The organism is Pleomorphochaeta sp. DL1XJH-081, assembly GCF_049310885.1.
GTDB lineage: Bacteria > Spirochaetota > Spirochaetia > Sphaerochaetales > Sphaerochaetaceae > CAYZJV01.
This window is the reverse complement of the sequence record NZ_JBMDYO010000001.1, coordinates 746,575-804,245: the sequence shown is the minus strand read 5'-3', so window position 1 is coordinate 804,245 and position 57,671 is coordinate 746,575. Positions and strand designations below refer to the sequence as shown.

Below are 57,671 nucleotides of genomic sequence, written 5' to 3'. Positions count from 1 at the left end.
TACTGTGCCTATGTTACCAAAAATAGCGCTCCTCGTAATGTTTTCGAAGCAAAGCTTTCTGAAGGAGCGATGAAAAAACGGTATATCGGCAACCTGTTCAAGGGCTCCGGAGCCTTCATTGGTGCCCAAGAGAATGTATTTGGTGCTTTACTTGTCGATGAAGCTCATCGTTTGAACAAACAAGGTCGCCAAGGTCCGGTAGTTCGGGGAGAAGATCAAGTCATGGAGATAATTCAAGCTGCCCGTCTCTCGGTATTTTTCATCGATGAAGATCAGAAGGTCACCTCATTCGACTATGGTAGCAGAGAAACTATCCGAAAGTGGGCAAAAGTTCTTGGAGCCGAGGTTATTGAAGATGAGTTGGTGAGCCAATTCCGCTGCAATGGTTCTAATGGGTATCTCGCATGGCTCGATAATACCTTGCAAATTCGCGATACAGCCAATACTACGTTGCAAGGGATCGATTACGACTTCCGTGTGTTGGACAGTCCCCATGAATTGGAACTACTCATTCGTGAAAAGAATAATATTGATGGTAAAGCCCGCTTGGTAGCTGGCTATTGTTGGGAATGGGTAACCAAAAAGAATCCCGACAAGGGCACTGATATAGAAATCGATGGTTTTGCCATGCCATGGAATCTTAGTGGTGACCGTACCTATGCAATTTCCACTGGATCCATCGATCAGGTCGGATGTATCCATACTACCCAAGGATTGGAATTCAGTTATGTAGGGGTGATTATAGGTGCAGATCTTCGGTACCAAGAGGGTACCGTGATTACCGATTTCACCAAACGAGCTAAGTCGGATAAGTCGCTTACCGGGCTCATCGGTCCGGCAAGAAAAGGCGATAGTGAAGCTCTCTCAGAGATTGATACAATCATACGTAATACCTACCGTACTCTCATGACTAGAGGCATGAAAGGCTGCTATGTGTACTGTGTCGACCCTGCATTGGCAGGATATCTGAAATCTGCTATCAGCCGGTGATGTAGTCGTACAAATCTGCTGAAATTGGGGAGTGCTTTACTGTATGTTCCCAGGTCAAATTACCATACATGATTAATTAAACCATACCTGCTATGAGAATATTCTTTACGCATGATTTGGCCTGCTGTATGCTTGTGTACATGAATTGGGAAAAAGAAGCTCGTTTTGCAGCTTTCAGATATCTCTCTGATCTTGCGATGTACAATTCGGTTTTTTCTGGTAAGTTTCTTGCTGAAGGTTTCGAGTGGCATGGAAGACGGATAACACTTAAAGGCCAGACAGGAATCTGGACTCCCAAGGGTTTTGAGTGTCCGATTTCTATTACATCTAGAACCAATGGGCCATATAATCTTGATGGTATCGGCAAAGATGGTACCATTACGTATGCATACAGGGGTACCGATCCTAATCAGCGAGATAATCGGAATATGAGGCGGGCACTCGAAACAAGAACTCCCCTTATATTTTTTAAAGAAGTTCTCAATCATCACTATCAAGCAATATGGCCGGTGCTCATTATTGAAGATTATCCGGATAAACTTTTTGTTAAAGCCGTAATAGAACCTGCTTATAATAATCTCCAACCAGATACCTCATGGGAAGATTTTCAAGTCTCATCAGCAGATGTAAGACGATATGCAATGGTGGAGACTCGTCATCGTCTTCATCAAAGTGCATTTCGTGAATTAGTACTTCATGCCTATAGCGAACGTTGCACCATGTGTAACCTCCACCATCCAAACCTACTCGATGCTGCACATATTATTCCCGACTCGGATGAAGACGGTGTACCTGAGATTACAAATGGACTTTCACTTTGTAAGATACATCATGCTGCCTTTGATCATAACATTCTTGGAATAGATCCTGACTATACAGTTCATGTACGAGAGGATATCTTGTCTGAAAGTGACGGTCCGATGCTACAATATGGGCTTAAGGCGTTGGATAGCAAAAAAATCATTCTCCCGAGACGAAGGGCCGATTGGCCTGATCGTAATTTCTTGGAACGAAAGTACCAGCAATTCATGGGCTGAGAGAATTATCTTTTACCATAAGCTGTCTACGCTAGATATGTTGCCAATGTATCCACAATAGGAATATCTGCTGCAGCCCAGTCGACAGAATAGAGGTCCTGCGAAGTTAGCCATCTACAATCGATATGTTCCCCGATTTTTAGGTCTCCATCGATTACAGTGCACAGGTATGCGTCCATAGTGAGACTGAATGAATCATATTGGTGCTCCACGGTCATCAGGTGTTTTTCTACTTCAATGGTTGCTGAAAGTTCTTCCATGATTTCCCGGACAATAGCTTCTTCCCCGGTTTCTCCAGATTCGAGTTTGCCTCCAGGGAATTCCCATTTAAGCGCAAGCTCACCCGAATCTTTACGTTGTGCTGCGAAGACTTTTTCATTTTCAATGAAGATTGCTGCGGCAACGTGGATATGTTTCATGTTGTAAAGGCCTCTTGGGTTCATATCGTAACAGCTTGGATGGAACCGGTCCAGGACAAGTTATCGATTATGAATATATATCTCTCAGCATCCGATACTACACGGGAGCTAAGAAAAGCCTCGAACAATGGAAAAATGAACTATAGTGCTTGAATTTTAATACAAGAATCCAAACAACCAAAGAGGAATGGTTTTGCCAAGTCCATGCTCGATGTTGTCAGCTGCGATAAAGGCATCATTGAGCCCATGAAGCTGTTTCCGTGTTTTGTTCTTGCCGCCTACTTCAATTGTAAACGTGTTGTTGATGAAAAAGTCACTTTGTTGTGAGTATCGTACGGTAGCTACTTTCGAAAGGTGGTTGATCATAAAGGTTTCACGTTGGGACTCGATAGGTGGGTTAGTTGTTCCCAATACATGCATAAGGTTTGTGTTATCCAGATAAATTTTATCTGGTTTCTGTAATAATCCGATTCCGCGAGTTTCCCGGTAGAGAAGATGAATGAGGTTTGCCTGCTCCAAATACGCGAGATAGGTGATGAATGTTTGTCGATTGATTCCAATACGTTCACTAAGTTTCGTTACGTTCGGAACAAAAGGTGCCGATTCTGCTATGATGGCCAATAGTTGCTTCAACTTGGGAATATATGAAGGTTCAACATTACGTAACATGGGTAATTCCTGCTCCATTATCATGAGAACCGTTTCCCCAAGTCGTTGGGGGTAATCTATCACTCCTTCACGATAGTATGGGTAGTAGCCATACTGCAGATATTTATTGAAATATACAAATGGTTTTATTTGAGATACGATCGTCTGGGTGATTCTCATATGATCTTGAAATATATCCATCAATGAATAACTCGGAGACACAAAGCCAGTTTCAAACTGTAGGAATTCCCTGAAAGATAATCCTGGCAACTCGTAAATCAATGCACGTCGACTGAGGTCTGAGCGGGCTTTGATAATTTCCAACAATGACGATCCGGTGAAGACCACATGGATTGAGGGATACTCGTCATAGATGTTTTTTATCTCAATAGACCAGTCGGGGTACTTGTGTACTTCATCCAAAAATAGATGTGTTCCCCCTTGCTTTGCAAAATGATCCACAAGATCGATAAGTCTATTATTACTGAACCAGATATTACCCAAACTTACATAGAGAGCCTTGGATATAGCTTTCTTGAACATCTTGTTGATATGCTGTAAGTGTAGCGTGGTTTTGCCACATCCTCTTGCACCTTTGATTCCTATGAGCCGGGTATCCCAAGAAATTGTGGTTTCCAAATTTCTTATGAATGCCATATCTACGTTATGTAAACGACGTTGATAATATTCAAATAGTTAATCCATATTGGTTTATAAAATCAGATTGGTTAATTTGTGCAGTGCAATCACCAGTTTTTGATAAAAATTGTACACTCTAGCCACCAAAATATGATGTTCGATCGTACATCAACTTATCCTTAGGTGCAAAAACCACCGTTCTTTCATGCCCGTCTTTATAAATACGAGTAGATAAAATTCTGAGACCGCCTGTTAAATCCTTGTATTTGGATTACCGACGGTCTCATACTTGTAACATTTTCGCGATGCAGCGAACTTGGCTAACTGAATTGCGAATCAGTGTACGTGACCGTGGCTCAGCTCTTCTTCGGTAGCCTTACGGACATCTTCGATCTGGACATCGAAATGAAGTGTCTGTCCGGCAAGCGGGTGGTTGGCATCAAGAGTCACATTGTCATCATCAACATCCTTGATAGTCAAAATCTGGACTTGGCCGTCCTGACTTTGGGCTTGGACCTGCATGCCTGTTTTAATATCAAGGCCTTCCTGAAACTGGCTTTTGGAAACTGTGATCATCTGACTTTCATCATATTCGCCGTAAGCATCCTTAGGCTCTACGGTTACCGATAACTTGTCTCCCTTCTCCTTGCCATGAAGTTCTTTTTCCAGTCCTGGAATAATCATTCCTGCACCGACAATGAATCTCAGTACGTCGCGATTTTCCGATGTATCGAGAACTGTTCCCTGGTCGTCTTTCAGTGTGTAGTTCATACTTACCACATGTTTGTCAGAAATCTGCATAATAATAGCCACCTCAAAAAAATAGATCACAATCAATTAGTCCAATCATGGAATCGGGGCAGACAGTGATACCACTATCATAGTTTGATTCCAAATAAACAACCTTTTATAGAATTCATCATGTATGGATTAATATTGGAGATAAAAGACTGCGTTTTTGAAAACTAATAAAAAATCCAGTAAACGGAAAGGGGAGTTCCCCCATTTTTACTCCAAGTAGCATTTTATGAAGTCATATGGCAGCAAGCATCTCTTTTATTATGGATTGAAAGAATTCCTTATTCCATACATCCAGTACTCTTGGGTTGGGAATGAACGAAACTACATCATTTTTTACATTATCGTAATCAAGAACAGCGAATCTCTGTTAGAGCATCAAGTAAAGCTTTTTACTTGGTCGCCAATCGGAATCCAGCACTCCTAATTTCATGGACTCGTTCCGGAATCATGTGATGATAGGCAAGAGCCGTCTCGAAGGAAATATAACTGGGATTATTAATCAGGGAAGCTGCGGGTAGTCGAGGATCCTCGGGTGATGTGGCTAATACTCATCTAAAGATTGGAATGATCTGGCCTTTCTTGCATACCATTCATTTTGGAGATGCATATGAACGCAATTCATACATAATAAGTTCACGAGTTTTTAACACAGTTGGAGATAACAAGCCGAAATTTAGTAGATGAGAGGTGGAGTAATACATTCCATCACATCAGATTGCCATTACTGAATGCATCGGTATCCGTTTTTGGTACAGTTTTTGGTATTTTCCTGTTCATGAGCTTAGACGTGCGACTTGGGATATGTCACTGAAAACAACAAAACTCCCTGCAGCGCAAGGAGTTCTTGTATTGGGCCCAGAAGGACTTGAACCTTCGACCCACGGATTATGAGTCCGATGCTCTAACCAACTGAGCTATAGGCCCGACTTTGGTGATAATAAGGAGAATCCCGAAGACTGTCAACATTCCACGGCTATCAAGAACCAGAGAATTTTCAATAGGGGAATTCTTCACCTCTGAGAAGGACATCAGGGAACCCAAGGCTGCTGAGAATCTTAAGGCTTGCATCCTTTTCATCTTCCGGTATCCAGCGGATCGAGAGACGTAACAAGCGTTCATCAATGATTTCCACTGCCGGTTTGAATCCAAGATCGTGCAACTTGGAGTACAATTCGTATACCCGCCGGGTATTGGAAAAAGCACCGAGTTGGATTTTGTACCAACCGGTATCTCCAGGTCGATTGTATTGCGATTCAGGAACCTTCGGCTCGTAGACAATCTCCAAGGTTACCGGAGAAATACCCCGCTCATACATCTGTATCACGCGAGCTGCGGCCGGAGTAAGATCGATGATCCTCCCATCCACATAGGGACCGCGGTCGTTGATGCGGACATCGACTTGGAGTCCAGTACTCTTATCATGTACCCGTACTACTGTTCCGAAAGGGAGACTCTTATGGGCGGCACTGAGTGCATTAGGATCAAAACGTTCCCCGTTTGCTGTGAGCGGGCCATCGGGATCGCTTGTATACCAGGATGCAATGCCCTCCTCATACCATGGAGAAACTCCCGATTCAGCAGACGGAAGTAGTGCCAGCGTACAAAGACCATATATAAGCACAAGTACAACCAATCGAAAGGTTTTCATATGATGATTATAATCACGGATAGACAAAATAGCAAAGATTCGATGGAGTAATAGGGAAAAATCGGCTGTCAGTCTTGATACCTTCATAGCGTCCCCGCTATAATCGGCTCCATGAGCAAGCAACCAGTATCTTTACATTGGGCGGATATATACGCCGACAAAATAGTTCGAGAGAAGGGTCCCAAGGACCACTATACCTGTGCATCGGGAATAACTCCCAGCGGTACAGTCCATATCGGAAACTTCCGCGAGATCATCTCCGTGGAACTCATTGTCCGTGCACTACGGGACAAAGGCCACAACGTACGGTTCATCTATTCCTGGGATGATTACGATGTATTTAGAAAAGTTCCCAAGAATATGCCTGATCCGGATTTGTTAAAGACATTCCTCAGGAAACCTATCACCTTGGTACCCGATACCACTGGACAGTACGACAACTACGCAGAAGCGAATGAGAAGGCAGTCGAGAAGCTGCTTCCCGTTGTCGGGATAGAGCCGGAGTACCTCTACCAGGCTAAGCGGTATCGCAGTTCCCTCTATGCCGAGGGTATGCGTACAGCAATGGAGAAACGGGATCAGATAAAGGCTATCCTGGACCAATATCGGACCACACCTCTTCCCGACGATTGGTATCCTATCTCGGTTTTCAGCAACTTCACCGGCAAGGATACCACCACCATCACAGGATGGGATGGCCAGTGGGGAGTCACCTACCGTGATGATGAGACCGGTGAGAGTGAAACCATCGATCTCCGCACTACCAGTGCCGCCAAACTTCCGTGGCGTATCGACTGGCCTATGCGTTGGGCATATGAAGATGTCGATTTCGAGCCCGCAGGTAAGGACCACCATAGTGAGGGAGGTTCTTTCGATACCTCCAAACATGTGGTCCAAGTATTCGGAAGTACTCCTCCAGTCTCATTTCAGTATGACTTTATCAGCATTAAAGGTCGTGGGGGAAAGATCTCCTCGTCATCCGGTGAGGTTGTGAGCCTTCCCGATGTGCTAGAGGTCTATACACCTGAAGTGACCCGCTATCTCTTTGTCGGAACCCGTCCAAATACCGAGTTTGCCATCTCCTTCGATCTTGACGTACTCAAGATTTATGAGGACTACGATACTTGCGAGCGTATCTATTTCGGATTACAAGAGGTGAACGAGAAACGAAAGGCGAAAGAGAAGAGGATCTACGAACTTTCGCAAGTGAAGGAGATTCCCAGTGAGGTCTCCTACCAAATACCATTCAGACACCTTTGTAACCTTCTGCAGATTAATAGCGGTGATGCGGATGCTGTGATTGCGAGTCTTCCCGATGTCACCCCAGGACAGGTGGAACGCTTGCGACAGCGTTGTGTTTGTGCTTGGAATTGGATCAGTGAATTCAGCCCTGAGGAGTTCCGCTGGGTCTTGCGTGGAAAAGACGATCCGCTGATGGATCTCGATGAAAACCAGGCGAAGGCGATTGGTGAACTCCATGGTGCAGTCCAGCATTTGAACGATTTCGATGAGAAGCAACTTAGCGAAGAGATCTACGCAATTGCCAAGAGATGCGATATCGCAGCTCCCGAACTATTTAAGACCTCCTATGGAGTTCTGATCGGCAAGGAACGCGGACCCAAACTTGCGGGTTTCATAAAAACCTGCGGCAAGGAGAAGGTCCTTCCCATATTGGAGCGCTATCTGTAGATGAATTGATTGTGGGATTCATACTCTCATGCAAAGAGCCCTCCGGTGTAAGGAGGGCTTTCGCTTACCCTGATAGCGAGGGGGTGGCTACGCATCGTCCGACGCCGACTTGTGGACAGAATGGGAACAAGAACAGAGGCGACGATAAGACGACAGGAGCCTAGGGGGAGACTTCCCCCTCAAGGATTGCTATCTCAGGATACGATCGAGCACAATACTATTCTTACGCCACTTGGGTTGTGCCTTCACCCTAAGATCAAGATGTACCTGCATACCGGGAAATAGCTTTTTGACCTCCTTGAAAGCGCCTTGGCGGATCTTTTTAATACCCGAACCACCATGACCTACCACGATTCCCTTTTGCGTCTCCCGTTCAACGATAATGAAAGCACGGATCCAGATCGAAGCGGACTCCTCAGAATATTCCAGATCGGCAACCTCCACATAGATTGCGTGGGGCAGCTCCTCGGTCACCAAGGCAATTGCCTTTTCGCGGATAATCTCGGAAATCCTGAACTCGATGGGTTGGTCGGTATAGGTCTCCTCTGGATAGAGCAATTCACCTTCAGGAGCTAACTTGAACAACGCTATCAACACCTCATCCACACCCGTATCATCCTTTGCTGAAAGCTCTAGGACCGGTGTTTCTCCGCTGAAATGTTCAGCAATATACTTACGCATTTCAGCGATCTCGGCATCTTTGGCTATATCCTTCTTATTAATAGCAATAACAACGGGAACTTTTGCAGCAAGTACCAATCTAACGATAGCCTGTTCTTCTGCACCGGCAGGTCTTTTCGGATCCACCATATAGAGGATCGCGTCCGAATCTCCCAAAGCTGACCGGGTTGTCTCCTGCAGACGCAAGTTCATAGTCTGTTCACTCGTATGATAACCGGGAGTATCGGTGAAGATCAGCTGCCCCCTCTGATCGGTAAAGATAGCCCTAATCGCATTTCTTGTTGTTTGCGGGGTAGATGCGGTAATGGACACCTTGCGTTCGCAGATCGTGTTCACCAATGTCGATTTTCCTGAGGATGGACGGCCTATTATGGCAACTGTGGCACATTTCATAGCGCAACTATAATCTACCCTGCCTAAAGTAGCAACTCTTCCCCAGTCGTATAGAAAGTAACGTATCCCGAAGGCCGCAGAGTCTTTTCATTTACCGATTTGTTCCGTATACTTTGGGAATCCGGGATTCCGGACGATGTGGAGAGAATAATGGCAGATACCGATAAGAATGAGAAGAAAGAGAATGGCGCAGATGTAGTTTCGGACAAGTTTTTACAGACACGTTCGATCATGCTCTCTGGTGAAATCGACAAGGAGAGCGCCGAGAAGGTGGTAAAACAACTGTTGATCCTGGAAGCTGAGAGTGACGAACCTATTAAGATATTCATAAACTCTCCAGGTGGAGATGTGGATGCCGGATTCGCAATCTACGATATGGCCAAATTCGTGAAGAATGAGGTCTATATGATCGGTATGGGCCTGATTGCCAGTGCAGCTACCTTGGTCCTGCTCGCTGTTCCCGCAGAGCGTCGTTTGGGACTTCCCAATTCCAGCTACCTGATCCACCAGCCTATGAGTAGGATGGAGGGGGTAGCCACCGATATAGAGATCTATACAAAACAATTGGAGCGCACGCGTGATCGGCTGAATGCCATAGTTGCAGCCCAGACAGGGCAACCGATAGAAGTGGTGAAACGGGATACCGATAGGGATTATTGGCTCGATGCCCAAGAAGCCATTTCCTACGGACTTATAAGCCGGGTAGTGGAGAATAGAAGCGAAATCTGAGGAACTCCCTCCCAGAGCCGATACCCCGGTAAGGGTGCCCTTGAGGTGGGATGCTAACGATGGTCCTGACAAAATATTTATCTGAAGCCGAAAAACGGATAGGCCAGAACAGACTGTACCACTCCGAAGTGTGGAATGGCCTGGGCTTCAGTATGTTGGGAGATACCATCGTCTATATCCTGGCTGTCCAATTCGGAGCCGGTAATATTGCCCTCGGGTATATCGCATCAGCCATGTATATCGTCGGAATAATCCTCCCGGTGATGTCACGCATATTCAAAGACAAGAATGTCGTGAAAATACAGACTATCACTTGGGTATTGCGCGGCTTGGTGTGCGTGCTCTATCTCCCCCTCCTGTGGATCGAAGGGTCTCCTGCCGTCGCACTGCTACTCATAGTCTATACCCTGTTCTGTCTATTCAGATTGTTGGGCGTTGTCCTCTATGATTATACCTTCAAAAATATCACCAGCAACCGGACCCGAGGGCGGGTAATCGGCAATACCAATGTGGCATTCCAATCCTCTACGATAGTCGCGAAATTTCTGAACTTCGTTGTAACCTCTTTGGAACGCCTCGGCGGAGTAGTCGGTCTGGTTGCACTGCAGATGATCGGTGTAATAGCGAATACCATAGCATCGCACCACCTGAGCAAGATCCCCTGTAGGACTAATATTGAATACCGTAAAGGTCGGACCATTTTCGTTATCTTCAAGGAGGCTATGGGGGAACGTATCTCACGAGTACGTCTGTTGGTCTATTGGACTTATATGATGGTGACGGTTGTCTTAGGTATGAGTGTCGCTTTTCTCACCAAGGAGGTCGGGCTACGGTCGAATATCATCTTCCTCTATACCATCGGGGTAAGCCTTGCGGTCGTCCTTTCGGGAAGCTTCACTAAATTCTTCAGCGATCGCTTAGGTTCCCGCCCACTGATAATCGCCAACGGTTTTGCCCTGGTGGCAAGTTTGATCGGGTGGATCATCGTTCCTGTAGGAGCAGCGATGTACTGGTATTTCATCTTGGGATTTCTGAGCAACTTTTTCCTTGGTGTGATCAGTATCCTCATACGACGCCTGTTGGCAGGTGTGATACCCGATGATGAGGGAGTCGGATTCAATTCCATGGTCAACTTTGTCATTGCGATTCTTGCCTTGTTCAGTGGTCTGGCAGGAGGCGCCCTTGCGACAGAGGGGACCCGCCTAGCTCATACCGTTACTATAGGGGCACTCCATTTTGGAAATGCCTATATCCTCACCTTCACCCTTGCCCTTAGCCTCTCGATCCTTGGATTGGTATTTTCAGCCTCATTGAGTGAGAAGGGAAGTTATTCCACCAAAGCTGCAGCCCAGATTATGTTCTCGTTACACGGAATACGGGCATTTATTGATATGGATCGTCTGGGGAAGGCCACCGACCCCATTAAACGGAAATCGATACTCCTTAGTTTAGGAACCAATCTGACAGGTGTGGCGACCAGCGAAATACGGAGAACGCTCGCCTCTCCATTTTCGAATGATAAGGCAGAGGTGATTCGTGGCCTGTTCGACCGGCCCCGATTGGCATTGGTTGATGATCTGATCCGAGATGCCTTCGATACCGATTCATATACGCAGGAAGAGGCAATCTATGCCCTTGGAGCTTATGTACACAATGAGAAGGCCGAGCGGGCTCTGATCTATTTGTTGGAACATGGTTCAGTCCTCAATCGTTCCATAGCTGCGAAATCGCTTGCCAGGGTGACCCGTGATTCTCGCTACCTCTCACGAGTAGAATCGATCAGTGATCTCTCAACCACCATTGCAGAGGAGCTGAACTTCCTGATTGCCCGCGATATCATGGATAAGGAGGGAGTTTTCTTTGAAGAACTCTTCTTGGCTGCGAAAAAGGGAAGGAGTGATACCTTCCGCCAAACACGGTATGCGGTGCTAGCCCAATTTCTAAAGTTCTCCCCGTCGCTCTCCGACCTCTATGAACAGAAAAACCTTGGAGCTGACGATTACCTTTCCGAATTCTTGGAGGAGGCCCGCGATGTAGTGGAGATAGACCAGCAGCGAGGTGCAATATCCAGTGCGTTCGAGCACCGCGAATGGTCCCGAATCTGGGCAATCTGTTTCTCTATGACCCGCAATCTCACCTTCCGTGACTCACGTTTGCGACATCTGTATCAGGCAATTTTGGAATCTCAAAGCATGCCACGAGCCCAGACAGATGGAGATGATGCCCTTGCAGTACTCTATTTTTCGTATCAACTGAAAAAGAATATGCAGTAGAATCGACTCTGTCGCGGTATATGGAGTAGATACCCTTAGGAGGTGATACCCTATGCCCAGACTTTCTTCTCCGCGGAATACCGCTATGGTGAGTGCAGTTTGTACACTTATGTTGGTTTGCTGCCTGTGTAGTTGTGGTTGTGAACTGGCTGGAAACCCATCCGATTCCGATGGTCTCACGATTGTCACTTATAATGTTCAAAACCTCTTCGATACTTTGGTTAGTGGAAGTGAATATCCCGAATATACCCCTGAACAGGGCTGGTCTGCTCAAGCCTATGCCCGTCGTTTGGAACAGACTGGACGAGCAATTACCCAAGGCCATGGCGGGGTTCCCGACATCCTTGCCTTACAGGAGATAGAACATGTGGGGGTTCTGGAAGATCTTTTGGAAGGTCCGCTTAAATCTCGTGGTTATCAGTGGTATGCGGTTACTGCCGATAGTGGATCAGCTATCCAGACAGCAGTGGCGAGCCGTTTCCCTATTGTGGAGGCTCGCGTCCATCGGGGAGCATCCACCCGTTCAGCATTGGAAGTGAAGATAGATGTCGGTTCTGAGCGGATTGTACTTTTTGCGCTCCATGCTAAGTCCCGTAGAGAAGGGGTAGAGGAGACCGAGCCTCTTAGGATAGATCTGGCGAACCTGATCAATGACCGTGTAAAAGAATTAATGAAGGAGAATCCCCTGCTTCCTGTGGTCATAGCTGGGGATTTCAACGAAAGTGCCGATGCCTATTTCCGTGAAGATGAAGTTTTTCAAACGGCATTGGTTCCCGTCCAGGCAGCCGATTCACAATCATACAAGCGTTTGGGGTCCTTTATCGTCGGAGGCTCCACTCCTACCGAGGGTGGATGGTATACATGGTGGCTGGACTCCTCACAGACATTGATGAATACGGTCGAAGGATCCTATTGGTACGGGGGAGTCTGGGAGAGTTTCGATCAGATCCTGCTCTCTCCCGCATTTTTCGATTCCTATGGATTGGAATTTTCGCGGGGCTATGTGGGAACGAACTCCCAATTATTGGATGACGATGGACATCCGGATCGTTGGAATGTCCAAAAGAAGTGTGGGATTTCAGACCACCTGCCTGTAGCAGTAACGCTGGCGGGCAGGTAAGTCAAAGTTTATACGTAGATAGCGTGTCAGTCGTTCTTGGGAAATTGCAGTTCGTAAAAGATCTGCTCCAACTCCAAGGCGATATTCATATTGTGGACTATGGGAACAGTTCCATCTTCACATTTGATAGGCTTGAGAGTAATAGGACTGAAATTCAGCACACCGCGGATTCCCGCATTCATGAGACGCTGGAAACTGTCGGCTGTTGCCGATTCAGGTACCGTGATGATAGCAACCTTGACGTCGAACGCATTGGCAACCTCCTCAATCCTACTTACCGGATAGACGGGGACCGGGTGGGTGCTGTCACTGTAGACAAGGGGGTCGGAATCGAATCCGGCTACCACTTTAATACCGTCCGGCTCAAAACCGTTGTAGTGCATGAGAGCCTTCCCGATTCTTCCACAACCGAGGATTATGACATTCTGCGGCTCATCTGTCTTACCTAAGATCTTTCCCAGACTGGCGATAAGATCGTGGATCTCGTATCCACCCCGTTTTTGGCCATGGATTTCCAAAAGCGAGAAGTCTTTCCTTACCACGGCGGCCGATACACCCGCAGCATCTGCGAGGTTATGTGCGAAAACTTTCTCCAAACCGAGTGAACGCAACCTGTTCAGGATGCGATAATACCTGGTTATGCGAATTATCATATCACTATTCATGACTAAATCCCCTTTAATGTGAAAAATTATACAATAAATCTCATTTTAATACAATATCTCGGATATTAAATTGAGCAAAACATAAAATTTAGCAAACCGATAAACAAATATATATTGAGTATTTCACTTTTAACCGCTACAATAGATAATTGAATACTGAGTACTGGAGGTTCCAAGTCTACTATGAAAGAAGATACCAAGTTCTCCAAGGATCTACTTGCATTTATCAAAGAATGGAAAAAGAAACCGGGCAATCTGATCATGGTACTGCACCGTGTGCAGGAAGAGTTCGGTTATGTATCCCGTGAATCGGCTGATAAGGTAGCCGAATTATTGGATATTCCGTTGGCTACTATCTATGGAGTGTTGTCTTTCTACCACTTCTTCAAGACCACAAAACCTGGCGAACATAATATCCAGGTCTGCCTTGGAACCGCTTGCTACCTGAAGGGTGGAGAAATGCTCGTTGAGGAGTTGACCAGTCTTTTGGGAATTGAAGTGGGAGCCGTCACCGGGGATGGAAAATTCTCCCTAGAGGGTGTTCGTTGCGTAGGTTGTTGTGGCCTTGCCCCTGTCTTGACTGTGGGTGGAGAGGTTTTCGGTAAGGTTACCAAGGATCAGTTGCCAGGCATCATAGCCAAATTCAACTGATTTTCGGGGTAGCATGCACGCATCCTTGTGTGACTTCTTATCCGATATCTACCAGAATGCGGTGGAATCGGGAGCCGATTCCATTCAAGTGGATATCGATGAGAGAAGGACGACCATAACTTTCACGGTGGAGGATAATGGTAAAGGGATGGCAGACGATGTCCGTCGGAAGGTAACCGACCCATTCTATACCGATGGCATAAAGCATGCCAAGAGAAAGGTGGGATTGGGGATTCCGTTCCTGATTCAGGCGGTGGATGCGGTCGAGGGAGATTTTTCCTTGGAATCGCAACTAGGGAAAGGGACTACGGTACGGTTTACCTTTCCATTGGACCATATCGACTGTCCACCGAAGGGGAACATGGTATCGACACTCTTGTCGATGGTTTCTTTCCCCGGAGCATATCAATTGGTTGTCCACAGAAAATTGGACTTGGACGGCCATATGGATGCTTTCGAACTGGACCGTTCAGAGTTAGAGGAGTTGTTGGGATCGTTCGATTCGAGCGGTGCGATGCAACTGTTGAGAACATATTTGCAGTCCCAAGAGGCTGCTTTGGATGAAATACGGAACCGAGGTTGATTTAAATGACCCGGATGAGGAGGCTACAATGGCTAAGATGACATTGGAGGAATTACGGAAGCTTAGGGACACCAAGAAAGGTGAGATCCAGAAGCGCGATATCGCTGGTAAGAATTCTCAGATCATCATCGGTATGGGAACCTGTGGTATAGCTGCTGGCGCAAAGCCGGTTCTTGATGCATTCCTAAAGGAATTGGATGCCCACAATATCACAGATGTTTCAGTAACACAGACCGGTTGTATGGGATTGTGCTACGTGGAACCCACTGTAGAAGTACTCACACCGGGAATGCCCCCTGTTATCTACGGAAAGGTCGACGCTGCTGTGGCAAAGACTATCGTTGAAGATCATATCATGCGCAACAAGATGGTTACAGACCATGTGTTCGATCGTCCCTCTACGGATATTCTCAAGGATGGAGGCAAGTAATGGCATTTAGAAACTACATCTTGGTTTGCGGAGGAACAGCATGTGAATCCAGCAAAGCAAACGACATTTATGAGGCCTTGGTTTCGGAACTCAAAGTACAAGGCGTCTCCGATGAGGTCCAGGTTGTAAAGACCGGATGTTTCGGATTCTGTGAACAAGGTCCTATCGTAAAGATCCTTCCCGAAGATTCCTTCTATGTCCAGGTAAAACCTGAAGATGCCAAAGAACTGGTGGCCGAACATATCGTGAAAGGCCGTGAAGTAAAACGGCTTCTCTATGTGAAAGAGGGGAACAAGAAACACGCCAAGGTCGAGGATATAGAATTCTACCAGAAACAGTACCGTATCGTCTTACGCAACTGTGGATTTATCGATCCCGAGAATATCGACGAGTATATTGCAAGGGAAGGTTATGCTGCATTGGAGAAGGTTCTCTTCGATATGAGTGCTGACGATGTGATCAATGAGTTGAAGATTGCCGGTCTCCGCGGTCGCGGTGGTGCAGGATTTCCCACATGGATGAAGTGGAACTTCACCAAGCAGGCTGTATCGGATCAGAAATTCATAGTCGTGAACGCAGACGAGGGTGACCCCGGTGCCTATATGGACCGTTCTACCCTGGAAGGCGATCCGCACTCCGTTCTGGAGGCAATGGCGATCGCAGGAAAGACTGTCGGTGCGAATCAGGGTTATATCTACATTAGAGCCGAGTATCCCCTTGCTATAAAAAGGCTAGAGATAGCCATGGAGCAGGCAAGGGAATATGGACTGCTGGGTAAGGATATCCTTGGCAGTGGTTTCGATTTCGATATCGAGATCCGCCTGGGAGCAGGAGCCTTCGTTTGTGGAGAAGAGACAGCACTCCTTGCATCTATCGAAGGTAAGCGCGGAATGCCCGTTCCACGACCTCCGTTCCCAGCAGTCAAGGGACTCTGGGGCAAGCCTACCGTGATCAACAATGTAGAGACTTGGGCGAATATCTGTATGATTATCCTCAAAGGGGGAGATTGGTTCAGCCAGATCGGTACTCCCGATAGCCACGGAACCAAGGTCTTCGCCCTTACTGGAAAGATCCGTAACTCCGGACTCGTTGAAGTTCCCATGGGTACAACCCTCCGCGAGATCATCTACGATATCGGTGGTGGTATTGCAAACGACAGGGAGTTCAAAGCAGTACAAACTGGAGGTCCCTCCGGTGGAGTAATCACTAAGGACTTCCTCGATACTCCAATCGATTTCGGCAGTCTCACCAAGCTCGGTTCCATGATGGGTAGTGGTGGAATGATTGTCATGGATGAAGATGACTGTATTGTAGATGTAGCCAAGTTCTACCTGAACTTTACAGTCGATGAATCCTGTGGAAAGTGCTCACCTTGCCGTATCGGTGGTAGATCGTTGGCTAACCTACTCGACAAGATAACCAAGGGTAATGCTACGATGGATGATCTGGATCAGATGGTAGAGATTGGAGAAGCTATGAAGAAGGCTTCACTCTGTGCCCTCGGACAGACTGCGCCGAATCCGATTCTTTCCACACTCCATTACTTCCATGACGAGTATGTAGCCCACGTTGTGGATAAGAAATGTCCCGCTGGCAAGTGCAAGAGCCTTATTAGTTACCACATACTTCCAGACAAGTGTATCGGTTGTACGGCTTGTGCCCGAAAGTGTCCTGTAGTGGCTATTTCAGGTGAACGACGGGAGGTCCATGTCATTGATCAGGCTGCCTGTATCAAATGTGGCGTGTGTTATGAGACCTGTAAGTTTGGAGCGATCGAAGTCCGTTAAGACTTCGCGTGTTGAGGAGGATACCAGTGAATACTGTTCATATGACGATAAACGGCATGCCAGTTGAGATTGAAGCGGGATCGAACATCCTGGCAGCTGCCAAGAAGGCGAATGTAAATATTCCCACCCTTTGCTACCATCCCGACCTTCCCGCATGGGCTGCTTGTGGCCTTTGTGTCGTGAAACAGGAGAATTCTCCCAAGTTGTTGCGTGCTTGCGCAGCACCGGTTCAGGAGAATTTGGCGATTATTACCCACGATGCCGAATTGTACCAAATCAGAAAGACGGTTATTGAGATGATCATGTCTACCCACCCCAATTCATGTCTTACCTGTGCAAGGAACGGGACATGTGAGTTGCAGCGTTTCGCCGCTGAATTCGGCGTACGCGAACAACCCTACGAGGTCCGTCTGGTGGATTTACCCCAGGATCGCTCTACCACATCGATCGTTCTCGATCCTACCAAATGTATCAAGTGTGGTCGTTGTGTTCAGGTTTGTCAGGAAATGCAGGGAGTCTATGCATTGGAATTCATCGGCCGTGGTGACCAAACTGTCATGTCACCTGCCGCTGGCCTTCCCTTGAACGATAGCCCTTGTATCAAGTGTGGTCAATGTTCCGCCCACTGTCCTGTGGGAGCAATATTCGAGAAAGACGAAACTAGGGACTTTGTTCGTGCCGTATCGGATCCCGACAAGCATGTGGTTGTGCAGATTGCACCGGCTGTTCGTGTTGCCTTGGGAGAGGCCTTCAATCTCCCCGCTGGAACAATCACTACCGGTAAAATCTATTCAGCCCTCCGCCGTCTAGGAGCAGACAAGGTTTTCGATACCAACTTCTCCGCAGACCTCACCATAATGGAAGAGGGCTCTGAGTTGGTCAAACGGCTTACTACTGGAGAGGGAGCCATTCCCCAGATAACCAGCTGCTGTCCAGCGTGGACCGACTATATGGAAAAGTATTATCCGGACATGATTCCCAATTTTTCTTCGGCTAAAAGCCCAATGATGATGCAGGGAGCTATTACCAAGACCTATTATGCAGAAAATGCTAAGGTCGATCCTGCCAAGATCTACTCGATTGCTATTATGCCCTGTACAGCTAAGAAATTTGAGATTTCCCGCGACGAGAATATGTACGCTTCCGGTTATGCCGACGTGGACTTGGTTCTCACCACTCGAGAATTTGCCCGTTTGATCAAGGCTGCTGGTGTCGATTTCACCAAACTCGAAGACGAGAAGGCTGATAGCCCGATCGGTGCATACGCTGGAGCAGGAACGATTTTCGGAAATACCGGTGGAGTTATGGAAGCTGCACTACGTACTGCATACAACCTGATGACAGGTGAAGATTTGGCTGATGTCAATGTAGAGGCTGTCCGTGGAATGGAGGGTGTCCGCTCTGGTGAGGTTGATGTGAAGGGAACCAAGCTGAAGGTTGCTATCGCACATGGTATGGCTAATGTCAGTACATTGCTTGAAGAAATCCGTGATGCTCGGGATGCAGGAAAGGAACCCCCTTACCACTTCATTGAAGTCATGGCTTGCCGCGGTGGTTGTATAAGCGGTGGTGGTCAGCCCTATGCATCTACCGATGATATCAGGGAGAAGCGGATCGCTGCCCTCTATACTGATGACGCCAACAGTGAAGTGCGTTGTTCTCACCAGAATCCAGAGATCCAGCAGATCTACAAGGAGTATCTGGGAGCACCACTCAGTGAGAAATCGCACCACCTGTTGCATACCACCTATACTGAGAGGAAGATCTACAAGAAGTAGGTTCCCAAAAGAATGGAATTCCACATGGGTGTCGGCATTGTCCGACACCCATTCTTCAATCTGAGACCTTTTGCAGCTCCTTGGCCGCCATACTGCTCCTAAATGATGCTAAGCTTGTCGCACCTTCTGCTTCATCGACTCTCCATAACAATACACCACCTATGATGAAGAGTATTATGATGGAAAGGATACCCAGTCGATTACTTCCACTTACCAGTGTTACCACACCAATGAGTACGGGGCCGATGATAGCTGCGAATTTGCCCAGCATATTATAGAAACCGAAAAACTCCGCTGAGAACTCTGTTGGAATGATTCGGGTGTAATAGCTGCGGCTGAGTGCTTGGATACCACCCTGAAAGAGTCCTATGATGCAGGCTAGGGCATAGAAGTGCCAGATTTCGGACATGAAATATCCAAGAACGGCAATGAAACAATAGGCTGCTATGGCTACCAGCAGAGCTTTTTTTACCCCAATGCGCTTACCCAGTAGATTGTATGCAATCGCTGAGGGAAATGCTACGAACTGGGTTATCAAGAGGGCAACGATGAGTGAAGACGCAGGGAACCCGATTGCACTCCCGTAATCTACCGCCATACGAATGATCGTATCTACACCATCGATATAGAACCAATAGGCCAAAAGGAAAATTCCCACGACCTTAAGATCACGGATAGCCTTGAATGTCACAGCAAACTGGCGGAGTCCATCCCTGACCGCCCGCTTGGAGCGCTTTGCATGAGCGAAGTGTGGTTCTTTCACGAATACAATCAGGGGAATGGTGAATACAGCCCACCAGATACCTACTGAAACGAATGCAGCCTTAACTGCCGCAATTTCGTCAGCAAAGCCAAACCAAGAGGGATTCAGATACATGAGTACGTTGATCAAAAAGAGAGTTCCCCCTCCAATATAACCCATCCCATACCCGAGCGATGAGACGAAATCGACCCGTTTTTCGGATGCCACAGCTGGCAAGAGGGCATCGTAGAAAATGAGTGAACCTGAGAAGCCCACGGTGGCCAGAATATAGAAGATGACTGCTAAAGGCCACATGCCTGCCTGTACGAACCAAAGACCAACGGTCATCACACAGCCTAGGAAAGTGAAGAATATGAGGAAACGTTTCTTGAAGCTTCCCTTATCGGCTATGGAACCGAGGATAGGAGCCAATATGGCAACCAGAATAGCCTCAAGGGAATTGGCCAGCCCTAGGTAGAACGTACTCTGTTGTGCACTATGGGCAACCGACCAATACGAACTGAAAAATATTGGGAAGAATCCTGCCATTACTGTAGTGGCGAATGCACTGTTTGCCCAATCATAGAATGACCAAGCGATGATTGCCTTTCGTGAATCCTGCATCAAGTTACCTCCATTGGCCTATAGAACCGCAAATATCGTTTCTGGTGATAAAAAAGGCTGCCGTTTGGTCTTCGGGACTTCTACGGCAGCCATAGTGGTTTGATCAAATGTACCTAGCGGATAGCCAACTCAGTTTCATAGTCGAAGAATTTAACCTTTTCCAAATCGGGTATAAGGCTAATCTTCTGATCGACTTTGAGCACGATATGTGGTTCAATCTTACCGATCATCTGATGTTTACCCGCGGTCACATAGATATGGGTTTCGCTACCGAGGGGCTCTACGACTCCGACTTCTCCATTGATTGTGGTGTCTTCAATGGCATCATCGGAGAACTTCACATCCTCTGGCCTAATTCCGAAGGTCACCTGCTTTCCGACATAGTCGGCCAAAAGCTTGTTATGCTTTTCAGTAAGCTTGATGCGGAATGAACCCTCATCGGCGAAAAGCTGCTTGCCTTCCGCTGCGATTTTTACCGTCATGAAGTTCATGGGTGGGCTACCGATGAACCCTGCGACAAACTTGTTGTTGGGATCATTGTACATCTCCAATGGACCGCCGATCTGCTGTATGATACCCAACTTCATGACAACGATCTTATCTGCCATAGTCAAAGCTTCGATCTGGTCGTGGGTAACATAGATCATGGTGGCCTTGAGTCTGTTGTGCAATGAAGAAATCTCGGCACGCATCTGTACACGTAATTTGGCATCGAGGTTCGAAAGTGGTTCATCAAAGAGGAACACCTTTGGCTTACGGACGATAGCTCGACCTACGGCTACACGCTGTCTTTGTCCACCGGAAAGAGCTTTCGGCTTTCTATCAAGCAATTGTTCAATGTCGAGAATCTTTGCTGCCTCACGTACACGTTGATCGATCTCCTCTTTGGGAAACTTTCTGATCTTGAGTCCGAACGCCATGTTGTCGTAGACGCTCATATGAGGATACAGTGCATAGTTCTGGAATACCATTGCGATGTCACGATCTTTCGGTGGGACATCATTCACCAGTTTGCCATCGATATACAACTCGCCGCCTGAGATGTCCTCTAGACCGGCTACCATACGGAGTGTGGTCGATTTTCCACACCCGGAAGGTCCAACAAGAACAACAAATTCCCTGTCCTTGACATCGATGTTCACATTGTCGACGGCTTTGACATTACCGTCGTACACCTTTGTAATGTTTTTCAACTCTACAGTGGCCATAAAAACCCCCTACTTATCTTATTGTAAATCAGTGTACCCCCCGCAACTCCAGTTGTCAACGAAAACCCCCAAGGGAAAACCTTGGGGGTAACAAGTCGGAATAGGGTACGGTCAGTTTTCGTCTTCGCCAAGAATCCTTACCCGATCCGGACTGAAGTCGATAGAGACCTCCTGTCCCTCTTTGAATACCTTTTTGGAATGGGGATCATCGATCTGCACAAGTACTTCCCCGTAGGCGGTCGATACGAAGGATTCCAGACTATTGCCGAGATAGACGTTCATACGAACTTTTCCATCAAGATGTCCTTTCCCTTTTTCAGTCAATCGTAGGGATTCGGGACGAGCCATCAATACAGCTTTGTCTCCAGTTTTCACATCTGGGGCAGCTTGGGCGACTTTGACCTCTTTTCCATCAAGATTGCATGACCAATAGTCGGTTTCCTTGCTGCCGATTTCAACCGGGAAAAAAGCTGCCTTTCCCACAAATCCAGCTACAAATCGGGTATCCGGCTGTTCGTAGATTTGTTCCGGAGCTCCGATCTGACGGATGAATCCATTCTTCATTACAATGACACGGTCGGAAAGGCTCATAGCCTCTACGCGATCGTGGGTTACATAGATAGCGGTGATTCCCAGAGTCTTTTGGATTCTCTTGATCTCTACGCGCATTTGTTCACGAAGCAGTGCATCGAGGTTGGACAACGGCTCATCAAGGAGTAATACCGATGGTGTGACGATAAGTGAGCGGGCTAGGGCGACACGTTGTTGCTGCCCTCCCGAAAGCTTACCGGGAGCACGATCTCCATAGGTTGCCAATCCAACGAGGTCTAAGGATTCATTCACCCGCTTTTTGATTTCATCTGGGGCTACCTTGCGCAGTTTTAACCCATAGGCGACATTATCGAACACGCTCATATGGGGAAACAGACCGTAACTCTGGAACATGGTCGCGGTATCGCGTTTATTGGGTGGGAGCATGGTGACATCGGTATCCCCGATAAGGATCTTCCCTTCTGTCGGGAGTTCGAATCCAGCGACCATTCTCAGTGTCGTGGTCTTACCACAACCCGAAGGGCCTAAAAGCGTCACCAGTTCGCCGGGTTCCACAATGAATTCGGCTCCATTTACAGCTATGACATCGGCTTTACCTTTTACATCCTTGAATTTCTTGGTGACGTTTTTCAATGTAACTGAAACACTTTTCTTTTCCATAATGGTCCCTTTATCGCGTTGAGATAGTCTTTTGGGTCAACTTGTCGTCCTTCACCAGCACCTGTAGGAGTCCAAAAACGCCAAGTACGATGATGATGAGTACCGTACAGAGAACACTCGCAAGACCGAAGCGGAGATTCTCCGAATAGCTGAGGATCTTTATTGTCAGGTGATACCACTTCGCTGAGATCAAGAATATGATAGCACTTACAGCAGTCATCGAACGGACAAACGTATAAGACATGCTACTGATGAAAGCTGGACGAACAAGCGGCAATACGATGGTTCTGAATACCGTGGGAACATCCGCTCCCAAGTCTTGTGCCGCCTCTTCGATCGATGGGTCTATTTGGTGCAAAGCCGTGATACCATTCTCCAGCCCGACCGGAAGCTCTCTGATCACATAGTTAATTACGATGATGGCACCGGTCCCTACGAGTAGGAGTGGCTGTTTGTTGAATGCGATGACGTATGCAATACCGATTAACGTTCCCGGAACCGCATACGGTGTCATCATCAAGACTTCAAGCAATCGTTTCCCTGGGAACTTTTTCCTTACGATGAGCATGGCTGCCGCCATGGCTATAAGCCCTGCAATAGGAGCAGAGATGAGAGCAAGTGTCACCGTCGAGGTAAGAGAGTCCCAACTATCGGGTATTGCTTTCCAATTCTCCAAGGTGAAGGTGTAATCTATGCCCCAGTTCCTAACGAAACACCCTGCTATGATAGTGAGATAGAGCATCAGGATGAAGCCCAATACAGCCCAGGTCAACGTAGTCAAAATCCTCCGTACCGGTGCGGTGGTAAGTTCCGTGAGCGTCGTAGAAGGTTTTCCAGTGACCGTGACAAAACTTTTCCTGCTTACCCAGAACCGCTGTACCATAAATGCTGTGACGGTGGGCATCAATAGCATGAAGGATAGAACAGCACCACCACCGAGGTCATTCATACGCCCAGTAACCATCATGTAGGCCTCTGTAGAGAGGACTCTCAGGTTTCCAGCCAAAAGCAATGGATTTGCGAAATCGGCCAGAGAATTGGTGAATACCAGCATCCAAGCCGATAGGATACCCGGAACAGTAAGTGGGAAGGTAATCGATTTGAATGTCTGCCAGCGGGTTGCCGAGAGGTCGAGTGAGGCATCTTCTACAGTCGAATCGATCTGTCTCAGGACCCCGCTTATGGTCAGAAATGCGATAGGGAACATGCTGATAGTTTGTACCAAGGTCAACCCACCCAGCCCATAGATGGATACGTTTCCCAGATTCAATAGTTGTTTGCTGATCAGACCATTGTTACCGAACAGCAGGATGATGGAGAGGGAGAGGGAAAAAGGTGGAGATATGACAGGCATGGTTGCCAAAGTTGAAATGACCTTTTTCTGTTTGAAGGAGGTCCTTTCAACAAGGAAAGCAATCATGAATCCCAAGATAGTCGAAATCGTTGCCGTAGAGACCCCTAGGCGAAGCGATCCCCAAAGAGCGACTATGTAGGAGGGAGAAAGACCGGTTTTCCACCGATCCAAAGAAAATTGGTTATTTCGGAAGAATGAGAGTCGCAATGCTTCAAAGAGAGGAAATGCGACAAATATTCCCACAATGATGAACAATCCCAAGACCATGAAGCCTGTAACTGGATCTCTCGTGAACATGATAACGAATGCAACGGCGAGAAACGCTATTGCAGCCCCAACAGAGAAGATTCCCAATAGTCTGGCGTAACCGGATGCGCCACTGGTTGGAACCAGTATCATGACAGCACCACTTGCCTCATACCCGTTTTCCGCAATGATAGGGGCAACAAAAACTCGTACGGTAGTCTGATCATTGTCTATGATTGAAGGATAACGGGTTGTCAGTTGTATTGCCTCGAGATAGTAGGCACTCTCCATGGCAGCTGTGAATTCGGTAGTCTGTCCATATTGGTTCCACAGTTGCTCGGATATCGGAGAACCACCTGTGGAAGGGACAAATGTAAACAGATTGGGATCATAGTCAAAATACATCGCTTGGGCATCGGGAATGATCGACGATACTCCCTGTAGCCAATTTGGTATGTCTTCATTATTCTCTGGAGCGGTTTGTACAAACAAGCCCACCTCGTTGTAGTTACGTTCTTCAACGTACGATACGAACGAATCGGTGAGCGTGTTGTACATCCAAATGTCCGCGGCGATGAAAATCACCGCCACGAGACAAAATTGAATGATTCTTTTTTTAGTAAACATCTGCTATCCAATACAGCACAATGCTGTGGTCATGAATGTTTAGCGATATTGCCCGATTTCATTGGTCCATCTGTCAAGCAGACGGGTCTTGTTGACTGTATCTCCATCCCATGCGAAGTCCTGATCAACAGTCTTGATTTCATTGATTGAGAGTGCTTCGGGGTGTTTCACCGCATCTTTTGCGACAAGAACGACATACCATTCGGTAAATTTCTTTTGGGCTACAGGAGAAGAAATGATCCAGTCGTAGAGTTTTTTGGCATTTACGGCATCCTTACCACCCTTTACCAAAGACATGGAAGCCAATTCAAAACCGGTACCTTCTGAAGGCGCCGCGATCTTGATGTTCGCACCTGCATCCTTCAGCTTGACCTGGTCATGGGCGTACCCGAGAGCTACTGGAATTTCTCCGATCGCGACACTCTTGCCAGGAGCAGACCCACTCTTAGTATACTGGTCAATATTCTTGTCGAGCTTCTTCATATACTCGATCATCTGATCTTCACCGCCAGTTACATAGCGCATGGTGGTGAGGACGTTGTAAGCTGTACCGGAAGAATTTGGATTGGCCATCCTTACTAAACCCTTGTATTCAGGTTTGATGAGGTCTGCCCAACTAGTGGGTGCTTCAATACCCAGTTCAGCAGCTCTGTCCAGGTTTGTGACGATCGTCAATGGTCCAACATAAAGTCCGATCCAATAATTTTCAGGATCACGATACTGTGTGGGTGTGTTGCTGGCGAAACGTGAAACATAGGGGGTGGTCAGGCCTTTCGTCTTTGCTGTGATGTGGTCAAGACCTACACCTCCAACCCAGATTGAGACCTGGGGATTAGCCGATTCAGCTTCAAGACGAGCGACAGCCTCTCCGCCAGATAGACGGACAAAATTCACTTTGATTCCGGTCTCTTGTTCAAAGAGATCGAACAATGCCGCTGCAAGCGGTTCCTCCAATGTGGTATAGGCACTTACACTTCCTGCAGCAACGGGAGCAGCTGGTGCAGCTGCTGGCGCAGCGGGAGCTGGGGTTGCCGGAGCCTCTTCTTGACCGCCTTGGGCAAACACTGCCGGTACGATCATAGCTGCGAGCAACAACATGATCAATAGTTTTTTCATAGGATCCTCCTGGTAATTAATATTACACTGGCTTTATTCTCACTTGAAACGCTTTTGGATGCAATAGAAAAAAACTGATATATCCATATTCTTTGTGAGCACAACCTTCCATGGATTCATTCGTTTCAGAATAACTGTGCAAACAAAAGGTAATGTTCGAACTTGAGACTTGAAAGAACGATCTCTTTTGGGTATCATCCCATACATTGATGCGACTGTCGTATAACGGCTATTACCCGAGCTTCCCAAGCTCGTGACGGGGGTTCGACTCCCCTCAGTCGCTTAATTAATAATTCATTACAATTTAAAGAATTGTGAAACCCGTGTACAAGTAGCACGGGTTTTTAGTTATACATTTAGGCTTGACGTGACAACAGATTTGACAACAGAATAGACACATGAGACAACAATACAGCCTATACAAGAGATTTACTGACAACAAGAAATTCAGCTGGTACTTCTGCTATTACAATGCTGATGGTAAACGAGTGTACAAAGCGACTGGTAAAACCAAGAAAGGTGAAGCCCGACAAGTAGCAGAGGATTTCATATCTTCTCTTTCTCCCCAGTCGATGACTTTGAAAAAATATACAGATAAGTTTTTTGAGTGGGGGAGTTGTCCTTGGATACAACGACAACATGCGAAAGGCAAATCATTCTCAGTGAGTGTTGCTCGTTCTAGGAGGAGTCATCTCGATAATTATATCATTCCAAAATTCGGTAACCGAAAATTGGAGTCATTGAATAGGGTAGAGATCGAGAACTGGCTGATTGGACTGACAAATCATAAATCGAAAACAAAGCTATCCAACCAGACAAAGAATCATATTCTCTATACGTTCAGAATAGTTTTAAAGGAAGCGGAGAGAGAACGAGTAATTCCTATCAACTACCTTGCTACGGTAGAATCTTTAGCTATCAACTCCAAGGAACGTGGAGTATTCACTAAAGATGAATTGGGAAAGCTATTTCCAGATGATATTAATAAAATGATCTCTATCTGGGGAAGAAAGGAATATGCCTATCTGTTTTACATTCTTGCCACCACTGGAGTAAGATCTGGCGAAGTCAGAGCTTTACAATGGAAGTATATTATTTGGAATGATCAGCGTAATGGATTACGTATCGACAGGGCTGTTAAAGATAATGGTTCTTTCGGTACTACGAAAACAGGACATTCAAGAGTTGTCCTACTTTCTAAAAAGGCTGATGATTATCTACAGAATTGGTTGAAGGAATCACCTTTCGATCAGATGGATGATCTCATATTCTTTGGAAGTGATCGTTCTAGACCAGTGACGAGAAAAACTATGGCTCGACATTTTGAAAGTGCATTGAAACGAGCTAAGATTAAAATCGGTAATAGAAACCTTGTCATACATAGCTTCAGACACACATACAACACGCTTCTACGCCCTTTGTTACCAAAAGAGGTGTTACAGTCTATGACTGGACATAAATCCGATTCTATGACGGATAGGTATGATCATCCAAAGTATAATACTTTATCAAAATCTATAATCAAGTATTCTGATGTTATCAATCATCTCTTTTAATTTGCTCTAATATATACTGACTTACCTAATATTTTTGATTGTAAGATTTTAAATCCTTTTTCCTCTAATATATTGGATAGTTTTACCGGTGGTAGTATACCATAGTATGTTGCACACTTACCTTTATTCACTAAATATCCATCTAAATGTTCCTTTGCGCCTTGCATATAGCATATGTTTTTAAAGTATGTATCTGTGTATTGGCTAATGAATATTGCATAGCCTTTTTGAGTGATGCTGTTTTTAACATTTTCTAATAGTTTGTGTCGTTCTTCCAAGATTGGAATTGCTGATAGAACATTAGCAATAAAGATGATATCATATTTATCCTGAGACTTTGCATACTCCTGTTCATTTAACACTTTGATATCTTTATCATTTTTTACTAATTCACGGATTGAAATTTCCCTATCAAATAGCTTTTGTTTTCTTGCAAGTTGCTCTTCTGAATCTACCAGAATTAATTGCTTGCACTTTTTTCTTAAATAGTAGGTATATCTTAGTTTTCCGCATCCATAGTCTACAATTGTATTAACACTCTCGATTCTATTAATATATTCAATTGTTAGTTTGGATGCTTGTATATACGGTTTTGCTGTGTTATGTGATTTAATTATCTTATTATTAATTAAGTATTTCATTAATTGCTTTACAAATTTCTTTCTTTCTATTTATATCACTGATAATTTCTTCTACTTCATCTTTTGCATAAATCTTACTTTTTTGGTATGAGGCTTTCATTATCACTATTAACAAGATTATTATTAAGACGAAAATTGCTAGCGCGAAGTATTTTTTGTAAATTATTAAAGGTATACTTGCTATTGTTATAAAGAATATGGCTTCTTCAAGAATCCAAAAATATGTCCATTGGTCTAAAGCCATTTCAATTAAATGCGGGTCTATATGTTGATACTCTGGATTGCCTGAAGCATATTTATAGAATGTTTTTCTCATTAGCTTATGTCGATTCTCAATAATGGCTTTACCTTGTTTTTTCTCTGGATAATTCTCCGGACTGCATTCTTTTATAATTGGTTTTAGTATTTGCTGAATATCAAATCTTTTTCTTATCCTTAGTAATGTCGATAATCTATCATGAAGCTTAATTACCCGAGTTATTACCCCTACAAAAATTGCAAGTGTAACGTCTATAACCGAAAGTTGTATCGAATAAACCGTTATCTTAACGTTTAACCACTTCTGGAATATTTGATTATTGATTATGTCTGTATCATTTAAAATTGATCGTAATATTGTTAATAGTATAAATACAACAACCGTACTGTAACAGGCAATTTTTCTGAGCATTTCTCCGTAATTTTTAGTAGTACTGAATGGATTATTAATCTGCATGACTTTCCCCCAATATTATGATACCATGCATCCAGTTGATTAACATTCTTAATTTTTTACAGGTATATAATTTATAATCTATGCGAACTTTAATTATTTTCCTTCACTTCTTTTCCTCTATTTTATAAGCTATATAAGCTCATTCTTTGATTGCCTCTATATTTATATTTCTTTCCCTGTTGTCTCCATGTTTCTAAGATCCTCTCTTTATATTCCTCGTATTCCTTTTCTGATATGACCATCTCTCTTTTATAGATTTTCAGCAGTTCAGAATTTTTGCCGTAGAAACCCCACCAACGACCGACGTTTTCGTATTCTTTCGGTACTTCGTGTTGATATTCTTTTGCTTTTCCTTTGTTCTTTCCGATGTACCATGCAACATAACAGACTAAGCCTTTAGCATTTTTTCGGACGATATCCGCTTCAATACCTGCTCTTCTGTGATTCTCTATTGCTATTTTTTTCTCCTCTTCTGAATGATCTTCTTCTGTAGTGATCCATTTTGCTACTAGGTTATTCCAAGACTTTAAAGCCCATGCTCGTAATTCTTCCAATGGGATTGGACTTCCTGAGATCAATATCAAATGAAAATGAGGAGCGCCTCTCTTTTGGAATTCCATTTTCCAAGGAAATGCAATTCCTCCATAAGCGTTGCCAAACTTTTTCAAACGTTTGGCATACGCATCCAAGTGTCTTTTCAGAATCTTTCCATCCTTCGGATAAATCGAAGGATAGGTTAGGGTAAGTTCTCGTATAGTGTCTTGAGGTATATTTACCCAATCCATAGTCAATAAAGCTTCAAAGAATCTTTTTCTACTTTTCATCGAATATTCAATAATATTCGACCTCTCGTTATGCGATCTCCTTACAGGTGGGAGATATATATTTTTCTTAACTATCAAGGCATGGTGAGTTATCTCCATTTTATAGGTGATTTCCCCACGCTCTCGATAGAAGGCATCTTTGATATGGTGCCATTGCCATGACAATGGATACCCATTTCTTCTTTCGAAGTCTGATACTAATCTTTTATACGAGTATTTGTTTTCATTACGAACGTAATACTTCTGTTCTTTCGACAGTTTTTTCCATTCGTCTCGATTGCTTTGGACAGGTAGATTACTACCGGTTTCTGCCGAAACGGCGAGATATGGAACAATAGATAAACCAGTGGAGTCTTTCGACTCTTGTTCCATATTCTTCTTAGGTTCTTTTTCAGGGAATAAATCATATTGCTTCTCGTCCATATGATTCCCCTGGTTCGACTGTCTTTTCTTCCAACCATTGAATCAGCTTCACTTCGTTAAACCGAATACTTCCACCAATTTTGATGAATGGAATTTTTCGTTGAGATGTGAATCTGTACAATGTTGGTTTGCTGACTTGAAGCAGTTCTACAGCTTCGTCTAGTGTTAGCAATTTCATCATTTTTCCCTCCGTGGATGTGAGGGTTGCTAACAAGGGGAACTTACCATATCTTATAGACATCCTTAGGGTGGGTTCGCCTCGTGCAACCTTCCTTGGCTCTCGGTAGCGCCAACTACTGGGAGCCAGAACTTTGATTCTTTCCTATTTTTAATTTTCCCCTTTATTGTCTCGTCAACGACGGTTATTAATAGTGGGTTTTAAGGTGAGCAATTTATTCTGAGAGTATGTTTCTAGATAGTTTCCATGTATGGTTGCTTCGATCTTCACTACATGGGATACCACAAATCGAGACACCTTAATTATTATTGTTATACTGATTGGTTTTGTATTTTTACTATGTAGTTCGTTGCGATCTGCATACATATCTTTGATTTCTACACTCAGTTCAAATGGATTCCTTGCCATCATTATCTCCTTTTGCACTTCTTTATCAATTTTTTTGTGCAGCTGAGCATACGATAACAGGGGATTTTGCATAATGAAAAAGTTGTTTCATTAAATAACTTTTTCATTACTTCGAATTATAGTTATATCGTTCTTTTAATTATTATGATTAAATTAATTAGTGGTATATTGAGGAGATTACATTTTTTATTCAGGAGGTTCGAATTTTGATAAACGTTACAATTGATAGCATTGCAAAACACATGAGAGACGTTTTCAATGGTTCTACAGCGAAAATTGAACACTACCCTTCTAGAGGTGCACAAAGAGAATTGGAGGTAATAAACTATCTAAGGAAGTTTCTTCCATTTAGATATGCAGTTACTTCAGGTATAATTATCAATGCTGAAGGGGGACAAAGTCGCCAGCAGGATATTATTATCTATGATAGAATAAATTGTATTCGTTTGTTTGGCCAAGATCATAAAGATAATGAAGAACAAGTATTCGTACCAATTGAGAGTGTAGTCTGTGTTATCGAAGTCAAATCACGACTTACTAAAACAGAAATTGGCAAAGTCATAGAAAATTATAAGAGCGTAGCAACCCTTGCTCAGAAACCAATTCCACTTAATCCAGTTTTTACTCTTCGTTCAAATCATTTTAGACCAGCTGGTTTCTGCTTTGCTTACTCTTCAGATGGTACCTTAAAAACTATTACACGTGCATTTAATGATCTCAGGTTACAATTGAACGCAGAACATCACCTGTCGGGTATTGTTGTCTTGGATAAGGGTTTAATTCAATATAATCGTATTGATAATATGTCCCAGATTGACACTAATCCGAAATCTTCAGATACATCCGAAACTTATCACACTACTACTGATGTTGGGCAGTCCTTGTTGCATTTTACTTTTCTCTTGACACACACACTCAACTCTATCGTTGTTGAACAGCCAGACTTTCTACACTATTTGAAATCATCTAAAGAATTTCCGGTTGTCGAGACATTTGAACTTTGTCCTGAGTTAATGACTGATCAAATGAATTTTGTTGATGGGAAATTAAAAATATCTATAAAAAAAGCATCTGAAGCAGCTCGCTTATTTGCACGCTTAACTAATTTTGGTACTGATCTACCACTACATAAGATTATTTCTGATGATATGTTTAGTACAATTTACTTTTGCTTTATTTATGCGAATGATAAAGCTTCATTACAAACAATGCATGATCCTGATTTTGTGATTGGTAATAATAAAGACAAATATCCACGAGAAAATATTGAGTCTTCTGTATTACCTATATTTCAAGCATGTGTAGAAGGTAAAGATGTGGTGATACCTTCCAATCAGTTAATTGTACTACAATATCATTTTATTGCTTCCCTTTATCCACAACTCATAAAAGATTTACCGAATCCATTTTTATCAAACAATTATAATCAACAAAAGTTCATCGTTGACCTAACGAAAACAATGATTAGTAGGAAAGATAATAAGGAAACTGGTGGGTGAGATTAACTAATATTGACTATTCCTCTGTGCTAGTCTATCCGATTTAGTTTTTTAATACTTGATTAGATTGGGTTTATAATCTACTTAAGTAGATCGTATTCCATGCGAGATGTAGCATTGTTATATCATCCAGATTCTTACAACGTTGCAAATCTATATTTACACGTTGACAGATAATATGCCACGACACGAATAGATATCAGATCAGGAAGAATATTGAAATATTGAAGCGTCTGTTGTGTCATATGGATCACCAAAGAAAGCTTGAATTAAATTTTTCTATCTATGTCAACAAAATGACAACAAAATTTCTAATAATCATTAATGGAGGATAATTGATCTTGATTAAATTTGATTAACTAAGTACTTATAATTACTTATTTAATATAAATATATTGATCACTCGTTATTATTTCTGATAAAGCTTGATAAAAGGTCTAAATGGCTTCCCAAGCTCGTGATGGGGGTTCGACTCCCTTCAGTCGCTTGTCTACCTAATCATCTTCTGTTCATGCATTTTCCACACTTCAATTACATCTGAAATGCAACCAATCCCAGAAAAAGTGTCACTGGGCGCAAAAGAGTCTTTTCTTGTTCTAGGCTAATGTGTCATGGTAGAGGGGAAAGACAGGAGGCCACATGATCGATATCATAGTTTCAGGCGCAATGGGGCGGATGGGGACTAAAATCCTCACAGAAGCTCTTCTACATGAGGACATTTCCGTCGTCGGTGCCTTGGGCAATCCGAGGAGTTCAACAATCGGTAAAGAACTACAACCTGGATTAGTTCTACAATCCGACTTGGCGAATATCTCATCGGAGAATGCGATACTGGTAGATTTTTCCACCCCTGCAGCTACGTTGCACCATATAGCCCTTGCCAAGAAAATTGGAATGCCGGTCGTGATCGGTACGACAGGTTTCTCGGAGGAGCAGGAGGTTGCTATTCGCGACGCGGCAAAATCCATCCCGATTCTCGAATCACACAACTATGGTATCGGCATGAATGCATTTTGGGAAATTCTTAAAGTAGCGACTCAATACTTGGGCAAGGATTTCGATATTGAAATTATCGAATTTCATGGTGCATCCAAACCCGATGTCCCAAGCGGTACAGGAAATACGATAGCCTCAATTATCGCAAGAGAGCAGGGAGATATACCAGAGGACGTCATCCAATATGGGAGGGAACAGAACCGATCCAATACTCGTAAACATCATGAGATAGGGATACATTCGCTGAGGGGTGGGTCCTATAGGTCCGATCATACAGTGATTTTCGCAGGGAATGGGGAGAGATTGGAATTTACCCATCGTGAAGAAGATTCTTCGATCATTGCAAGGGGCGTAATGTGGGCTACAAGATTCCTGCAGGGAAAGAGTCCTGGTGTGTACCATATGGCTGATGTGCTGGATTTCATGCGAAATTCACAGTAAGAAAATCGGTAGCGAACCCTCTAGTATTTAAGGTCGAAATCTACAAGATTTCTCATTCTCCGGTCTCCAAGGTAGTGCTTCATGTTATCGTAAAAGATCTCAAACACCTGGTGGGGATCGCTAGGTGACATACCACTTGCATGGGGAGAGATGAAGACATTGGGTAGAGACCACAGTTTGCTCTCTCGTGGTAGTGGTTCGGGTTCTGTAGCGTCAAAACCAGCTCCAGCCAAATGTCCGCTCTCAATTGCTGCAATAACGGCTTCTTGATCGACCAAAGACCCTCTGGCTACATTGATGATGTAAGAACCCTTCTTCATCATGGATATCCGTTTTGCGTGCATGATACCTTCGGTTTCCGGTGTAGAGGCGGTACAAACCACGACATAGTCAGCCCGGGGAAGTACCTGATCTAAAGAATCTGTCGTATATAATTCGTCCACATATGCAGGCTTGTCAGTCATCGTCCTCTTGATTGCAATAACATGCATTTCATGTGCTTTTGCCCGTTTTGCTAAGTTGCTCCCGATATCACCCAATCCGATAATGAGGATGGTACTCTCCCAGATATCGCTGGTAGGGAAATAACGCTCCCAATGCTTATCTTTCATCTGATCATGATAGGTGAATAGGTTGTGGTTAAGTCCAATGATTATACCTATGGTATGGTCGGCAATTTGGCGTCCAAATGTACCAACCGCATTGGTCAGCATGATATCTTTGCTCTGGTAGAGATCCTTGTCCACATACGGTCCGACCCCTGCGCTGGGAGTTTGTAACCATTTCAGGTTTTTGGCATGAGGCAGGTCTTGAGGTCTTGGAAAGCCGACCACAATCTCAGCTGATTCGAGTTGTTCTGTCGTATAAGAGGATTCATCGACCATAGTAATAGCCAATTTAGGAAATGTCTTGGTTAACCTATCCAACTCTTTCTGGTCTGGATTGAAGTGTGAGCAGCGGAGTAAAAGGGTTTGTATCTGTTTCATATATCAATTACCTATGTGAATGGGATGTTCGGGTGCTTTTGCCGAAGATTGCCGAATTACGAGAGAACAGGGTACATATGAACGCAAGGAGGTGATCGCTGAAGGATTTTGCATCTGGTAGAAAAGACCTTGTATCGATGCCAAAGCCAATTCTTTTACTCCGATATGGACAGTGGTGATAGCTGGAATCGCATAGCGGCTTTGTTCAACGTCATCAAAACCGACGATAGAGATGTCTTGTGGAACACGTAATCCCAACTCGCTGACCGCACGAAGGCATCCTATTGCGATATTGTCGTTGAATCCTACTATTGCTGTTGGTAGGGTATCGACAGATTGAAGCAGTTCCTTGGTGATAGAGTAGGCCGTATCCGGTTCCCAGTCACAACTCACTACATAAGGTGCCTCAATGTTGTTCTTCGCAAATGCATAGGTACAACCGATCATCCGTTCCCTTGAAGTCAGATATGAACTAATTCCTGTAATCAGTGCAAATTTCCGATGTCCCAACCCAATCAGGTGGTCACAAACTTTTATCATTCCACTGATATTGTCGGGTAGGTATGAACAGATCTTGGGGTTGTATTCATTTACCAATACGCAAGGAATGTGCCTATCGATTGCCATCTGGATGAATTTGTCAGCGGTATTGCTCACAAAAATAATTCCATCAAACCGCTGTTGCTGCAATAGTGTCAAAAAATCATCATCCTCATCCAAAGAGGAATAAAAACATGCATATCCGTTTGTCCTGCACACACGCTCTGTGTGGTAGAACAACGAAGAATAGAATGGTTGGCTGATCCTATCGGTTCTATGAACAGAGGGGGGGAGGAAAAACCCGATAGTCCCTTTACTGCCGTTTGCGGTTCTCTTATGGGTCTCATTTCCCCTGTTCCTCTGTTCTTCTTGTGCATCGGGACGGGAAACTTTTGTTCCTATCCCGGCCTGCTTTACGACCAAGCGTTCTTCAACCAGAAGCTTTAATGCTTTTCTTACCGTAGTACGATCTACATTGTGCTGCTCGCCGATCTCACGTTCAGATGGGAGTAAGTCTCCTTCCTGATACGCTCCACAGAGAATTTTTGACTTGATTGCGTCGTATACTTTCTCATACAACAATTTTGTAGTTCCCACGATGGTTTCCTCTCTGAAAACGTATCCGATTATTTTCTACAATGCAAGGTTGAAAATATTTCTGAATGTCTGCTCGTCAATTTTTCTCGGATTGCATGCGACATGTCCAGTTGTCTTCTGTACAGTTTCAACCATGAAGTCCAAATCCACTGGTTTATCACCAATGTATGATTTGAGTGAATCGGGTGCTTCTATGCTTTTCCTGATGCGTTTTACCTCTTCAATAGCAGCCAAGGCATTCTCTTTTGCGGGGGCTCCATGCTCAGCGACACCAAGAGCCTCTGCAATCTTTGCGTATTTCTCGGTGGCATGATCCAAATTGTACTCCATCGCCAGAGGAAGGAAGATAGAACAGGCATCACCATGGGGGATATCATACATCGCTCCAATGGGCTGTGCCATAATATGAGCAATTCCGATACCAGCCGAAATCGCACAACCACCGAAATAGCTAGCCAACAACATATTTGCTCGAGCCTTAAGATCTTCAGGTTGGTTATACGCCACCTCAAGAGACTCTTTTATCAGTCTAATACCTTGAAGACCGTTCATTTCGCTAATAGGTGTGGCGTTCAGAGATACATAGGATTCAATCGCGTGGCTAAGTGCATCCATGCCTGTGGCAGCGGTAAGCCTTTTTGGCATACCTACAGCTACAGTAGGATCAAGTATCACCACATCGGCGATCATGGTGTTATGATAGAGGCTTTTCTTTAGTCCATTGTGGTTATTTTTTACTACAGCTACCTTAGTCGCTTCAGCTCCTGTTCCCGCGGTTGTAGGAACCGCAAGGAAGAATGGAGGTACCTGGGTTACCTGTCTTCCTTCCATCTGGTACTGTTCGACAAGGCCTCCATTGGTTGCCATCATTCCTATGGTTTTTGCGGCATCGATGATACTTCCTCCACCAAGCGCAAGAGTGCAGTCGCATTTTTCTTCCACGAACACATCACGACCTTCGTTTATGACCGTTAGATCGGGTTCACCTTTTATTTTGTTATAGATGACATAATCGATGCCTTCAGCCTCCAAGCCTTCACAAATACGCTGACGGATCGCTGGATTTGAATTGAATGAAGCAAAAAAGACTTTCTTCAGTCCATACCATTTCAAGATTCCGGGAATCTCATCGATTCGGTTTTCTCCGAATAATACTCTTCTATTGTTCACCATTTCCCACATATATACCCTCCACTAGCTTCTTGATTCATGGTTATCTTTACTTATGCCACATGTAGCATACCTGTTGTTAATATCCTTGCATCGAATACAGTAAAAGTCAACAAAATTCATCAATAAAAAGAATACCTGTGTTCTATTATCACGAATGATTTAAGAATCTCACAGAAGATTCTAGCAAGTCATTGTAATACTGTAAGAGGTAGTGAGCATGTATATCATTTTATAATTCCTTATATTTTAAATGATTAATAAGTGCTGTATTTTCTCATCTGTTTTGAGTACAAAAATAATTGAAAAAGATGTTGCATTCTCTGGAACCTATGGTATGCTTTATAAAACATGTTGTAAGACATGTTGCTTAATTCTTAGGTGGAAAAGTCCACCTGTCACACAATAAGGAGAAGAAAACATGAAAAAGACGCTCGTTTTCCTGATGGTCCTAGCTCTTTTCTCATCGGTGGTATTTGCTCAAGGAGGTAAAGAGGCTCCTGCTGCTGATGCAAAGGGTCAGTATGTTATTAAGATGGGAACCCCATCCAACCCCGAAGACAACTGTGTAAAGGCATTCTTCGAGTTTGAGAAACTCGTTGAGGAGAGAACCGATGGAAGAGTCGATGTCCAGGTTTTCCACAGTGCTCAGCTTGGTGCTCACCGCGACTATATTGAACAGATGCAGATGGGAAGTCTCCAGGCGGCAGAGATTAATACAGCTGTCCTCTCTGGTTTCGATTCCAAGTTCATGGTTTTCGATCTTCCCTACCTTTCCAAAAATGTTGAACACCTTCAGAGTGTGCTTGGCAGTGGACTGGAAGAGAAACTCTCTGCCTCCTTGGAAGAGAGCACTGGTCTGAAGATTCTTGGATGGATGATCCGTTCTCCCAGAAATATCTACAACTCCCGTAATGCAATCGAGACTGCAGCCGACTTTAATGGTATGAAGATCCGTGTCATGGAGAGCCCTATCATGACCAGAACCTTCGAATTGCTCGGTGCGGTTCCTGTCCCCCTTTCAGCTGCTGAACGTTATATGGCATTGCAGACTGGAGTCGTACATGGTGCGGAAAACTCAGTTGGTATCATCGTTTCTGAAAAAGAATACGAAGTAACCGACTATGTTTCGCTTACTGCACATAACATTACTCCCAACATCATCGCTTTTGATAAGAATTACTTCGACAAGCTTCCTTCCGACATCCAGGATGTCTTGGTTGCTGCAGGTAAGGAAGCTGGTGCTTATGCAACCAGACTCGACTCGGAAAGCCAGCAGGCTACTCTCGACGAACTTGTTGCTCTCGGTATGAAGGTCAATGATATCGAAGACAAGAGTTCCTTCACAGAAGCTGTTTCACCTATCTACGAACAATATCGTGACGAGATTGGTGGCGACATCATCGATGCATTCTTGAAATAATCGATTAGTTATCGAGAGGGGACAGGTTAATCCTGTCCCCTTATGTGCGTATACAAAGGAGTTGGGAAATGGAGAAACTGATCCATGTCCTGTATGACTACATTATTGAATATATCGTGCGTATTGTTGGGGTACTGTTACTTACCACCATTCTTATGCAGATCTTCACCCGGATATTCTTCAAAGTTCCTTTTTCATGGACCGATGAGTTGGCTCGATTCGCCTTCATCTGGTACTGCTTTTTAGGTAGTGTCTTGACGATGTATAAGAAAATGCATCTGGGAATCGACTACTTTGAGAGCAAGATGAAACCCAAAGGCTTGTTCATTAACCGAATCTTCATCTATGCCATCCAGATTTTCTTTGCCATCATGTTGGCATATTTCGGTTTTAAATTATTGGGTATCGTAGGACGCCAGAAGTCTCCCATCATGCGAATGCCGATGAAATACATATATATGTCGTTGCCCATCAGTGGAGTCTTGTATTTTATACTCAGCATCAATGAATTGTATCTGCATATAAAGGGAGAATCTACTCCCAAGCCAGTCGTCATCTCGGATGTGGGGGGAGATATAAACCTATGATAGCTGCAATTGTATTTATCATTATGATCGGGCTCATGGTCTTTAACGTCCCTATCGCCATATGTACAGCACTTGCGACCGTAGGTGGTATTGCTTGGACACAAGATGTTCCCATGATGGTATTCGTTCAGAGGATGTTCACGGGGATGGATTCGTTCACACTGATCGCAGTTCCTCTATTCATTCTCTGCGGTCGATTCATGGCCTTGGGAGGAATCACCAATGACCTTATAGCAATGTCCCGGGTCATGGTAGGATATTTTAAAGGCGGTCTGGCCTACATTAATATCGTTGCTAGTATGCTCTTTGCCGGTATCACAGGTTCGGCGGCATCCGATACCTCTTCCGTTGGAGCGATCTTGATTCCCGCAATGGAAGAACGGGGCTTCGATAAGGACTTCTCTGTTGCAGTAACCGCGACCTCTTCCACCATCGGGGTCATGATACCGCCATCCATTCCCATGGTTGTCTATGGAGCCTCTTCAGGAGCCTCTATCGGAAAACTGTTCCTTGGAGGACTTATTCCCGGAATCATAACCGGTGTAGCCTTGATGATCCTTTCCGGAATCATTGCCCATAGGCGAAATTACCCGAGTGATGCCTTTGTAGGAATCAAGCAGAGTATCATCATTTCCCTCAAAGGAGTTCCAGCTCTTCTTACTATCGTGATAATCCTCGGTGGAATCGTCGGTGGTGTTTTTACTCCCACCGAGGCTGCTGGTATCGCTGCTTTGTATTCATTCCTGCTCGGCAAATTCTATTACAAGGAACTCAAATTCCGCGATATCCCCAAGATGTTAGCTGAGGTCGCACTTACTACAGGTCAAGTCGCGCTCATGATCGCTACTGCGTCATCCTTAGCCTGGTTATTCGCACAACAGGGTGTTCCTGGTATGATCGGGGGATTCATCACCGGTATCACAACCAATAAATTCGTTCTCCTGCTGATCATGAATCTATTATTGCTCTTTGTCGGAACCTGGTTGGATTTGAGTCCTGCTGTTATTATCTTTACTCCGATTCTTCTGCCGATCGCTACTAGTTTGGGCATAGATCCTGTGCACTTTGGTGTGATTATGGTCGTAAACCTTGCGATTGGATTGTTCACTCCTCCTGTAGGAGTCTGCCTATTCGTCTCGTGTGGAATCGCCAAATGTTCGATCAGTTATGTGGTGAAAGCATTTATCCCCTTCTTGGTTGTAATGATTGGTGTTCTGTTGTTAATAACGTATGTTCCGGCATTGGTTATGACCATTCCGAACCTACTGATGTAGAAGGAGATTCCCATGGTTTTACGACATATCGATCCAATGATTTCGGCCGACCTTATGCATGTACTGATGCTTATGGGACATGGTGATGAGATTGTATTTGCTGATAGGAATTTCCCTGCGGTATCTCTTGCGAAGCGCCTTTTGCCGTATCAGGGAGTATCCATTACCCAATTGTTGCCTAAGGTTCTTCATTATTTCCCCATTGACCATGCGGTGGAGCATCCGGTGAAAATGATGCTCATACCGGCAGATACTGACTACAAGGGGAATGTGATGGGCACCTACCGACAATTGTTGGATGAGGCTCACGGAGCTTCCGTTTCCGTGGAGTCGATGCCGCGGGAACAATTCTATGAGAGGGCATCGAAGGCCTTTGCTGTTGTAGCGACAAGTGATTCGGCGCGATTTGCCAATATCATTATCAGAAAGGGTGTTGTCAGGATCGGTGAAGAGGACTGAACTGACCTAATCTGTAAGGATGGAACCGCCCACAATTCATCATTTTTTGTGGTCGGTTCTAAAATTCATTTGAAAAAAAATGCTTGATAAGATTTTTTTTACAAATCGAAAATTGATATTTTCATCACATATCCAGATAAAATCTGCTCTATTATGAAGGCGCAAATAAATACGTATATCTTGCAACGTAGTTATTGTGGTACTCTAATAAACTGCTATATTTTGCTTTAAATCTCTCCTTTAATATGCATCCAGATCGTGATGTTACCCTAAGATAACTTTTGTACTTTCAATTTGCGAATAGAGATTGTATTATTATGCGGTATATTACATAATACGTTAATAAACTTTTTAGGGGGTTGCTATGAAGAAAGCATTTTTAATTCTCTGTGCTCTTACGCTTCTTGTTCCCGCTGCACTATTCGCAGGCGGTGCACAAGAGGCAGCACCTACCGGTGCCGATGATTCGAAGATGGGCGGAGTCCTGGTCTTCGGTCGTTCGGGAGACTCTGTCAGCTTGGACCCCGGTCGTGAGACCGACGGTGAATCATTCTATGCCAGCACAGCGGTATTCGATACACTTGTTGAATTCGTACCGGGACAGACAGCTGTCCAACCTGCTTTGGCTACTAGTTGGGACATCTCCGACGATGGTCTGGAATATACCTTCCACCTTCGTGAAGGGGTGAAGTTCCACGATGGAACTCCTTTCAATGCCGAAGCGGTCGTTTTCTCCTTCGAACGTCAGTTCAAGGAAGACCACCCATATTATGATCTTGGGCCTTGGAAGTATTGGGGCTACATGGATATGGACAACATCGTCAAAGAAGTTATCGCTGTTGATGATAATACTGTCAAGTTCCACCTCAAGAAGGTTGAAGCACCCTTCATCGCCAACTTGGCTATGGATTTCGCTTCAATCGTCTCACCGACTGCTGTTGAAAAGTTGGGCGAAGAGTTCATGAACAATCCTGTTGGAACAGGCGCATTCAAGTTCGTCTCATGGACCAAGGATTCCGACATCGTATTCGACCGGAACCCCGACTATTGGGGTGGTCCTGTCTACCTTGACAGACTCATCCTCAAGGTTATCCCCGATGCTACAGCCCGTTGGCTAGCTTTGCAGAAGGGTGAAGTCGACCTGATTGACTTCCCTGCCAATGATGACATTCCCGCTATGCGTGAAGCTGATGGGATTAAGTTGATTCAGCAGGCTGGGTTGAACGTTGGTTATCTTGCACTCAACACCCAGAAGAAACCCTTCGACAACAAGCTTGTCCGTCAGGCAATGAACTATGCCATTGACCAGCAGGAAATTGTTGACGGAGTCTATGGTGAAGCAGGAAAGGTCGCCAAGAATCCGCTTCCACCAGACATGTGGTCCTACAATGATGACATCGAAGACTATGGGTACGATCCTGCCAAGGCCAAGGAATTGCTTGCAAAAGCCGGTTATCCCAACGGATTCGAGATGGAGCTCTGGGCAATGCCTGTAGCACGTCCCTATAACCCTGATGCCCGTAAGGTTGCAGAGATCATGCAGGCCCAGTTGGCGAAGGTCGGTATCGACGCTGAGATCGTTTCCTACGAATGGGGAACATACCTCAACAAGACCGATATGGGCGAACACCAAAGTGCCATGCTCGGATGGACTGGTGACAATGGTGACCCGGACAACTTCCTTTGGGTTCTCCTTTCAGCTCCAGCAGCAGAACTTCCGGCTGGAAATATCGCTCTTTGGAAAAACGATAAGTTCACCGATTTGGCTGCGAAGGCCAAGGTTACTGTCGATCAGGCCGAGCGTGACAGATTGTATCGAGAAGCTCAGGAAGTCTTCCACGAAGAGGCTCCTTGGGTTCCTATCGCCCACTCTGTCGTAACGGTCCCTGCTCATGACTATGTCCAGGATTTTGTTCTCTATCCTACCGGAAAGCGTGTATTCAAGCACGTCTGGTTGGAAAAGTAGACTTTTTCCCGAACTGTGGAATCAAGCACAATCACCCCCCGTCGTTGGGGGTGATTGTCTGATATTTTGTTTATTTCCAAACGAAGCGAAAGCAGTGGAGCCATGCAATGGAGCCATTGTCTAGCGAGTATAAGAAACGTATGGTCGATACCTCACCCCTTGGGGCGAATTAGGAGGCGGAGCCTCCTGGATCCAAGGGTTTTCCTGGGGTATTGATACTTTCCATCTCGAGGATTATATGATCAAACACATTCTTAAACGATTGGCACTACTCATTCCAACACTGTTCGGTGTCATTACCCTCGTTTTTTTCATGATAGCCCTTGCCCCTGGAGATCCTGCGAGGATCATGTTGGGTGAACGGGCCAATGCCGAGCAGGTTGCCCAATTACGGGTTGAGCTGGGATTGGACAAACCGTTGATCCAACAGTACGGCATTTACTTGGGGCGCGTTGCCAGATTGGATCTGGGGAAATCAATCGCCTCAGGGCAACAGATCGCTGAAGAGATCGCTTCACGTTTCCCTGCAACGATAGAATTGGCTTGGTATGCCATGATTTTCGCTACAGTATTGGGTATTTTATTGGGGGTGTCATCTGCGATAAAACGCAACACCTGGGTCGATTATACGACCATGGGAGGGGCGCTGGTAGGCGTTTCCATGCCCGTGTTCTGGCTTGGATTGGTTCTAATTATGGTCTTTTCCGTATGGCTGGACCTTTTGCCAACCGGTGGTCGTATGAACATCCGCTATTATTTCACTCCAATCACCAACTTCTATGTCATAGATGGATTCATCATGTGGTTTAGGGAGGGGACTCCCAAGTACTTGCTCTCTGCAATCCAGCATCTGATCCTTCCGACGATTGCGTTGGGTACTATTCCTTTGGCGATTATCGCAAGGACAACAAGAAGCAGTATGCTCGAAGTAATGCAGCAAGACTATATCAAGACAGCTCGATCGGCTGGAATCAAGGAACGACGGGTGATTTACCGTTATGCCCTACGTAATGCGTTATTGCCGGTAATTACAGTCATTGGACTCCAATTCGGGCTCTTGCTCAGTGGAGCGATCTTGACCGAGACGGTCTTCTCATGGCCGGGTATCGGAAGATGGATATACATATCGATCGGAGCACGTGATTTTCCTGCCGTACAGGGTGGAATAATATTCATTTCCACCTTCTTCGTGCTCATCAACCTTGCCGTGGATATTCTCTATTCCGTGGTGAATCCAAAAATTCGACTGCAGTGAGCGACAGGGGAAAGATTATGAAAACAACTGAAATAGTGGAAACACCAAGAATCAAAGAGCCCACTCCGCTCCAAGAGACTTGGTATCATCTTAAGAAGAACAAAGGTGCGATGGTTGGCCTAGGTATTATTTCGGTCTTCATCCTCATGGCGATATTCGCCCCTTTGGTCGCGCCACGAGACCCTTTGATCCAGGATGTTGCAGCTAGGATGACTCCCATGTTTACTGACGGTTACGCTTTTGGTACCGACGATTTGGGTCGCGATATGCTCTCCCGTCTTATCTATGGGGCTCGTATTTCAATGACGATCGGAGTCGTATCCGTAGGTATATCGCTTTTCTTCGGTATCATTATCGGTGTGACATCGGCCTATTATGGAGGAATCTTTGATAAGATCGTCATGCGTCTGATCGACATCATGCTTGCATTCCCGTATATCCTGTTGACGATAGTCATCGTTTCTATTCTCGGTCCATCGCTCACCAATGCGATGGTCGCCATCGGAATCTCACAGATTCCCCGATATGCTCGTGTCGTAAGAGCTTCGGTATTGGCAGAGAAGGAGAGTGACTATGTACTGGCAGAGAAGGCTTTGGGAGCGGGGGACTTTGAATTGATGTTCCTTACCATACTTCCAAACTGTCTTTCACCTACTATCGTACAGGCTACCTTGGGAGTCGGTGAAGCAATCCTCAATTCAGCAGGTCTTTCATTCCTCGGATTGGGAGCCCAGCCCCCCACACCTGAATGGGGGCTTATGATTGCCAGCTCTAAGCAGTTCCTCACCAGTGCATGGTGGATTGTGACATTGCCAGGTATTGCGATCTTGTTAGCAGTACTTGGATTCAACCTCTTTGGCGATGGACTTAGAGATATCCTCGACCCAAAGATGCGAAACTAGAAGGAACAGATTATATATGGAAGATAAAAAAGATATTCTGTTGTCTATAGAGAACCTCAACTTCTCATTTGATACTCAGCGAGGTGTAGTCAATGCCGTGCGTGATCTCTCGATCACCATCCGTAAAGGCGAGACCTTGACCTTGGTAGGAGAATCGGGTTGTGGAAAATCTGTGACAGCACATTCAATAAACCAGCTGAATCCCATGCCACCGGGTAAGGTCGATAGCGGCGCTATCATGTTCCGAGGAAAAGATCTTCTCAAACTCAAGAAGGGCGAGATAGAAAAACTCCGTGGTACCCAAATCTCCATGATTTTCCAAGAGCCTATGACAGCTTTGAATCCCGTGTTCACTGTAGGTTCCCAGATTGCCGATGTCTTTCTGACACATCAGGACATTTCCAAGGAAGAGGCTATGAAGAGGACTGTCGAACTCTTCAAATTGGTGAAAATTCCCGCTCCTGAGAGGCGGGTTCATGCCTATCCCCACCAATTGTCTGGTGGTATGCGACAGAGGGCAATGATTGCAATGGCATTGGCGTCACCAGAGCCGGGCTTGATGATTGCTGATGAACCCACTACAGCCTTGGATGTGACCATACAAGCTCAGATTTTGGATCTTCTCAACGACTTGAAGAAAGATGTTGGTATGTCAATCCTCCTGATCACTCATGATATGGGGGTCGTTGCCGAAATGGCGGATCGGGTAGTGGTAATGTATGCGGGAAGAAAGGTCGAGGAGGCCGACGTATTCTCCATTTTCGAATCACCGAAACACCCCTATACCTTAGGATTGCTCAATTCATTGCCCTCCAATACGAAGTATAAGGGAGCAAAACGTTTGGAGGCGATTACGGGAACTGTCCCAGATATGAGGACCATCGGTGCCGGTTGTCCATTCGAGAACCGTTGTGCCTACGCTTCGGAAATCTGTGGTAAGGAATTTCCCTCGGAAACAGTACTGGATGAATCACATTCGGTGTGGTGCCACAATTACCAGAAAGTTGAGGAGGTGTGATACCGATGAGTGGTTCAAAAATAATAGAAGTAAAAGATCTGAAAAAATATTTTACCATTAAAAGCGAAGGAGCAACTGAGACCAAAGCTACATTGAAAGCGGTCGATGGAGTCTCCATGGATGTGTTCGAGGGAGAAATCCTGGGGGTTGTTGGAGAATCAGGATGTGGAAAGTCGACTCTCGGGAAGACCATCATGCGTCTTCACGATAAGACTGAAGGGGAAGTCCTCTATCGCGGCAATGACTTGTTTGCGAAAGATCCCACAGCTATGAAAGAGATGACCCTGAAGATGCAGATGATCTTTCAAGATCCCTACTCATCGCTTAACCCTCGTAAAAAGGTATCCAAGATCATTGGTCAGCCACTGGATATCCATAAGATTGGAACACCAGAAGAGCGCATAGATCGTGTTGCACAGCTGATGGATGAGGTCGGGTTGAACCCTCGCTTCCGATTGCGCTACCCCCACCAGTTCTCTGGAGGTCAGCGTCAGCGTATCGGTATCGCGCGAGCCTTGGCTTTGAATCCTGAGTTCATCGTCTGTGATGAGGCGGTATCGGCCTTGGATGTCTCGGTCCAGGCACAGATTCTGAATCTCTTGCTTGACTTGCAGGAGAAGTATGGATTCACTTACCTCTTCATAGCGCACGATCTGGCTGTCGTTGAATTCATCGCAACGAGAATCATGGTGATGTATCTTGGTCGTATCGTCGAGATCGCTGATAAGCAAGAGCTGGTAGGAAACCATGTACATCCGTACACTCAAGCACTGTTTACAGCTTTCCCTGCGACAGATCCACGTGCTCGTGAAGGGAAGAAACGGATCATCATGGGAGATGTTCCCTCTCCAATTAATCCACCACAAGGGTGTCACTTTCATCCAAGGTGTCCCTATGCTGTGGATAAATGTCGTCAGCAGTATCCACCGTTGAAAGAGGTTTCACCTGGCCATTCGGCAGCCTGTTGGGTTGTACAGAACGATACAAAATAAGGTTTTCCCTATCCAGAGAGTCGGCTCACGCAGCCGGCTCTTGTTGCAACAACCGCTTACCAGCCCAAGCAATCGCCCAAGCTCCCGTTGGAGCTGTGAGTACTATGCTCATGACTGCAACCGCAAGGATAACCTCTCCAGGGACAGTATCCATTCCTCTACTTGCCATGACCAACAAAGGTGCGGACCCTATGGCGGCCTGGACGGTAGCTTTGGGAAGGTAGGATATTACTATGAACAGGCGCTCCTTTTGATTGAAGGGAGACCCTATCGTGCATAGATAGGATCCGATAGAACGGAAGAACAAGCCTATCAAGATGAGAGCCGCTCCATAGATACCTGCTTGCGCGGCGGCTTGGAGGTTCACTTGGGCGCCTACCATGGAAAAGAGGATGATTTCAGCGAATACCCAGATCTTACCCAACTTGAGCGAAATCTCATGTGCCATACGCTGTCTATGCTCCAAGATGACATACCCGATAGCCATGACCGCGAGAAGTGCTGCGAATGGGATATCCTTTGTTTCAAGGAAATCTCCCACATGCACAAGGACAATAGCCACCCCAATGATAGCCATTGCACGCTTGGTAGCCCTCGGGTTGAATCGATCGAATACTTTATAGAGTATTATTCCTGCTAGAATACCAACAAGGATTCCACTTGCTATAGCAATCGGTATACTCGCTACTTTCCATCCAATATGGATATTCGATCCCGTATAGATACCGATAAGTACGCTATATGCTACGATCACCACAACATCATCAATACTCGCAGCTGCTAATATGAGTGTTGGTATACCCTTTCCAGTACCTCTTTTCTCATGCATGAAGCGAACCATCATAGGCACGACAACTGCTGGAGAGACTGCTGCCAGTATACATCCGAGAATCGCCGATTCCATCCTAGTAAGACCGAGCATGACTGGACCGAATATGGTTATGGCTACAGCTTCGAAAAGTGCAGGGAGGAATGCCAACAGGAGTGCTTGCACGCCCACCTTGTCCAGACTCTCTTTAGAGAGTTCAAACCCTGCCCGAAGAAGAATGACGATAAGGGCAATCATACGCAAGTCTGCACCGACTTGTAACATCTCTAGATTCATGACTCCAAGGACCGATGGTCCTAGTACAATGCCTACACCAAGCATACCGATGAGACCGGGCATGCCGATCTTTCTAAAAAGCCAATCTACCATGAGACAGAGGATGATGATTTCAGCCAAGTTGATAGCCATGGGGACTCCTTTACACACACCACACCCATTACGATAGGGGAGTTGGGAATTTGCTGTGTAGGAGTTATCAGTGGAGACTCTCCACGGTTATACCCTTTAAAAGGTTGGGCGAACCCCATCGCCTAGGCAGTATCGTAGTGACTGAATGGAAAAAGGTCAATCGACGAGAAGCTCCTCTCCGTGGTATCTTTATACAAGAGGTGTAGGATGGCCAACGATGTATTCAATTCGATCGCCGGAGTATACGGATGGTTCCACCGCTACCAAATGCGGCGATTTTCTGAAATCCTCGAAGCCCATGAGGATCGGATCAATTTGGTATCCATGCATTCGGTATGTGATGTCGGATGTGGGACTGGAGCACTTTGTGCCGTTTTAGGTGCTCGTGGATTGGAAGTGACAGGGGTGGATCCAGCCCAAAAGATGCTCGAAGTAGCGCGGAAGAAAGTTCCTGACGAGCGGGTGGCCTTCGTTTTGGGAGATGCAATTCATGGTCTGCCATTCAAAGACAAGAGCTTCGATCTTGTCTTCACTAGTCACGTTGCCCACGGGATGCCTCCTCACGAGAGGAAGATTCTATATGCAGAATTGATGCGAATTGCCAAACGAGCGGTGGTTGTCCACGATTACAATGAGGAGCGGGCTATCCTCACAACCATTGTCGAGTGGCTTGAGAAAGGCGATTATTTTGGCTTCATCAAGCGGCCGAAAGAGGAGATGGAAGAGACTTTCCCTTCTATCACCACCATACAAGTAGGAAAAAGAGCCAACTGGTATGTCTGCCACTGTCCGTCACATGACCAGGGCACCGACCATACTGGCGAGGAACGCAACACAATAAAAAAGGAAGATTTGTGATACGCTACCCATAGAGGGACCTTTTGTTTTAAGGGAGAAGCCTCTCTTTTCCATGTGAAGCAAAGTCTTCCATGCAGGAATGAATGCAATGAGCATGCAAGGGATCGTTACCATTGGCAAGAAATTAACCATGGCAAGCGCCATCGGGAAAAAGAACGATACCAGTACCATCGATCGCATAAGGTTGCCGATTGTGCGTTCACTCAAAACAATCGAAAGTGTTTTTCTTCCAGCTACTGTATCTGCCTCGCGGTCACAGGTATTATTTACTGTAAGGATCATTCCAATAAGGATGAGCAGAGGTAACGAAACGATGATACTGTGCCAATCGACCGAGAGCGATTGGACATAGTAGCTTATACCGAAGAGCACCGTTCCCAGAAAACCACCTGCGAAGAGTTCCCCGAATGGAGTCCTAGAGATGGGGTAGGGCCCTCCTGTATAGACAAAGCCTACACCCATGCAGATTCCACCGACCACAATCAGATAGAAGCTGGTCCACCATGCGAGAATGAGACCAAGAACCGCTGCCGCACCGAACAAGGCAAGGGAGATGAGAAGCGCTAACTGAGGATCGACACCTTCGTGTACCAGGACCTTGTCACGCTCGAAGTTGAGCTCCGCCTTATCCGTACCGCTGGTGAAATCGAAGTAACTGTTAAAACCTGTGGTCCCCATATCGACAAAGAGAACAGCGAAAGCCATTACCAAAAAGCGACTCCACGACCACTCTCCGGTGACCATGGCGGCATAGAGACTTCCGCAAAGGAAGGTGCCCATGCTAATGATTTTCGTGCGAATTTCCACTATGCGGTTAAACTGGGTGATAGTCATGCCAGCACTATAGCGTAAATTCGATAGTTTGCGAATTCCTTGAAGAAAAAAGGCTGCTAGAAAAAGGTGAGGTCCACAGCAATGCCATGGACCTCGGTATCGATATCGAGAAAAGGGTACTAGAAATACCAACGCAGGGATACGTATCCCATAGAGTTATCCTCATAGGCTCCGAATGTACCATCTTCATCACCAACGAAGATCTCAAGACCTCCTTCCAATAGCACTCCATCTTCCAGTGACCAGGAGAGCGATGGGCGTATCAGCGCATTCATCGGATCGAGTTCCACATAGGTGAAGATTTTCGCCGTGAGCCGGTCGTCCATATAGGTGTCCTGGACCCTGAAGGTGACCGTATGACCCATTTCATTGAGCATCTTTCCCTGTTCAATCATACCATCGGTGTAATTGTGGATATAGGAGAGAATGTACTGTCCCGACATTTCCATACCCCATAGACTCCAGTCTAGTCCAGCCAAAGCCTGCAGCTGGTGGCGTTCCTCTACTGAAACTGAAACCGCCGGGAATGCTCCCGAGACCACTGAGAAGGGCTTGTCCAGGTAGGCAGCGGCTTCTCCACGGAGGACAGCGTTGCCGAGGGTAGTACTGAAACTTCCTCCTACCACGGTATACCGCCCATACGCTTGATTTGCCTCTGGGTCAGTGACTGCTGGGGGGAGTGTCATAGACTCGATATAGGGCTCATCTGTCCAAGCATAGCCTCCCATGACTTCCCAACTGATGCGGGGGCCGAAATAACGGATCTTCCCGAAAATTTCACTGTTCTCTAAATTCAAGGCAGGACTATCGGGATCGTTGACGGTTACTGAAGTTCCTGCCGGAAAGGGTAGAGGCATCTCTCTAGTCCAAATGGAGTCGCTAGCAGGCATGGATGAGGGAACGAACTGTGGAATCCAGATCCCTTCGAAGGTATAGGATCCTGCATAGTAGTCGGCCTTCACCGCAGGAATACCCTTTCGGATTTCCCTGAAGTCGGCCAGTATGAACGATCTCATATCACGGGGACTTACGATATCGGTGATGAATGCGCCTTCGGCTTGCCCCCACATGATAGCCTGTTTACCGACTCTGATATCGGCATCATCGAAAAAGAAATCGATATAGGCTTCACGTATGCCCAATTCGGGTTCACTTTCGATTCCTACATAAGCATAGGGATTGACCACCAGACGAGTCATATCACCCCAACCTTCGAGGGTAAGGTCGAGGGTCTGTTCGTTCTTGGTGAGATTCGCATCCATGACACTCACTCCCGTATAACTGCGGAGCATGCCATTGAAAGCGATATCCTTGGCACCGATGGTGCCTCCAACCAATATCATGGCTGCAATCGTCACATATGATATATATTTTCTCATTATCGACCTCCTTAGGTTCGTGGTCCCATCTTCATCTGACGTTCACTGAAGAATGAATCGCGCAGATTGTTATCGAATGAAACCTCGTTCATCATGATTCGGGTAGAGGAATTCTTTTCCAGATTGCTCATGGTCATATCGGTGATTACCCAGATGCCATCAATCTTCTCGTACTCGTCAATGGAGAGTTCTCTCACTACCGAATTTTTACTATCCAAGAATTCTTTCTTCAAGCCGATCCACTCATCTTTGATTACCCAGCTGGTTGTCTTAGCATAATCGTCGTTCGGTTTCACGGGTACACTCTCCACGACATAGCAATCCCAACCATCGATTTGCTCTTCCCGAAGGATCGTATGGATATCCTCATCGGGGTGTCTTGCTCCCATGTCATCATAGGTGAAATCGCTTCCCATGAAGGATTCATTGCTCTTATCCGAAGCAATTCTCCTTACACGTCCAAGAGCCGGGAGATAGATCCACTGATCGTCATCCTTTCCATCCGAATAGCTGTAGCTTAGGAAACTAGTGTTCTTCACATCCGCGGGTGCGGTGAAGAACATGATCTTTTTCTCCGTGTTCCCGTCATCTTGGCGGAATTGTACGATACTCCGTTCCCGGGTCGAGCCACGTGAATTGGTTATTGTCATGTTGAGTGTTGCCTGCATATTGTCGCCGCTTGGGCGTCTGTAGACCTCATCCATTACCTCGGCTCCAGTTGTTTGAGCCTGGAGGTTCGCAAGTGAAAGCAGTACTAGAGCTGCCAGCACAAGAAAATGTTTTCGATTGATTTTTTTCATACGGTGGTATCCTCCTGACGTATGGTTTCTGTCGGCCTTATGGCCGTGGTATTACGGATAAATTTTCCCCTCTTGTCCAAAGCTATGATGGTCACAAGAAGAATGGACAATGTGCCGATCGCACTGGTCGCCATATTCAGTACTATCAAGGTTCCTACTTGCCTATTTGGAGGGAACACGCTGAAGACTAGTACCGCGAACCCACCCATAACCGCTATCGCGTTGTAGATAATCGCTCTTCCTGTATGACGGATGGTCGCGAAGGTCGCTTCACGGATCGTGAAGTCCTCCAACCGCCTATTGCGGTAGTGCTCTATGAGGTGGATGGCATAATCCACACCGATTCCCACAGCTATACTTGAGATCAATGCGGTAGCGGAGCTGAGCGGGATATCGAACAATCCCATCACACCGAAGTTAACTACTGCGGTGATAGCAATCGGGATCGTTCCCACGATTCCAATCAGGATATTCTTGAACAATAGTGCCAGAAGTAGGGCTACTATGCCGAAAGAAAGGACCAGGCTGACAATCTGCCCTTCTAAGAGTAACTCGGAGAAGACAAATGCTTTATATCCACTCCCCGCATACCGGACGGTTACACCTAATGATTCGAATGAACTTCTATGAGTCTCGATTACGGCAATGATATCACTCATGACTGCTGAGCTGTCGCTCTTCAATTGGAAGGTGATATTGGCATTCATGTATTCATAGTCGATTACGGTCTCCAAAGTTTCCGGATCTCCAGAAAACTCATATAGAAGCAGGTACTGGGCAACTAATTCCCTCTCATCTGGAATTCGGGAGAACGCCTCATCGTCTTCATTCATGACTTTGTTCATTCGTTTTATGAAATCGGTGAGCGAGAAGGCAGCTCCCACCATAGGATCTTTGAGAATTTCACCTTGCATGTTATCCATGGCTTGGAGAATGGCAGGATCCTTGAAGGCTTGGTCCTCTTCAGCGGTGAGAATCACATTGAGCGAGGAGGTGCCTCCGAACTTCGTATTCACAAAGTTGTCGGTAACCACGATTTCGCTGTCTTCTTCGAAGTTGGCGAGGAAACTGGTATCAATCCATACCTTTTGGGTACCAAAGACGCCAAATACAGCTATACCGATGGCTATGACGACAATGAGAGCTGGCTTTTTCATGATGAAACGACCCCAACCGTTCTTTCCGTACCAAGGGCTTTTTTCTTCATCATCTACCATCTCGTCGACTGTCTCTTTTCCCTTTTTAGGTATACCAAGCAGATATATGCTGGCAGGGAATAACAGAAGGGCGAGCACCATCTCTGTCATTACTCCAATGGCGGAGAAAAGCCCAAAATACCGTACTGGCAACACCTGGCTGGTCATAAGTGCAAAAAATCCGATAGCGGTAGTGAGAGCCGCCATGAAGACAGGCCTTACCATCGCTTTAAGTACCGTGTCAACCAACTCCCCTTTTTGAATGGAGGGATTCTGCCGTATCTCATGGTGGATAGCATTATGCATATGGATTCCGTAAGCTACGCCGATGGCGATCAACATGACTGGAATCATAGTATCTACGGCATAGACCGGTACGCCGAAGAGAGCCATGCTTCCGAATGCAGCTACCGTTCCAATAAGTACGATGATCATATTGATGATCGTGTCACGGACACTGCGTAGTAGGAGAAGCAGCACTCCTATCATGACCACCATGACGATGGGGAACATCCTTGCCATATCGGCTGGGCCGAGCTCAGCGAGTGCGCCCTCTACTATAGGTCTCCCTGCGATGTACATGGTTTCTGGACCTTCCCATTGCTGGGCATAGGTTTTCAATCGCTTTTGCAAATCCTGTGAATCGGATTCGGGATCGATTTCTGCAATTATTAGGGTGGCTGTTGCGTCTTTGCTGACATTGCGTCCATAGATCATCTCATTGGAGACAACCTTATTCTGCATCTCCTGTAATTCTTCAGCAGTATTTGGAACACCATCGCTATAGAACGATTCCACTTCAAGACCCCAATCACTTCCGGTGATATTGTCAGCCGTATAGAGTGAGGTCACAGCTCCCTCGGCGATCTCTGGAAAACTCTGTGGGAGATCCATGGTGATATCACGGATCTTGGTAAGAGTGCCTTCGTTGAATATGGACACAGGATGCTCTATGGCAATGAGAATCATATCCTCAATTCCGAACAGAGATTCTGCTTCATCACTGAACGCAAAGGCAGGGTGGGTAGATGGCATGTACTCATTTAGGTCGGTTTCGAGCTTTGCATTCTTTGCAATAGCACCTATGCCGATACCAGTGAGTATCAGGATGATGAGAAGAATAATGATAGGCTTCTCAGCAATGGTCCGAATTTTATGCATGGTTCCTCCGAATATACTGTTTTGTAGTTAACGATAACTAACTACTAAGTTACTACAAGACCACCATAGTCTCCATCTCAGTCAATGATCGGAGTCTACCGTGGTGTGAATAGCTTTACGATACTTGGTACCAACGTTTGTGTTTTTTGTGATAACAATGGACCCTCACTTCGTAAATGCCACTGAGTAACGGTGAGCCGTATGGTGCCTAGAAGCATGGTAGCGATAGTGTGGGCTGGAATGTCGCTCCTACATCCATTTTCGGCTTGGAATTTAATGATAATTTTTTCCAACAAGGAAATCATATCATCTAGCATCCTTGCGAGCAGGGGGCGGAGTTGAGCGTCGGCGTGGAAGGCCTCTTCAGTAAATACGAATAGGGCGAATGCCGGGTTGGATTCTATCCTGGAAAAAAGCATGGAGAGAAAACTTTCTATAAAGCGGTCAAATGGTTTCTCCGTCATTCCTGTTTCAGAGAAAAGGGGAACGATAGATTGCTGAAGATTTTGGAGCAGGGCGACCAATAGATCGTGTTTACTCGCGAAATGGCGATACACGGCAGGTTCCGATACTCCGATTGCCGCAGCTACATTTCGTATGGTCAACTTATGGGTTCCCTGTTCGACTACTATGTGCATGGCAGCTTCAACTATGTTTTGTTGTCGGTCGGTAAGCATATCCCATCACCTCCATGTTGGTTATCGCTAACTAACATACTGCTCTTGAGAAGTTTTATCAAGAGTGAAAAGGAAAAAACAGAAAGATTTTACAAAAATACTACAATATTTTTTTCGTTTACTTTGCAATATGCTCCCTCTATACTAATCCCAAAAGGTTTTCAAAGGAGAGTTGCGTTGGCAAAAGTCCTCATTGTAGATGATTCTCATATGGAGATCGTACTGATTACGGAACTGCTCAGTGATATGGAGGTGGTGAGTGCCAAAGATGGCTTGGAAGCCCTTAAAATCCTTGCACAAGATACAACCATTGAGATTATACTCCTTGACCTATATATGCCCAACCTTGATGGTTTTGGTGTATTGCAGCACCTTAAAGAACAGGACTCTCATATTCCCGTAATCATTCTCACCAATGCTGATGATGTTGAGTATGAGGTAAAGGGTTTAGAACTTGGAGCGGTCGACTTCATTCGAAAACCAATTAATCGACGGGCATTGCATAAGAGAGTAGAGATCCAGTTGGAACTCATCGAAGCCCACCAATCGATTACTGAACACAACGAGCGGCTACAAAAACAGGTTGATGAACGGACCTTGGAGGTAATGAGGGCAAGCGAAATTACTATACAATCGCTCATCTCATTGTTGGAAGTTCGGAATATCGAGACAAGCAACCATGCAAGAAGGACCAGTCGCATGATGGAGCTCCTCTGCAATGCTTTGGCGAAAAAGAATTATACCGGATACGGATTGGATGCCAAGACTATCCGAGAATTGGTGCGAACAGCTCCATTACACGATATCGGAAAAGTGGGAATACCGGACAGTATCTTGCTAAAACCAGGAAAACTAACACCACAAGAGTTTGAGATTATGAAATTGCATGTCGACTATGGCGTGCATGCATTGAATTATCAAGACTCTGGATCCAAGATAGCTATGGGATTCATCGAGACAGCACGACAGATCATACAGAACCACCATGAGCGATTCAACGGAGGGGGGTATCCTCGTGGCCTCAAAGGAACCGATATCCCTCTACCTGGTCGCCTTATGGCAATTATCGATGTATACGATGCATTGACCAGTGATCGTGTCTATAAGAAAGCCCTTGCCCATTGGGAAGCATTGGAAACCATCAGTGGGGAACGGGCTATGCACTTTGATCCGATTATTACCGATGTGTTTCTGACTTTGGGAGACCAGATACAGGAGATAAGCCGACAACTGAGATAGGGGAGTCGATGCGAAAACTGTTAATTTTCTGTATAGTGATGCTATTCAGCTTCGTTATCTTTGCAGCCGATTCCGATGGTGGATTATTGTTTACGCCATTGGAATACAACTTCTTGCAAGAACATCCAGAGATACGAATCGGACCTGATCCCTCTTTTATCCCCTCCGAATATATCGATTCTCATGGTGTCTATAAAGGGATAGCTGCGGATATCCTAGCTTTGATAGAACAGCGTACAGGCCTCAGATTCGTTCTTACCGGTAACCTGACATGGCAGGAGGTTACCGAAAAAGCCTTGGATCGCCAGGTTGACCTTTTGCCGGCAGTCGGAAAGACCATTGAGAGAGAAAAGATCTTTCTTTTCAGTAACCCGTATATCGCCTTCCAACGGGTTGTCGTAGTAAAGAACACGAACGAAAGTATACAAGAATTTGATGATCTATTCGGAAGACAAGTCGCTGTACAGGCTAATAGTAGTCATCATGGATTCCTAAAAAATTATCCCCAAATTGGTATCAGGACTTACGAAACGGTCGAGGATGCCCTCTATGCGGTCAATCGGGGAGAAGAGGTCGCCTTTATTGGGAATGAGGCCACTACTAGCTACCTTTCCGGTACGCTTGGCATGACTGAATTGAGTTTCATTCCCATCGATACCGGAGAAGTACAGCAACTATATATGGCTGTTCGTAATGATTGGCCACAATTGGTCTCTATACTCGATAAAGCCTTGGATAGCATCTCTGAGACGGAATTATCTGAAATCTATAATAGATGGATAACGATAGACCGAAGGATAGATTTTACTCCCTATATCATGGCTGCTGTGCTCCTTGGAGCCATCGCGCTCCTCATCCTTGGCGTTTCAGCTTTTTGGATCAGTCGTTTGAGGCGAGAGGTTCAAAAGAAAGAGGAGGCTATGGAATTGGCTGCAGAAGCCGATAGGGAAAAAAGTCGTTTCATGGCACGCATGTCGCATGAAATCCGTACACCATTAAATGGTATCAATGGAATGACCTATCTTTTGGAAGGATCAACCCTCAATCCCACACAAAAACAATACGTGAAGTCGATATCCCGTGCTACGAAGAACATGCTCTCCATAATAAACGATATCATTGAGTATTCGAGGATAGAGGAACGGCGTATACCGATGGAGAACATCCCCTTTAAATTGGATGAAGTGGTACAGCATGTGATTTCATTGGAATCTCCAGTAATCCATAAAAAGAACCTAAAATTACAATTCGAGTGGGATTCGGAGGTTCCAATTCATGTTAAGGGGGACGGAAATCGGTTAGGTCAGATTATTACCAATCTCATCCATAATGCAGTAAAGTTTACCGATA

50 protein-coding genes, 2 tRNA genes and 1 riboswitch (2 of these 53 only partly in view) are annotated in these 57,671 nt (G+C 45.4%); of the genes, 27 read left to right on the top strand and 25 right to left on the bottom strand.

Annotated elements, in window-relative coordinates; genetic code table 11:
* Window positions 1–990: the 3' portion of a DNA/RNA helicase domain-containing protein gene (locus ACODJP_RS03720; protein WP_422478593.1), read on the top strand. The gene continues 918 nt to the left of window position 1, outside the view; the window shows 990 of its 1,908 coding nt (coding positions 919–1,908); the start codon falls outside the window, past its left edge; its stop codon occupies window positions 988–990.
* Between the two features lie 140 nt (window positions 991–1,130).
* A complete protein-coding gene (locus ACODJP_RS03715; RefSeq protein WP_422478591.1) occupies window positions 1,131–2,027 on the top strand; it encodes an HNH endonuclease in 897 nt (298 codons plus the stop codon).
* A gap of 26 nt (window positions 2,028–2,053) precedes the next feature.
* Here the strand turns inward: ACODJP_RS03715 and ACODJP_RS03710 are convergent, their stop codons facing one another.
* The 5 genes from ACODJP_RS03710 to ACODJP_RS03690 form a co-directional block, all read right to left on the bottom strand.
* Entirely contained in the window at window positions 2,054–2,446 is a 393-nt protein-coding gene (locus tag ACODJP_RS03710) for a (deoxy)nucleoside triphosphate pyrophosphohydrolase (protein ID WP_422478589.1), read from the bottom strand.
* A gap of 156 nt (window positions 2,447–2,602) precedes the next feature.
* Window positions 2,603–3,751, bottom strand: a complete 1,149-nt coding sequence (locus tag ACODJP_RS03705) for an ATP-binding protein (RefSeq protein WP_422478587.1) — start codon at window positions 3,749–3,751, stop codon at window positions 2,603–2,605.
* Window positions 3,752–4,069: 318 nt separating this feature from the next.
* Complete coding sequence (locus ACODJP_RS03700) at window positions 4,070–4,534, bottom strand: FKBP-type peptidyl-prolyl cis-trans isomerase (RefSeq protein WP_422478585.1); 465 nt, start codon at window positions 4,532–4,534, stop codon at window positions 4,070–4,072.
* Window positions 4,535–5,384: 850 nt separating this feature from the next.
* Window positions 5,385–5,458, bottom strand: a tRNA-Ile gene (locus tag ACODJP_RS03695).
* Window positions 5,459–5,528: 70 nt separating this feature from the next.
* Entirely contained in the window at window positions 5,529–6,182 is a 654-nt protein-coding gene (locus ACODJP_RS03690) for a septal ring lytic transglycosylase RlpA family protein (RefSeq protein ID WP_422478583.1), read from the bottom strand.
* A gap of 111 nt (window positions 6,183–6,293) precedes the next feature.
* On the opposite strand from ACODJP_RS03690, the gene lysS reads away from it, so the two are divergent.
* The gene (gene lysS / locus ACODJP_RS03685; protein ID WP_422478581.1) at window positions 6,294–7,871 is read left to right on the top strand and encodes a lysine--tRNA ligase; all 1,578 of its coding nucleotides are present in this window, start codon (window positions 6,294–6,296) and stop codon (window positions 7,869–7,871) included.
* A 189-nt stretch (window positions 7,872–8,060) separates the two neighbouring features.
* On the opposite strand, the gene era is transcribed toward lysS, so the two are convergent.
* The gene (gene era, locus ACODJP_RS03680) at window positions 8,061–8,945 is read right to left on the bottom strand and encodes a GTPase Era (protein ID WP_422478579.1); all 885 of its coding nucleotides are present in this window, start codon (window positions 8,943–8,945) and stop codon (window positions 8,061–8,063) included.
* A 150-nt stretch (window positions 8,946–9,095) separates the two neighbouring features.
* Between era and ACODJP_RS03675 the strand changes: the two genes are divergently transcribed.
* From ACODJP_RS03675 to ACODJP_RS03665, 3 genes are read left to right on the top strand one after another with little or no spacing between them, the layout of a single operon-like run.
* Window positions 9,096–9,674 (top strand): ATP-dependent Clp protease proteolytic subunit, encoded by a 579-nt coding sequence (locus ACODJP_RS03675; RefSeq protein WP_422478577.1) that lies wholly within the window; start codon window positions 9,096–9,098, stop codon window positions 9,672–9,674.
* A gap of 59 nt (window positions 9,675–9,733) precedes the next feature.
* Entirely contained in the window at window positions 9,734–11,947 is a 2,214-nt protein-coding gene (locus ACODJP_RS03670) for an MFS transporter (protein WP_422478575.1), read from the top strand.
* A gap of 52 nt (window positions 11,948–11,999) precedes the next feature.
* Window positions 12,000–13,067 (top strand): endonuclease/exonuclease/phosphatase family protein, encoded by a 1,068-nt coding sequence (locus ACODJP_RS03665; RefSeq protein ID WP_422478573.1) that lies wholly within the window; start codon window positions 12,000–12,002, stop codon window positions 13,065–13,067.
* Between the two features lie 26 nt (window positions 13,068–13,093).
* On the opposite strand, the gene ACODJP_RS03660 is transcribed toward ACODJP_RS03665, so the two are convergent.
* The gene (locus ACODJP_RS03660; protein ID WP_422478571.1) at window positions 13,094–13,732 is read right to left on the bottom strand and encodes a redox-sensing transcriptional repressor Rex; all 639 of its coding nucleotides are present in this window, start codon (window positions 13,730–13,732) and stop codon (window positions 13,094–13,096) included.
* A 183-nt stretch (window positions 13,733–13,915) separates the two neighbouring features.
* Between ACODJP_RS03660 and ACODJP_RS03655 the strand changes: the two genes are divergently transcribed.
* From ACODJP_RS03655 to ACODJP_RS03635, 5 genes are read left to right on the top strand one after another with little or no spacing between them, the layout of a single operon-like run.
* Window positions 13,916–14,383, top strand: coding sequence for an NAD(P)H-dependent oxidoreductase subunit E (locus ACODJP_RS03655; protein WP_422478569.1), 468 nt, complete (start codon window positions 13,916–13,918; stop codon window positions 14,381–14,383).
* A gap of 13 nt (window positions 14,384–14,396) precedes the next feature.
* A complete protein-coding gene (locus ACODJP_RS03650; protein ID WP_422478567.1) occupies window positions 14,397–14,966 on the top strand; it encodes an ATP-binding protein in 570 nt (189 codons plus the stop codon).
* A gap of 28 nt (window positions 14,967–14,994) precedes the next feature.
* Complete coding sequence (locus ACODJP_RS03645; protein WP_422478565.1) at window positions 14,995–15,396, top strand: (2Fe-2S) ferredoxin domain-containing protein; 402 nt, start codon at window positions 14,995–14,997, stop codon at window positions 15,394–15,396.
* Window positions 15,396–17,183, top strand: coding sequence for an NADH-ubiquinone oxidoreductase-F iron-sulfur binding region domain-containing protein (locus tag ACODJP_RS03640; RefSeq protein WP_422478563.1), 1,788 nt, complete (start codon window positions 15,396–15,398; stop codon window positions 17,181–17,183). The genes ACODJP_RS03645 and ACODJP_RS03640 overlap by 1 nt, the downstream gene beginning before the upstream one ends.
* Before the next feature lie 41 nt (window positions 17,184–17,224).
* Window positions 17,225–18,961, top strand: coding sequence for an NADH-dependent [FeFe] hydrogenase, group A6 (locus ACODJP_RS03635; protein WP_422478847.1), 1,737 nt, complete (start codon window positions 17,225–17,227; stop codon window positions 18,959–18,961).
* 55 nt (window positions 18,962–19,016) lie between these two features.
* Here ACODJP_RS03635 and ACODJP_RS03630 read toward each other — a convergent pair whose 3' ends face one another.
* From ACODJP_RS03630 to ACODJP_RS03610, 5 genes are all read right to left on the bottom strand, one after another.
* The gene (locus ACODJP_RS03630) at window positions 19,017–20,327 is read right to left on the bottom strand and encodes an MFS transporter (protein ID WP_422478561.1); all 1,311 of its coding nucleotides are present in this window, start codon (window positions 20,325–20,327) and stop codon (window positions 19,017–19,019) included.
* A gap of 113 nt (window positions 20,328–20,440) precedes the next feature.
* Entirely contained in the window at window positions 20,441–21,535 is a 1,095-nt protein-coding gene (locus ACODJP_RS03625; protein ID WP_422478559.1) for an ABC transporter ATP-binding protein, read from the bottom strand.
* A 111-nt stretch (window positions 21,536–21,646) separates the two neighbouring features.
* Complete coding sequence (locus ACODJP_RS03620) at window positions 21,647–22,747, bottom strand: ABC transporter ATP-binding protein (RefSeq protein WP_422478557.1); 1,101 nt, start codon at window positions 22,745–22,747, stop codon at window positions 21,647–21,649.
* Between the two features lie 10 nt (window positions 22,748–22,757).
* Entirely contained in the window at window positions 22,758–24,974 is a 2,217-nt protein-coding gene (locus tag ACODJP_RS03615; RefSeq protein WP_422478555.1) for an ABC transporter permease, read from the bottom strand.
* 39 nt (window positions 24,975–25,013) lie between these two features.
* Window positions 25,014–26,090, bottom strand: a complete 1,077-nt coding sequence (locus ACODJP_RS03610) for an ABC transporter substrate-binding protein (RefSeq protein ID WP_422478553.1) — start codon at window positions 26,088–26,090, stop codon at window positions 25,014–25,016.
* Between the two features lie 211 nt (window positions 26,091–26,301).
* Here ACODJP_RS03610 and ACODJP_RS03605 point away from each other — a divergent pair.
* Window positions 26,302–26,373, top strand: a tRNA-Gly gene (locus tag ACODJP_RS03605).
* 115 nt (window positions 26,374–26,488) lie between these two features.
* Complete coding sequence (locus tag ACODJP_RS03600; protein WP_422478551.1) at window positions 26,489–27,646, top strand: tyrosine-type recombinase/integrase; 1,158 nt, start codon at window positions 26,489–26,491, stop codon at window positions 27,644–27,646.
* On the opposite strand, the gene ACODJP_RS03595 is transcribed toward ACODJP_RS03600, so the two are convergent.
* The 4 genes from ACODJP_RS03595 to ACODJP_RS03580 form a co-directional block, all read right to left on the bottom strand.
* Window positions 27,643–28,287 carry a methyltransferase domain-containing protein gene (locus ACODJP_RS03595; protein WP_422478549.1) on the bottom strand — a complete coding sequence of 215 codons (645 nt, stop codon included), beginning with the start codon at window positions 28,285–28,287 and terminating at the stop codon, window positions 27,643–27,645. The genes ACODJP_RS03600 and ACODJP_RS03595 overlap by 4 nt on opposite strands.
* Window positions 28,271–29,002, bottom strand: coding sequence for a hypothetical protein (locus tag ACODJP_RS03590; RefSeq protein WP_422478547.1), 732 nt, complete (start codon window positions 29,000–29,002; stop codon window positions 28,271–28,273). The genes ACODJP_RS03595 and ACODJP_RS03590 overlap by 17 nt, the downstream gene beginning before the upstream one ends.
* A 122-nt stretch (window positions 29,003–29,124) precedes the next feature.
* Window positions 29,125–30,249 (bottom strand): rolling circle replication-associated protein, encoded by a 1,125-nt coding sequence (locus ACODJP_RS03585; protein ID WP_422478545.1) that lies wholly within the window; start codon window positions 30,247–30,249, stop codon window positions 29,125–29,127.
* Window positions 30,230–30,427: a helix-turn-helix domain-containing protein gene (locus tag ACODJP_RS03580; protein ID WP_422478543.1), complete on the bottom strand. Its 198-nt coding sequence runs from the start codon at window positions 30,425–30,427 to the stop codon at window positions 30,230–30,232. Before ACODJP_RS03580 ends, ACODJP_RS03585 begins: the two co-directional genes overlap by 20 nt.
* Window positions 30,428–31,041: 614 nt before the next feature.
* Between ACODJP_RS03580 and ACODJP_RS03575 the strand changes: the two genes are divergently transcribed.
* Window positions 31,042–32,334, top strand: a complete 1,293-nt coding sequence (locus ACODJP_RS03575; protein ID WP_422478541.1) for a DUF6602 domain-containing protein — start codon at window positions 31,042–31,044, stop codon at window positions 32,332–32,334.
* A 639-nt stretch (window positions 32,335–32,973) separates the two neighbouring features.
* Window positions 32,974–33,771, top strand: a complete 798-nt coding sequence (dapB, locus tag ACODJP_RS03570; protein WP_422478539.1) for a 4-hydroxy-tetrahydrodipicolinate reductase — start codon at window positions 32,974–32,976, stop codon at window positions 33,769–33,771.
* Between the two features lie 20 nt (window positions 33,772–33,791).
* Here the strand turns inward: dapB and ACODJP_RS03565 are convergent, their stop codons facing one another.
* Genes ACODJP_RS03565 through ACODJP_RS03555 form a run of 3 tightly spaced genes read right to left on the bottom strand, consistent with a single transcriptional unit; the run spans window position 33,792 to window position 37,076 of the window.
* Window positions 33,792–34,757 (bottom strand): D-2-hydroxyacid dehydrogenase, encoded by a 966-nt coding sequence (locus tag ACODJP_RS03565; protein ID WP_422478537.1) that lies wholly within the window; start codon window positions 34,755–34,757, stop codon window positions 33,792–33,794.
* Between the two features lie 3 nt (window positions 34,758–34,760).
* Window positions 34,761–35,894, bottom strand: a complete 1,134-nt coding sequence (locus tag ACODJP_RS03560; RefSeq protein WP_422478535.1) for a GntR family transcriptional regulator — start codon at window positions 35,892–35,894, stop codon at window positions 34,761–34,763.
* Between the two features lie 36 nt (window positions 35,895–35,930).
* Window positions 35,931–37,076 (bottom strand): iron-containing alcohol dehydrogenase, encoded by a 1,146-nt coding sequence (locus ACODJP_RS03555; RefSeq protein ID WP_422478533.1) that lies wholly within the window; start codon window positions 37,074–37,076, stop codon window positions 35,931–35,933.
* Window positions 37,077–37,485: 409 nt separating this feature from the next.
* Between ACODJP_RS03555 and ACODJP_RS03550 the strand changes: the two genes are divergently transcribed.
* The 9 genes from ACODJP_RS03550 (at window position 37,486) to ACODJP_RS03510 (ending at window position 46,940) form a co-directional block, all read left to right on the top strand.
* Entirely contained in the window at window positions 37,486–38,487 is a 1,002-nt protein-coding gene (locus ACODJP_RS03550) for a DctP family TRAP transporter solute-binding subunit (RefSeq protein WP_422478531.1), read from the top strand.
* A gap of 68 nt (window positions 38,488–38,555) precedes the next feature.
* Entirely contained in the window at window positions 38,556–39,074 is a 519-nt protein-coding gene (locus tag ACODJP_RS03545) for a TRAP transporter small permease (protein WP_422478529.1), read from the top strand.
* The gene (locus ACODJP_RS03540) at window positions 39,071–40,348 is read left to right on the top strand and encodes a TRAP transporter large permease (protein WP_422478527.1); all 1,278 of its coding nucleotides are present in this window, start codon (window positions 39,071–39,073) and stop codon (window positions 40,346–40,348) included. The genes ACODJP_RS03545 and ACODJP_RS03540 overlap by 4 nt, the downstream gene beginning before the upstream one ends.
* Before the next feature lie 12 nt (window positions 40,349–40,360).
* Window positions 40,361–40,807: an RbsD/FucU family protein gene (locus ACODJP_RS03535; RefSeq protein ID WP_422478525.1), complete on the top strand. Its 447-nt coding sequence runs from the start codon at window positions 40,361–40,363 to the stop codon at window positions 40,805–40,807.
* A 364-nt stretch (window positions 40,808–41,171) separates the two neighbouring features.
* Complete coding sequence (locus ACODJP_RS03530) at window positions 41,172–42,773, top strand: ABC transporter substrate-binding protein (RefSeq protein ID WP_422478523.1); 1,602 nt, start codon at window positions 41,172–41,174, stop codon at window positions 42,771–42,773.
* Window positions 42,774–43,011: 238 nt separating this feature from the next.
* Window positions 43,012–44,028, top strand: a complete 1,017-nt coding sequence (locus ACODJP_RS03525) for an ABC transporter permease (protein ID WP_422478521.1) — start codon at window positions 43,012–43,014, stop codon at window positions 44,026–44,028.
* A 17-nt stretch (window positions 44,029–44,045) separates the two neighbouring features.
* Window positions 44,046–44,930, top strand: a complete 885-nt coding sequence (locus ACODJP_RS03520) for an ABC transporter permease (RefSeq protein WP_422478519.1) — start codon at window positions 44,046–44,048, stop codon at window positions 44,928–44,930.
* A gap of 16 nt (window positions 44,931–44,946) precedes the next feature.
* Complete coding sequence (locus ACODJP_RS03515) at window positions 44,947–45,948, top strand: ABC transporter ATP-binding protein (protein WP_422478517.1); 1,002 nt, start codon at window positions 44,947–44,949, stop codon at window positions 45,946–45,948.
* A gap of 5 nt (window positions 45,949–45,953) precedes the next feature.
* The gene (locus ACODJP_RS03510) at window positions 45,954–46,940 is read left to right on the top strand and encodes an ABC transporter ATP-binding protein (RefSeq protein ID WP_422478515.1); all 987 of its coding nucleotides are present in this window, start codon (window positions 45,954–45,956) and stop codon (window positions 46,938–46,940) included.
* A 25-nt stretch (window positions 46,941–46,965) separates the two neighbouring features.
* Here ACODJP_RS03510 and ACODJP_RS03505 read toward each other — a convergent pair whose 3' ends face one another.
* On the bottom strand, window positions 46,966–48,177 hold the full coding sequence (locus ACODJP_RS03505; protein WP_422478513.1) for a cation:proton antiporter: 1,212 nt from the start codon (window positions 48,175–48,177) through the stop codon (window positions 46,966–46,968).
* 51 nt (window positions 48,178–48,228) lie between these two features.
* Window positions 48,229–48,309, bottom strand: a riboswitch (Fluoride riboswitch).
* Between the two features lie 75 nt (window positions 48,310–48,384).
* On the opposite strand from ACODJP_RS03505, the gene ACODJP_RS03500 reads away from it, so the two are divergent.
* On the top strand, window positions 48,385–49,035 hold the full coding sequence (locus ACODJP_RS03500; protein ID WP_422478511.1) for a class I SAM-dependent methyltransferase: 651 nt from the start codon (window positions 48,385–48,387) through the stop codon (window positions 49,033–49,035).
* On the opposite strand, the gene ACODJP_RS03495 is transcribed toward ACODJP_RS03500, so the two are convergent.
* The 5 genes from ACODJP_RS03495 to ACODJP_RS03475 form a co-directional block, all read right to left on the bottom strand.
* Complete coding sequence (locus ACODJP_RS03495; protein WP_422478509.1) at window positions 48,970–49,869, bottom strand: prenyltransferase; 900 nt, start codon at window positions 49,867–49,869, stop codon at window positions 48,970–48,972. The genes ACODJP_RS03500 and ACODJP_RS03495 overlap by 66 nt on opposite strands.
* 119 nt (window positions 49,870–49,988) lie before the next feature.
* Entirely contained in the window at window positions 49,989–51,248 is a 1,260-nt protein-coding gene (locus ACODJP_RS03490) for a DUF1302 family protein (protein ID WP_422478507.1), read from the bottom strand.
* 11 nt (window positions 51,249–51,259) lie between these two features.
* On the bottom strand, window positions 51,260–52,048 hold the full coding sequence (locus tag ACODJP_RS03485) for an outer membrane lipoprotein-sorting protein (protein ID WP_422478505.1): 789 nt from the start codon (window positions 52,046–52,048) through the stop codon (window positions 51,260–51,262).
* Complete coding sequence (locus ACODJP_RS03480) at window positions 52,045–54,405, bottom strand: efflux RND transporter permease subunit (protein WP_422478503.1); 2,361 nt, start codon at window positions 54,403–54,405, stop codon at window positions 52,045–52,047. The genes ACODJP_RS03485 and ACODJP_RS03480 overlap by 4 nt, the downstream gene beginning before the upstream one ends.
* Window positions 54,406–54,500: 95 nt before the next feature.
* Window positions 54,501–55,082, bottom strand: a complete 582-nt coding sequence (locus ACODJP_RS03475; RefSeq protein ID WP_422478501.1) for a TetR/AcrR family transcriptional regulator — start codon at window positions 55,080–55,082, stop codon at window positions 54,501–54,503.
* Window positions 55,083–55,259: 177 nt separating this feature from the next.
* On the opposite strand from ACODJP_RS03475, the gene ACODJP_RS03470 reads away from it, so the two are divergent.
* The gene (locus ACODJP_RS03470) at window positions 55,260–56,321 is read left to right on the top strand and encodes an HD-GYP domain-containing protein (protein WP_422478499.1); all 1,062 of its coding nucleotides are present in this window, start codon (window positions 55,260–55,262) and stop codon (window positions 56,319–56,321) included.
* Window positions 56,322–56,329: 8 nt separating this feature from the next.
* Window positions 56,330–57,671, top strand: partial view of an ATP-binding protein gene (locus ACODJP_RS03465; RefSeq protein ID WP_422478497.1) — the beginning only. Its footprint extends 1,541 nt past the window's final position; the window shows 1,342 of its 2,883 coding nt (coding positions 1–1,342); the start codon lies at window positions 56,330–56,332; its stop codon lies beyond the right edge, outside the window.

What these genes read in the sequence shown, in the direction of transcription:
- ACODJP_RS03515 (WP_422478517.1), top strand. Translation starts at nt 44,947, where the DNA reads ATGGAAGATAAAAAAGATATTCTGTTGTCTATAGAGAACCTCAACTTC.
- ACODJP_RS03505 (WP_422478513.1), bottom strand. Translation starts at nt 48,177, where the DNA reads ATGGCTATCAACTTGGCTGAAATCATCATCCTCTGTCTCATGGTAGAT.
- ACODJP_RS03670 (WP_422478575.1), top strand. Translation starts at nt 9,734, where the DNA reads ATGGTCCTGACAAAATATTTATCTGAAGCCGAAAAACGGATAGGCCAG.
- era (WP_422478579.1), bottom strand. Translation starts at nt 8,945, where the DNA reads ATGAAATGTGCCACAGTTGCCATAATAGGCCGTCCATCCTCAGGAAAA.
- ACODJP_RS03630 (WP_422478561.1), bottom strand. Translation starts at nt 20,327, where the DNA reads ATGCAGGATTCACGAAAGGCAATCATCGCTTGGTCATTCTATGATTGG.
- ACODJP_RS03550 (WP_422478531.1), top strand. Translation starts at nt 37,486, where the DNA reads ATGAAAAAGACGCTCGTTTTCCTGATGGTCCTAGCTCTTTTCTCATCG.
- ACODJP_RS03635 (WP_422478847.1), top strand. Translation starts at nt 17,225, where the DNA reads ATGACGATAAACGGCATGCCAGTTGAGATTGAAGCGGGATCGAACATC.
- ACODJP_RS03555 (WP_422478533.1), bottom strand. Translation starts at nt 37,076, where the DNA reads ATGTGGGAAATGGTGAACAATAGAAGAGTATTATTCGGAGAAAACCGA.
- ACODJP_RS03480 (WP_422478503.1), bottom strand. Translation starts at nt 54,405, where the DNA reads ATGCATAAAATTCGGACCATTGCTGAGAAGCCTATCATTATTCTTCTC.
- ACODJP_RS03580 (WP_422478543.1), bottom strand. Translation starts at nt 30,427, where the DNA reads ATGAAATTGCTAACACTAGACGAAGCTGTAGAACTGCTTCAAGTCAGC.
- ACODJP_RS03590 (WP_422478547.1), bottom strand. Translation starts at nt 29,002, where the DNA reads ATGCAGATTAATAATCCATTCAGTACTACTAAAAATTACGGAGAAATG.
- ACODJP_RS03645 (WP_422478565.1), top strand. Translation starts at nt 14,995, where the DNA reads ATGGCTAAGATGACATTGGAGGAATTACGGAAGCTTAGGGACACCAAG.
- ACODJP_RS03660 (WP_422478571.1), bottom strand. Translation starts at nt 13,732, where the DNA reads ATGAATAGTGATATGATAATTCGCATAACCAGGTATTATCGCATCCTG.
- ACODJP_RS03535 (WP_422478525.1), top strand. Translation starts at nt 40,361, where the DNA reads ATGGTTTTACGACATATCGATCCAATGATTTCGGCCGACCTTATGCAT.
- ACODJP_RS03675 (WP_422478577.1), top strand. Translation starts at nt 9,096, where the DNA reads ATGGCAGATACCGATAAGAATGAGAAGAAAGAGAATGGCGCAGATGTA.
- ACODJP_RS03615 (WP_422478555.1), bottom strand. Translation starts at nt 24,974, where the DNA reads ATGTTTACTAAAAAAAGAATCATTCAATTTTGTCTCGTGGCGGTGATT.
- ACODJP_RS03495 (WP_422478509.1), bottom strand. Translation starts at nt 49,869, where the DNA reads ATGACTATCACCCAGTTTAACCGCATAGTGGAAATTCGCACGAAAATC.
- ACODJP_RS03655 (WP_422478569.1), top strand. Translation starts at nt 13,916, where the DNA reads ATGAAAGAAGATACCAAGTTCTCCAAGGATCTACTTGCATTTATCAAA.
- ACODJP_RS03510 (WP_422478515.1), top strand. Translation starts at nt 45,954, where the DNA reads ATGAGTGGTTCAAAAATAATAGAAGTAAAAGATCTGAAAAAATATTTT.
- ACODJP_RS03620 (WP_422478557.1), bottom strand. Translation starts at nt 22,747, where the DNA reads ATGGAAAAGAAAAGTGTTTCAGTTACATTGAAAAACGTCACCAAGAAA.
- ACODJP_RS03525 (WP_422478521.1), top strand. Translation starts at nt 43,012, where the DNA reads ATGATCAAACACATTCTTAAACGATTGGCACTACTCATTCCAACACTG.
- ACODJP_RS03485 (WP_422478505.1), bottom strand. Translation starts at nt 52,048, where the DNA reads ATGAAAAAAATCAATCGAAAACATTTTCTTGTGCTGGCAGCTCTAGTA.
- dapB (WP_422478539.1), top strand. Translation starts at nt 32,974, where the DNA reads ATGATCGATATCATAGTTTCAGGCGCAATGGGGCGGATGGGGACTAAA.
- ACODJP_RS03690 (WP_422478583.1), bottom strand. Translation starts at nt 6,182, where the DNA reads ATGAAAACCTTTCGATTGGTTGTACTTGTGCTTATATATGGTCTTTGT.
- ACODJP_RS03610 (WP_422478553.1), bottom strand. Translation starts at nt 26,090, where the DNA reads ATGAAAAAACTATTGATCATGTTGTTGCTCGCAGCTATGATCGTACCG.
- ACODJP_RS03595 (WP_422478549.1), bottom strand. Translation starts at nt 28,287, where the DNA reads ATGAAATACTTAATTAATAATAAGATAATTAAATCACATAACACAGCA.
- ACODJP_RS03490 (WP_422478507.1), bottom strand. Translation starts at nt 51,248, where the DNA reads ATGAGAAAATATATATCATATGTGACGATTGCAGCCATGATATTGGTT.
- ACODJP_RS03565 (WP_422478537.1), bottom strand. Translation starts at nt 34,757, where the DNA reads ATGAAACAGATACAAACCCTTTTACTCCGCTGCTCACACTTCAATCCA.
- ACODJP_RS03475 (WP_422478501.1), bottom strand. Translation starts at nt 55,082, where the DNA reads ATGCTTACCGACCGACAACAAAACATAGTTGAAGCTGCCATGCACATA.
- lysS (WP_422478581.1), top strand. Translation starts at nt 6,294, where the DNA reads ATGAGCAAGCAACCAGTATCTTTACATTGGGCGGATATATACGCCGAC.
- ACODJP_RS03640 (WP_422478563.1), top strand. Translation starts at nt 15,396, where the DNA reads ATGGCATTTAGAAACTACATCTTGGTTTGCGGAGGAACAGCATGTGAA.
- ACODJP_RS03600 (WP_422478551.1), top strand. Translation starts at nt 26,489, where the DNA reads ATGAGACAACAATACAGCCTATACAAGAGATTTACTGACAACAAGAAA.
- ACODJP_RS03530 (WP_422478523.1), top strand. Translation starts at nt 41,172, where the DNA reads ATGAAGAAAGCATTTTTAATTCTCTGTGCTCTTACGCTTCTTGTTCCC.
- ACODJP_RS03710 (WP_422478589.1), bottom strand. Translation starts at nt 2,446, where the DNA reads ATGAAACATATCCACGTTGCCGCAGCAATCTTCATTGAAAATGAAAAA.
- ACODJP_RS03585 (WP_422478545.1), bottom strand. Translation starts at nt 30,249, where the DNA reads ATGGACGAGAAGCAATATGATTTATTCCCTGAAAAAGAACCTAAGAAG.
- ACODJP_RS03520 (WP_422478519.1), top strand. Translation starts at nt 44,046, where the DNA reads ATGAAAACAACTGAAATAGTGGAAACACCAAGAATCAAAGAGCCCACT.
- ACODJP_RS03700 (WP_422478585.1), bottom strand. Translation starts at nt 4,534, where the DNA reads ATGCAGATTTCTGACAAACATGTGGTAAGTATGAACTACACACTGAAA.
- ACODJP_RS03500 (WP_422478511.1), top strand. Translation starts at nt 48,385, where the DNA reads ATGGCCAACGATGTATTCAATTCGATCGCCGGAGTATACGGATGGTTC.
- ACODJP_RS03540 (WP_422478527.1), top strand. Translation starts at nt 39,071, where the DNA reads ATGATAGCTGCAATTGTATTTATCATTATGATCGGGCTCATGGTCTTT.
- ACODJP_RS03625 (WP_422478559.1), bottom strand. Translation starts at nt 21,535, where the DNA reads ATGGCCACTGTAGAGTTGAAAAACATTACAAAGGTGTACGACGGTAAT.
- ACODJP_RS03665 (WP_422478573.1), top strand. Translation starts at nt 12,000, where the DNA reads ATGCCCAGACTTTCTTCTCCGCGGAATACCGCTATGGTGAGTGCAGTT.
- ACODJP_RS03705 (WP_422478587.1), bottom strand. Translation starts at nt 3,751, where the DNA reads ATGGCATTCATAAGAAATTTGGAAACCACAATTTCTTGGGATACCCGG.
- ACODJP_RS03715 (WP_422478591.1), top strand. Translation starts at nt 1,131, where the DNA reads ATGAATTGGGAAAAAGAAGCTCGTTTTGCAGCTTTCAGATATCTCTCT.
- ACODJP_RS03545 (WP_422478529.1), top strand. Translation starts at nt 38,556, where the DNA reads ATGGAGAAACTGATCCATGTCCTGTATGACTACATTATTGAATATATC.
- ACODJP_RS03650 (WP_422478567.1), top strand. Translation starts at nt 14,397, where the DNA reads ATGCACGCATCCTTGTGTGACTTCTTATCCGATATCTACCAGAATGCG.